Source organism: Clostridium tanneri (genome assembly GCF_033659955.1).
Taxonomy (GTDB): Bacteria; Bacillota; Clostridia; order Clostridiales; family Clostridiaceae; genus Clostridium_AM; species Clostridium_AM tanneri.
The window spans coordinates 57,672-115,342 of the sequence record NZ_JARUJP010000010.1; the positions used below are offsets into that span (position 1 = coordinate 57,672).

53 protein-coding genes and 1 other RNA gene (2 of these 54 cut by a window edge) are annotated in these 57,671 nt (G+C 32.4%); 40 read left to right on the forward strand and 14 right to left on the reverse strand.

The window, feature by feature from the left end; translation table 11 throughout:
* From mtnA to P8V03_RS10155, 5 genes are all read left to right on the forward strand, one after another.
* Window positions 1-719 carry the 3' portion of an S-methyl-5-thioribose-1-phosphate isomerase gene (gene mtnA, locus P8V03_RS10135; RefSeq protein ID WP_318798081.1) on the forward strand. The gene continues 367 nt to the left of window position 1, outside the view, so the window shows 719 of its 1,086 coding nt (coding positions 368-1,086); its start codon lies beyond the left edge, outside the window; its stop codon occupies window positions 717-719.
* A 148-nt stretch (window positions 720-867) separates the two neighbouring features.
* Complete coding sequence (locus P8V03_RS10140; protein WP_318798082.1) at window positions 868-1,713, forward strand: methyl-accepting chemotaxis protein; 846 nt, start codon at window positions 868-870, stop codon at window positions 1,711-1,713.
* Between the two features lie 317 nt (window positions 1,714-2,030).
* Complete coding sequence (locus P8V03_RS10145) at window positions 2,031-2,987, forward strand: alpha/beta hydrolase (RefSeq protein WP_318798083.1); 957 nt, start codon at window positions 2,031-2,033, stop codon at window positions 2,985-2,987.
* Window positions 2,988-3,337: 350 nt separating this feature from the next.
* A complete protein-coding gene (locus tag P8V03_RS10150; RefSeq protein WP_318798084.1) occupies window positions 3,338-4,207 on the forward strand; it encodes a site-2 protease family protein in 870 nt (289 codons plus the stop codon).
* A 155-nt stretch (window positions 4,208-4,362) separates the two neighbouring features.
* Window positions 4,363-5,073, forward strand: coding sequence for a VCBS repeat-containing protein (locus P8V03_RS10155; protein ID WP_318798085.1), 711 nt, complete (start codon window positions 4,363-4,365; stop codon window positions 5,071-5,073).
* 95 nt (window positions 5,074-5,168) lie between these two features.
* On the opposite strand, the gene ffs is transcribed toward P8V03_RS10155, so the two are convergent.
* An RNA gene (gene ffs, locus P8V03_RS10160) (signal recognition particle sRNA large type) lies at window positions 5,169-5,434 on the reverse strand.
* 262 nt (window positions 5,435-5,696) lie between these two features.
* Here ffs and P8V03_RS10165 point away from each other — a divergent pair.
* A complete protein-coding gene (locus tag P8V03_RS10165; RefSeq protein ID WP_318798086.1) occupies window positions 5,697-6,314 on the forward strand; it encodes an acetate uptake transporter in 618 nt (205 codons plus the stop codon).
* A gap of 108 nt (window positions 6,315-6,422) precedes the next feature.
* Here the strand turns inward: P8V03_RS10165 and P8V03_RS10170 are convergent, their stop codons facing one another.
* The gene (locus P8V03_RS10170; RefSeq protein ID WP_318798087.1) at window positions 6,423-6,683 is read right to left on the reverse strand and encodes a thioredoxin family protein; all 261 of its coding nucleotides are present in this window, start codon (window positions 6,681-6,683) and stop codon (window positions 6,423-6,425) included.
* A 187-nt stretch (window positions 6,684-6,870) separates the two neighbouring features.
* Here P8V03_RS10170 and P8V03_RS10175 point away from each other — a divergent pair, with 187 nt between their 5' ends.
* From P8V03_RS10175 to corA, 5 genes are all read left to right on the forward strand, one after another.
* Complete coding sequence (locus P8V03_RS10175; RefSeq protein WP_318798088.1) at window positions 6,871-7,701, forward strand: AraC family transcriptional regulator; 831 nt, start codon at window positions 6,871-6,873, stop codon at window positions 7,699-7,701.
* Between the two features lie 103 nt (window positions 7,702-7,804).
* Complete coding sequence (locus P8V03_RS10180; RefSeq protein WP_318798089.1) at window positions 7,805-9,016, forward strand: multidrug efflux MFS transporter; 1,212 nt, start codon at window positions 7,805-7,807, stop codon at window positions 9,014-9,016.
* Between the two features lie 242 nt (window positions 9,017-9,258).
* Window positions 9,259-11,022 (forward strand): PAS domain-containing protein, encoded by a 1,764-nt coding sequence (locus P8V03_RS10185; RefSeq protein ID WP_318798090.1) that lies wholly within the window; start codon window positions 9,259-9,261, stop codon window positions 11,020-11,022.
* A gap of 175 nt (window positions 11,023-11,197) precedes the next feature.
* Entirely contained in the window at window positions 11,198-11,971 is a 774-nt protein-coding gene (locus tag P8V03_RS10190) for an ADP-ribosylglycohydrolase family protein (protein WP_261670369.1), read from the forward strand.
* Between the two features lie 20 nt (window positions 11,972-11,991).
* Window positions 11,992-12,951, forward strand: a complete 960-nt coding sequence (corA, locus tag P8V03_RS10195; RefSeq protein WP_261670368.1) for a magnesium/cobalt transporter CorA — start codon at window positions 11,992-11,994, stop codon at window positions 12,949-12,951.
* A gap of 337 nt (window positions 12,952-13,288) precedes the next feature.
* Here the strand turns inward: corA and P8V03_RS10200 are convergent, their stop codons facing one another.
* The gene (locus P8V03_RS10200; protein WP_261670367.1) at window positions 13,289-14,119 is read right to left on the reverse strand and encodes a helix-turn-helix domain-containing protein; all 831 of its coding nucleotides are present in this window, start codon (window positions 14,117-14,119) and stop codon (window positions 13,289-13,291) included.
* 149 nt (window positions 14,120-14,268) lie between these two features.
* Here P8V03_RS10200 and P8V03_RS10205 point away from each other — a divergent pair, with 149 nt between their 5' ends.
* The 8 genes from P8V03_RS10205 (at window position 14,269) to P8V03_RS10240 (ending at window position 22,289) form a co-directional block, all read left to right on the forward strand.
* Window positions 14,269-15,324 carry an FtsZ/tubulin family protein gene (locus P8V03_RS10205; RefSeq protein ID WP_261670366.1) on the forward strand — a complete coding sequence of 352 codons (1,056 nt, stop codon included), beginning with the start codon at window positions 14,269-14,271 and terminating at the stop codon, window positions 15,322-15,324.
* Between the two features lie 337 nt (window positions 15,325-15,661).
* Complete coding sequence (locus P8V03_RS10210; protein WP_261670365.1) at window positions 15,662-16,762, forward strand: ABC transporter substrate-binding protein; 1,101 nt, start codon at window positions 15,662-15,664, stop codon at window positions 16,760-16,762.
* A 176-nt stretch (window positions 16,763-16,938) separates the two neighbouring features.
* Window positions 16,939-17,757: an ABC transporter permease gene (locus tag P8V03_RS10215; protein ID WP_261670364.1), complete on the forward strand. Its 819-nt coding sequence runs from the start codon at window positions 16,939-16,941 to the stop codon at window positions 17,755-17,757.
* Between the two features lie 3 nt (window positions 17,758-17,760).
* Window positions 17,761-18,555, forward strand: coding sequence for an ABC transporter permease (locus tag P8V03_RS10220; RefSeq protein ID WP_261670363.1), 795 nt, complete (start codon window positions 17,761-17,763; stop codon window positions 18,553-18,555).
* Window positions 18,555-19,625: an ABC transporter ATP-binding protein gene (locus P8V03_RS10225; RefSeq protein ID WP_261670362.1), complete on the forward strand. Its 1,071-nt coding sequence runs from the start codon at window positions 18,555-18,557 to the stop codon at window positions 19,623-19,625. The genes P8V03_RS10220 and P8V03_RS10225 overlap by 1 nt, the downstream gene beginning before the upstream one ends.
* Window positions 19,626-19,633: 8 nt before the next feature.
* Window positions 19,634-20,584 (forward strand): carbohydrate kinase family protein, encoded by a 951-nt coding sequence (locus P8V03_RS10230; protein WP_261670361.1) that lies wholly within the window; start codon window positions 19,634-19,636, stop codon window positions 20,582-20,584.
* Window positions 20,577-21,587, forward strand: coding sequence for an ADP-ribosylglycohydrolase family protein (locus tag P8V03_RS10235; protein ID WP_318798091.1), 1,011 nt, complete (start codon window positions 20,577-20,579; stop codon window positions 21,585-21,587). Before P8V03_RS10230 ends, P8V03_RS10235 begins: the two co-directional genes overlap by 8 nt.
* Window positions 21,588-21,614: 27 nt before the next feature.
* Window positions 21,615-22,289, forward strand: a complete 675-nt coding sequence (locus P8V03_RS10240; protein WP_318798092.1) for a cysteine hydrolase family protein — start codon at window positions 21,615-21,617, stop codon at window positions 22,287-22,289.
* Window positions 22,290-22,382: 93 nt separating this feature from the next.
* On the opposite strand, the gene P8V03_RS10245 is transcribed toward P8V03_RS10240, so the two are convergent.
* Window positions 22,383-22,973 carry an NUDIX hydrolase gene (locus tag P8V03_RS10245; RefSeq protein WP_318798093.1) on the reverse strand — a complete coding sequence of 197 codons (591 nt, stop codon included), beginning with the start codon at window positions 22,971-22,973 and terminating at the stop codon, window positions 22,383-22,385.
* A 290-nt stretch (window positions 22,974-23,263) separates the two neighbouring features.
* Here P8V03_RS10245 and P8V03_RS10250 point away from each other — a divergent pair, with 290 nt between their 5' ends.
* From P8V03_RS10250 to P8V03_RS10270, 5 genes are all read left to right on the forward strand, one after another.
* A complete protein-coding gene (locus tag P8V03_RS10250; RefSeq protein WP_318798094.1) occupies window positions 23,264-27,178 on the forward strand; it encodes an AAA domain-containing protein in 3,915 nt (1,304 codons plus the stop codon).
* Between the two features lie 37 nt (window positions 27,179-27,215).
* Window positions 27,216-27,677, forward strand: a complete 462-nt coding sequence (msrB, locus tag P8V03_RS10255) for a peptide-methionine (R)-S-oxide reductase MsrB (RefSeq protein ID WP_261670356.1) — start codon at window positions 27,216-27,218, stop codon at window positions 27,675-27,677.
* Between the two features lie 179 nt (window positions 27,678-27,856).
* Window positions 27,857-28,279 (forward strand): MarR family winged helix-turn-helix transcriptional regulator, encoded by a 423-nt coding sequence (locus P8V03_RS10260; protein ID WP_261670355.1) that lies wholly within the window; start codon window positions 27,857-27,859, stop codon window positions 28,277-28,279.
* A 2-nt stretch (window positions 28,280-28,281) separates the two neighbouring features.
* Window positions 28,282-29,484 carry an MFS transporter gene (locus P8V03_RS10265; RefSeq protein ID WP_261670354.1) on the forward strand — a complete coding sequence of 401 codons (1,203 nt, stop codon included), beginning with the start codon at window positions 28,282-28,284 and terminating at the stop codon, window positions 29,482-29,484.
* A 267-nt stretch (window positions 29,485-29,751) separates the two neighbouring features.
* A complete protein-coding gene (locus P8V03_RS10270) occupies window positions 29,752-31,824 on the forward strand; it encodes an MASE3 domain-containing sensor histidine kinase (RefSeq protein ID WP_261670353.1) in 2,073 nt (690 codons plus the stop codon).
* A gap of 53 nt (window positions 31,825-31,877) precedes the next feature.
* Here P8V03_RS10270 and P8V03_RS10275 read toward each other — a convergent pair whose 3' ends face one another.
* Genes P8V03_RS10275 through thiS form a run of 5 tightly spaced genes read right to left on the reverse strand, consistent with a single transcriptional unit; the run spans window position 31,878 to window position 35,413 of the window.
* Entirely contained in the window at window positions 31,878-32,462 is a 585-nt protein-coding gene (locus P8V03_RS10275) for a thiamine phosphate synthase (protein ID WP_261670352.1), read from the reverse strand.
* Window positions 32,463-32,471: 9 nt separating this feature from the next.
* Window positions 32,472-33,626 (reverse strand): 2-iminoacetate synthase ThiH, encoded by a 1,155-nt coding sequence (gene thiH / locus P8V03_RS10280; RefSeq protein WP_261670351.1) that lies wholly within the window; start codon window positions 33,624-33,626, stop codon window positions 32,472-32,474.
* Window positions 33,627-33,628: 2 nt separating this feature from the next.
* A complete protein-coding gene (locus tag P8V03_RS10285; protein ID WP_261670350.1) occupies window positions 33,629-34,396 on the reverse strand; it encodes a thiazole synthase in 768 nt (255 codons plus the stop codon).
* 15 nt (window positions 34,397-34,411) lie between these two features.
* On the reverse strand, window positions 34,412-35,215 hold the full coding sequence (gene thiF, locus P8V03_RS10290; RefSeq protein WP_261670349.1) for a sulfur carrier protein ThiS adenylyltransferase ThiF: 804 nt from the start codon (window positions 35,213-35,215) through the stop codon (window positions 34,412-34,414).
* 3 nt (window positions 35,216-35,218) lie between these two features.
* Entirely contained in the window at window positions 35,219-35,413 is a 195-nt protein-coding gene (gene thiS / locus P8V03_RS10295) for a sulfur carrier protein ThiS (protein ID WP_261670348.1), read from the reverse strand.
* A gap of 428 nt (window positions 35,414-35,841) precedes the next feature.
* Here thiS and P8V03_RS10300 point away from each other — a divergent pair, with 428 nt between their 5' ends.
* Window positions 35,842-36,972 carry a tetratricopeptide repeat protein gene (locus P8V03_RS10300; protein WP_261670347.1) on the forward strand — a complete coding sequence of 377 codons (1,131 nt, stop codon included), beginning with the start codon at window positions 35,842-35,844 and terminating at the stop codon, window positions 36,970-36,972.
* A 150-nt stretch (window positions 36,973-37,122) separates the two neighbouring features.
* On the opposite strand, the gene P8V03_RS10305 is transcribed toward P8V03_RS10300, so the two are convergent.
* The gene (locus P8V03_RS10305) at window positions 37,123-38,016 is read right to left on the reverse strand and encodes a DMT family transporter (protein ID WP_261670346.1); all 894 of its coding nucleotides are present in this window, start codon (window positions 38,014-38,016) and stop codon (window positions 37,123-37,125) included.
* Between the two features lie 331 nt (window positions 38,017-38,347).
* On the opposite strand from P8V03_RS10305, the gene P8V03_RS10310 reads away from it, so the two are divergent.
* Complete coding sequence (locus P8V03_RS10310) at window positions 38,348-38,989, forward strand: flavodoxin family protein (protein WP_261670345.1); 642 nt, start codon at window positions 38,348-38,350, stop codon at window positions 38,987-38,989.
* Between the two features lie 98 nt (window positions 38,990-39,087).
* Here P8V03_RS10310 and P8V03_RS10315 read toward each other — a convergent pair whose 3' ends face one another.
* The gene (locus tag P8V03_RS10315) at window positions 39,088-40,059 is read right to left on the reverse strand and encodes a helix-turn-helix transcriptional regulator (RefSeq protein WP_318798095.1); all 972 of its coding nucleotides are present in this window, start codon (window positions 40,057-40,059) and stop codon (window positions 39,088-39,090) included.
* Window positions 40,060-40,293: 234 nt separating this feature from the next.
* On the opposite strand from P8V03_RS10315, the gene modA reads away from it, so the two are divergent.
* The 3 genes from modA to P8V03_RS10330 are packed head-to-tail and all read left to right on the forward strand — an operon-like array spanning window position 40,294 to window position 42,897.
* Window positions 40,294-41,097: a molybdate ABC transporter substrate-binding protein gene (modA, locus tag P8V03_RS10320; RefSeq protein WP_318798096.1), complete on the forward strand. Its 804-nt coding sequence runs from the start codon at window positions 40,294-40,296 to the stop codon at window positions 41,095-41,097.
* Window positions 41,098-41,143: 46 nt separating this feature from the next.
* On the forward strand, window positions 41,144-41,830 hold the full coding sequence (modB, locus tag P8V03_RS10325; protein WP_261670342.1) for a molybdate ABC transporter permease subunit: 687 nt from the start codon (window positions 41,144-41,146) through the stop codon (window positions 41,828-41,830).
* 2 nt (window positions 41,831-41,832) lie between these two features.
* On the forward strand, window positions 41,833-42,897 hold the full coding sequence (locus P8V03_RS10330) for a sulfate/molybdate ABC transporter ATP-binding protein (RefSeq protein WP_318798097.1): 1,065 nt from the start codon (window positions 41,833-41,835) through the stop codon (window positions 42,895-42,897).
* Window positions 42,898-43,017: 120 nt separating this feature from the next.
* Here P8V03_RS10330 and P8V03_RS10335 read toward each other — a convergent pair whose 3' ends face one another.
* Both P8V03_RS10335 and P8V03_RS10340 read right to left on the reverse strand, forming a co-directional pair.
* Window positions 43,018-44,415 carry an MATE family efflux transporter gene (locus tag P8V03_RS10335; RefSeq protein WP_318798098.1) on the reverse strand — a complete coding sequence of 466 codons (1,398 nt, stop codon included), beginning with the start codon at window positions 44,413-44,415 and terminating at the stop codon, window positions 43,018-43,020.
* A 142-nt stretch (window positions 44,416-44,557) separates the two neighbouring features.
* The gene (locus P8V03_RS10340; protein WP_318798099.1) at window positions 44,558-46,648 is read right to left on the reverse strand and encodes a helix-turn-helix domain-containing protein; all 2,091 of its coding nucleotides are present in this window, start codon (window positions 46,646-46,648) and stop codon (window positions 44,558-44,560) included.
* A 377-nt stretch (window positions 46,649-47,025) separates the two neighbouring features.
* Here P8V03_RS10340 and deoR point away from each other — a divergent pair, with 377 nt between their 5' ends.
* The 7 genes from deoR to P8V03_RS10375 all read left to right on the forward strand — a co-directional run bounded on the left by deoR (window position 47,026) and on the right by P8V03_RS10375 (window position 54,634).
* Window positions 47,026-47,961, forward strand: coding sequence for a DNA-binding transcriptional repressor DeoR (deoR, locus tag P8V03_RS10345; RefSeq protein WP_261670338.1), 936 nt, complete (start codon window positions 47,026-47,028; stop codon window positions 47,959-47,961).
* Between the two features lie 89 nt (window positions 47,962-48,050).
* On the forward strand, window positions 48,051-48,449 hold the full coding sequence (locus tag P8V03_RS10350) for a cytidine deaminase (protein WP_261670337.1): 399 nt from the start codon (window positions 48,051-48,053) through the stop codon (window positions 48,447-48,449).
* Window positions 48,450-48,663: 214 nt separating this feature from the next.
* The gene (gene deoC / locus P8V03_RS10355) at window positions 48,664-49,311 is read left to right on the forward strand and encodes a deoxyribose-phosphate aldolase (RefSeq protein WP_261670336.1); all 648 of its coding nucleotides are present in this window, start codon (window positions 48,664-48,666) and stop codon (window positions 49,309-49,311) included.
* A gap of 212 nt (window positions 49,312-49,523) precedes the next feature.
* Window positions 49,524-50,750 (forward strand): NupC/NupG family nucleoside CNT transporter, encoded by a 1,227-nt coding sequence (locus P8V03_RS10360; protein WP_318798100.1) that lies wholly within the window; start codon window positions 49,524-49,526, stop codon window positions 50,748-50,750.
* Window positions 50,751-50,774: 24 nt separating this feature from the next.
* The gene (deoB, locus tag P8V03_RS10365; RefSeq protein WP_261670334.1) at window positions 50,775-51,956 is read left to right on the forward strand and encodes a phosphopentomutase; all 1,182 of its coding nucleotides are present in this window, start codon (window positions 50,775-50,777) and stop codon (window positions 51,954-51,956) included.
* Between the two features lie 17 nt (window positions 51,957-51,973).
* On the forward strand, window positions 51,974-53,275 hold the full coding sequence (locus P8V03_RS10370) for a pyrimidine-nucleoside phosphorylase (protein ID WP_261670333.1): 1,302 nt from the start codon (window positions 51,974-51,976) through the stop codon (window positions 53,273-53,275).
* A gap of 249 nt (window positions 53,276-53,524) precedes the next feature.
* Complete coding sequence (locus P8V03_RS10375; protein WP_318798101.1) at window positions 53,525-54,634, forward strand: ribose-phosphate pyrophosphokinase; 1,110 nt, start codon at window positions 53,525-53,527, stop codon at window positions 54,632-54,634.
* 104 nt (window positions 54,635-54,738) lie between these two features.
* On the opposite strand, the gene P8V03_RS10380 is transcribed toward P8V03_RS10375, so the two are convergent.
* Window positions 54,739-55,848 (reverse strand): DEAD/DEAH box helicase, encoded by a 1,110-nt coding sequence (locus P8V03_RS10380; RefSeq protein WP_318798102.1) that lies wholly within the window; start codon window positions 55,846-55,848, stop codon window positions 54,739-54,741.
* 347 nt (window positions 55,849-56,195) lie between these two features.
* Here P8V03_RS10380 and P8V03_RS10385 point away from each other — a divergent pair, with 347 nt between their 5' ends.
* From P8V03_RS10385 to P8V03_RS10400, 4 genes are all read left to right on the forward strand, one after another.
* Window positions 56,196-56,348, forward strand: a complete 153-nt coding sequence (locus P8V03_RS10385) for a hypothetical protein (protein WP_318798103.1) — start codon at window positions 56,196-56,198, stop codon at window positions 56,346-56,348.
* Window positions 56,349-56,438: 90 nt separating this feature from the next.
* Window positions 56,439-56,984, forward strand: a complete 546-nt coding sequence (locus P8V03_RS10390) for a ParB N-terminal domain-containing protein (protein ID WP_261670328.1) — start codon at window positions 56,439-56,441, stop codon at window positions 56,982-56,984.
* 189 nt (window positions 56,985-57,173) lie between these two features.
* Window positions 57,174-57,371, forward strand: coding sequence for a cold-shock protein (locus P8V03_RS10395; protein WP_261670327.1), 198 nt, complete (start codon window positions 57,174-57,176; stop codon window positions 57,369-57,371).
* Between the two features lie 156 nt (window positions 57,372-57,527).
* A protein-coding gene (locus P8V03_RS10400) for an LL-diaminopimelate aminotransferase (RefSeq protein ID WP_318798104.1) crosses the window boundary here: on the forward strand, window positions 57,528-57,671 show its start. The gene runs 1,071 nt beyond the window's last position; only the first 144 of its 1,215 coding nucleotides appear in the window; the start codon lies at window positions 57,528-57,530; the stop codon falls past the right edge of the window.

Sequence of the window (57,671 nt, forward strand, 5' to 3'; positions counted from 1 at the left end):
TTTCAGAAATTAAGCAATTACTTCATGATGAAGCGGTTGCCATAAGAGAAGAAGATATTTGGGTATGTAAACAAATTGGAGAGTTTGGACTAACCCTTGTTAAACCTGGTGATGGTATCTTAACCCACTGTAACGCAGGACAATTAGCTACAGTCAAATATGGAACTGCAACTGCACCTATGTATTTAGGTCATGAAAGAGGGTATAATTTTAAGATTTTTGCTGATGAGACAAGACCTCTTCTTCAGGGAGCAAGACTTACTGCCTATGAATTAAGTGAATCTGGACTTGATGTTACTTTAATATGTGATAACATGTCAGCTACAGTGATGAAAAATGGCTGGGTTAACGCCATATTTGTAGGCTGTGACCGTGTAGCTGCTAACGGAGATGCAGCTAATAAAATTGGAACTTCTGTAGTAGCTACCGTTGCAAAAAGATATAACATACCCTTCTATGTTTGTGCTCCAACCTCTACTATTGATATGAACACAAAGACAGGTGCTGATATTAAGATAGAGGAAAGACCAGCGGAAGAAGTTACTGAAATGTGGTACAAAGAGCCAATGGCTCCAAAGGGAGTTAAGGTATTTAATCCAGCCTTTGATGTTACTGATAATGATTTGATTTCAGGTATTGTAACTGAATATGGAATAGCTACACCTCCATATGCAGAAACATTAAAGGAGATATTTGAAAAAAAGAAAAATCAAAGATAGTTTTTAATAAAAATTCAAAAGCCAATGCTTAATATACTAAGCATTGGCTTTAAAATGTCAAAAATAACTTAATTTTACCTCAACAAATTTTGTCATATATGATATAATTGTGACATATTTGTTATTGTAGTAAAGGATGGAAATTAATATGGAGAATTTAATTAAGAATCAAGAAGAAGATATTATTGCTAATTTAATAAAAACACTACCTCTTATACAAGCTACTCTACCTATGGATTGTATGTTTGCTATATCTGATAAGGAGAAATTTGTATATTATCTTCCAGGAAAAGAGGTTGATGCAAAAATTTCCATAGGAAATTTTATTCCTCATGAATCTGGATTTTATAAATGCCAGCAGACTGGTAAAAAAGTAGTACAAGTTTTATCTTCTGATATTTATGGAACGCCAACAAAGTCCAGTTCTACTCCAATTAAAAATAAAAATGGAGATATTATTGGTGCAATTGCCTTAGGTGTAAGTGTTAACACACAACAGATACTACATAATGCTTCCGAAACGATTGCTTCCACATCAGAAGAAATAGGCAATACAATAGAGGAACTTGCCAATACATCTGTAAAGCTTTCACAAGATTTAGATTCTTTAAAGGATATTGGAGATGCTGTAATCAGTGAAATTAAAAAAACATCTGAAATATTGCAATTTGTTAACCAAATAGCAACAAGTTCAAATTTACTTGGATTAAATGCAGCTATAGAAGCAGCCCGTGCTGGTGAACATGGAAAAGGTTTTACTGTAGTTGCGAATGAAATACGAAAAATGGCGGATAATAGTGTTAAATCTGTAAAAGATATTAATGTAATCCTTAAATCCATTGAAACTAGTGTGTCAAATATGGTTAGTACTTTATCAGGAGTTGCTGAGATTGGAGAACAACAGGCTTCTGCTACAGAAGAAATTTCTTCATCCATGGAGGAGTTAACTTCGTCAGCCATGAAAATAGAAAAAATAGCAGAAACAGCTATTTAAATAAAAGTTCAAAAGCCAATGCTTAATCTTAATATACTAAAGATTGGTCTTAAATTTGAACACAAGATAGCATAAAGCTAGCTAAGAATTGAAAGGCTGTGGTACTAATTATTTTAGTGCCACAGTCCTTTTAGGTTTTTTAAAACAATATCTAGTACAATAATATTTAGTTTAAAAACATATATGCAGGTAAGTGGATATATTTCAACAATAACTATGCCTGGGAGATAAATTTTTAAAGGACACAACCTAGTCTGTGTAGGTTGCACCTTGCATATTTACGAAAAGATAGATAAACATTGAAAGGAGATAGCATTATGAAGGTTAACTTTATAGAAGAGCAAGTAACTATAAAAGGTGATGTAGTTTTAAAAGGAACTTTAACAGTACCTAACAGTGAAGCTGAAAAATTTCCAGCAGTTTTAATTGTCAATGGTTCTGGCGGTGCAGATAGAGATGGCAATATGAAAAAGCCACCAATGGAGGCTAATATATATAAGGAACTAGCTCATTTTGTTACAAGCCTAGGTTTTATAACTCTTAGATATGATAAGAGAGGTGTAGGTGAAAGTGAGGGAGATCAACTTACCGTTGGAGTGTCAGATTTGATAAATGATATATTAAGTAATATTAAGTTTTTACAAAATCATCCTAGGGTTGACAGAGATAAAATTATATTGATAGGTCATAGTGAAGGCTGCATATTAGCTACTATTGCTAATACTATAATTCCCGCAGCTGGTTTAGTACTGCTTGCTGGAGCAGGTACGAACTTATGGGCACCTATGAAATATCAAAATGCTCAAATTTTAGAGGAAGTAAAGCATAAGAAAGGTCTGAAAGGATTTATATTAAGACTTGCTGTAAGGGAAAATGTTATAAGAAAGCAGCAGGAAGCTTTATTTAATAAAATGATAAACTCTACAGAAGACATAATAAGATTAAAGGGTAAAAAGGTTCCTGCAAAGTGGTTTAGGGAGCATTTCAAATACAGCAGTGAAGATATATTAAAGGCTTTAAGTGATGCAAAGTGTCCTATTCTAGCAGTTACAGGAGATAAAGATGTGCAGGCCAATGCAGAGGATTTAAAAGCAGTAGAGAACCTTAAAAAAGACAATATCAAAGCAGTGGTTATAGAAAATATGGATCACATGTTAAAAGAGTTTAGTGGGGAAAAGACGGTTTTAGATATAATGAAACAATATAAAAGTGAACTTCATAAACCTATGCATCCACAGCTTAAGATAGTTTTAGGACAGTGGTTAACAGGTTAATATAGAGGATTAGATAAAAGCACTCAGCTAAATACAAACTGAGTGCTTTTCGTAATTATTTTTAAGTTAATAGCCAATTCTAAGTATTGATTAGAGTAGAGGCACCCAACATAGTAGAGCCTTCCAAACAAACTATAGATTTTATTACTTATCGAAAATGATATCAAGTAAATGGTAAATGGAGCAAGTTAACACTATTTGTATTTATAGGCATAAATTGAACCTATGAAAGGATTTTTAGGGCATAGAAATAGTTGATTATTTGATATATTCCACCTATAATAATGTATATATAAATATATAATATGGTTAATAATACTTTTTAATATTTTTTAATAAGGGGTGGAATAATGGACGACAATAGTAAAATAGAGGTCAGAAATGAGAATGGTGTTGATTTTGTAACTATTGCAGAAGACACAGAAAAGGCTAAGAAAAAGAAAAAAGGTATACTAGCAGCCCTAGGGGTTGGAGTTGCAGCTTTAGCTAAACTTAAGATTATAGGTAAATTAGGTTTTATATTTTTGAAACTTAAAGGGTTAATAGTATTTCTTAAATTGGGCAAGCTACTTTCTACTTTTGGCTCTATGATGCTTATGATTTGGGTATATGCGAAAATATATGGTATGGCTTTTGCAGCAGGTTTTGTCTTACTAATATTCATGCATGAAATGGGTCACTATTTTGCAGCAAAAAAAATTAACTTGAAGGTAAGTGCTCCAATATTCATACCCTTTGTAGGGGCTTTTATATCTATGAAAGAGGAACCTAAGGATGCGAAAACAGAGGCTTGGGTTGCAATAGGAGGACCTTTACTAGGAAGCATAAGTGCAGTTGGAGCTTTGGCAGTATATTATTATACTAAGCAAGAGTTATTCTTGGCTTTGGCTTATACGGGATTCATATTAAATTTATTCAATCTTATTCCAGTTCATCCTCTAGATGGCGGCCGTATTGTAACTGCCATATCACCAGCTTTATGGATTCTAGGGATTCCTGTAATGATATTTGCTCTAATAAAATCTTTTAACTCCATAATATTAATATTTTTGATAATGGGAGCAGTACAAATTTACAAATATTATAAGGATGAAAATAAAAAATATTATGAGGTTGATAAGTCAGCAAGATTATTTTTTGCAATCACCTATTTCGGAATGATAGCTTTATTAGGGCTATTAAGTGCCTATTTATATAATATAGCGCCTAAAAACTTTTAGAGCACTTAAAAGCAGGCTAAGAGGAATAGTATTGGATAAATGCAATAGAAAGATGCTTAACTATTGTATTAATCTAAAAAAGCTGCGGACATTGGTAGCAATTCTCTGCTTGAATTCATAAAATATTATGGATATCTATGATTAAGGAGAGAATTATGTATAATTGTTATTTTAGAGCTAATGCAATGAGTCCTGTTATAGTCTTTAGCACAAGAGGAGATGTGAATGGGGATAGAATACCAGATACTGTATTCCTCACAGGCACTAGAACACCTATGAGTGGGTTTATTCAAAATATAACCCTTGTAGTACAGGATGGGAGAACAGGAAGGCTTACTACTGTGCCGCTAAGTGAAAATGCTGGATATAATCCGAGAATATTTTTGGGAGATTTTAATGGAGACAAGGTAAAGGATATCTTAATCAGTATTGATTCTGGAGGAAGCGGTGCAACAATGTATCACTATGTTTATTCCTTTATTAATAATACACCAAAATTAATATTTGATTTCAATGTGTATAATGAAGAATATAAATACGATGTTATCTATAAAGATAATTATAAAGTAGAAGTTATAAGTAGAAAAAATAATAAGAAATATATTATAGACATATCTCTTAGAGGAGAAGAATACCTAAATGAAATATATGATAAAAATGGCAAGCTTAAGGAGCCAATAAGTGGCTTTGTGAATCCATTAAGCGGACTGTACCCTGTGGACTTTAACTATGATGGAATATATGAATTGTTAGCATATCAAAAAATAGCGGGCAGGTTTAATGCAGATTCCTTAGGATATGTTTTAAACACTCTAAAATGGGAAAATAACAGTTTTAGTTTATGGAATCAGGATGTAGCTATTTAGGGAATAGGAACAAGTACTGATTACTAGAAAGTAAAAAAGCCAATGCTCACAACGTAAGCATTGGCTTTAAAAATTCTAAATATAATCTATGTATCTCGTGCACCCACTATCGACAATTACCCTACCCACGTTACTAATCTAGTTAGCTCAAACCAGGTTTATCCACGGCACTCAGAAGTGATCACTTACCGCTGCTTCCTTCCGGATCTGACGGATTTCATGAGCTTCTGCTGCATGGGACCCAATTCTCAATACCACTTTGATTAGGCAGACTAGGCAAAGTAAAGCCTATAGTGGGAATTCAATCCTGCTGTAGCGGATTGCAGGTTACAGGGCACCGCTGGCTCCCCATCTAGCACGAATTTTATCTTTAATTAAGTTATTTCCTTGCTGCTAGACTATAATAACATAATTAAAGTTCTCATTCAAGGGATATATTCATGGTAATTTAATCCTAAAATTAGCGATTTACCCAATTGAAATGTATTATAGATCATTAATGCTATATTTGTTTACAAATAAAATATTATGCAAACTAAAAATAAAGTAAACCAAATAAAAACATTGACGTTATCGACAAATTTTGATAATGTCTTATAGTAATTATTTTTAGGAGGATTTATATGAATACTAATCAAACACAAAATGTTAAGATCGCTAATTGTGATCCATCAGCTTTAGGATTATTTGGACTAGCTATGGTAACATTTGTAGCATCATCTCAAAAACTTGGACTTACAGAAGGAGTTTCTTTTGTCATTCCGTGGGCAATATTTCTAGGAGGATTTGCTCAGTTATTTGCCTGCATAAATGATTCTAAAAGACAAAATACTTTTGGAACAACTGCCTTTGGTGCTTATGCATTTTTCTGGTTTGCAGTAGCAGCTTCATGGATGATTAAGGCAGGAGTATTTGGACAGGGGCTTGTAGCATCAATAGACACTAAGCAGCTTGGATTTGCATTTTTAGGGTATTTAATATTCACTATTTTCATGACTATAGGTGCTGCGGAAACAAATAAGTCATTATTTATAATATTTTTCCTTATAAACTTCTTATTTCTAGGTTTAACTCTTGATTCCTTTGGAGTGATGGGGGAATTCCCACATAAGATGGCAGCAATTGCAGAATTTTTAATATCTATGGCTTCTTTTTATGGGGCAGCTGCATCTGTGTTAAATCCTCACTTTGGAAGAGTATTTTTACCTATAGGAAAGCCTTTTGGTATATTTAAAAAATAATAAATTTAAAAAGCCTCTATGCAGTGATACTGGTTATAATTATTTTATAACTTACCACTGCAAGAGGCTTTTTTTCTGTTAAGTCAGAGAAGCATCCCCTTATAATTACTATTTACAAGCGGCTTCAAAGGCATCTATAAGCTGATTCTTAGAAGTAGCTCCTTCATGGATTTTAACTTCATCAACAAAATAGGTAGGCACGTAATAGTAATCATACTGCTTAGCTATAGATGGCTCAAGTTCTTCATCTATTATTTTAACTTCAATATCTGCATATTTGGGATTTTCTCTTTTTATATCTTCTATCCAAGAAGCTGCAGTTTTACAGTAAGGGCACCAGCTAGTAATAAACATCATAATTGGTTTCATTTTTAATCATCACCTAACCTTTATTTTATAATAAATAATATATAGTTATTCTTTCTTTTTTATAATATGGTATTCCAACTTAATCATTAAGTTGATTAATAGTTTATATATTGATACAGTTCTAATATAGCATAAAACACATAATTTGTTATAATAAAAGAATTGAAAACTAAAATTGGAGGCAAATATGAAAATAAGTAAACTATATTTCTACATTCATTATTGCAACCATAGAGAATCAAAGGAAGAGTGGAAATTTCCAAGAAGAATAACTAGAAAAATTCAACATCATGAATTATTACTTGTATCTGATGGAAAAGGAATTATTACAGTGGAAAATAAGAGGTATTTTATTAAGAAGGGGATGTTGTTTTACTTTCATCCAGAGTTACTTCATTCCATAGAAACAGATATTGATGATCCAATGTGTTTTTTGTCCATTCATTTTAGCTACGCAGAGGTAGATTATAATGATTCCAAATGGAGCATTAAGGAAGAAAATAAATTACTTCCATTAGAGCATATGCAAGAATTAAAGGATTACTATCCTATTATTGATACATTCAAAAGGCTAATTAGGTGTTGGACTGAAAAGTTTCCAGGGTACGAGCTTATTTGTAAAGCAATGCTTCAGCAGCTGCTATATGAGATTTTTGGGAATATAAAAAAGAAAGACACTAACTATTCAACATCTTTAAAAGTAGAAAAAATTATTAAATATATGCATGAAAATATAAATAGGAGACTGACTCTTACTGAATTGTCAGAGTTAGTTCAGCTGTCTCCAGCCTACTTATCTAGAACCTTTAAAGAAACTACAGGATATTCTGTAATTGAATTCTTTAATAAGATTAAAATTGATAAAGGAAAGGAATTTATAAGCGAAGGAGATAAAAAGATAAAAGAGGTAGCTGAACTGCTGGGATTTAAAGACGAATTTTACTTTAGTCGTATATTTAAAAAAATTGAAGGCAAAAGTCCTTCAGAATATTATAGCAAAAATGTCCATGGAGTTTAATTTGATACATGGATTTAAGCCCTTTCACAAAGTATAATCAAGGTACAATTACTAAATATTATAATGCTTAAATGGAATTATCGAAGAAGGAAGGCTTAAGTTTATGGAAATCTGGAAAAGAAATTTAATAGTTTGCTGGTTTGGAATGTTTGTAACAGCCATAGGGCTTAGTCAAATTGCCCCTGTGTTGCCCCTTTATATAGGCCAGCTGGGTGTTCACGATACAGCGCAGATTGAACAGATGTCAGGAATTACTTTTGGAGTTACCTTTATAATTCTAGCAATTTTTTCGCCAATTTGGGGGCAAGCTGCAGACAAATTCGGTCGAAAACCAATGCTTTTACGTGCAAGTCTTGGAATGGCAGTGGTAATATTCTGCATGGGATTTGTACAAAATGTATATCAGCTAATGATATTAAGAATGCTCCAGGGAGTTGTTGCAGGCTACAGTACTGCTTGTACTACACTTATTGCAACTCAAACAGATAAGGAGCATGCCGGTTGGGCTTTAGGCGTAATTGCAACCTCATCTATCTCAGGTTCCTTGTTAGGACCAATGGTAGGTGGTTATTTAGAAGAAACTATAGGACTTAGAAGTATATTTTTTATGACAGGTGTGTTGATGTTAATAGTATTTGCATTAACCTATATTTTTGTAAAGGAGAACTTTAAAAAGTCTGATAGAAAAGTTCTTAAATTTAAAGAGGTTTGGGACCTGATTCCAAATCCTGCTTTGCTTGTTACTATGTTTATAACAGCTTTTATTTTGCAATTAGCATTTTATTCAATAGAGCCAATTATAACTGTGTATATTACTCAGCTATCTCAAAATACAGAACACATTGCACTGATATCTGGAATAGCTTTTTCAGCTTCAGGCTTATCAAGTATTATAGCAGCACCTAGATTAGGAAAACTCTCAGATAGAATTGGAGCACAAAAGGTAATGTTGGCAGCACTGATAGCAGCAGGAATTATATTTATACCACAGGCTTTTGTAAAAAGTCCTTTTCAGCTGACAGTACTTCGTTTCCTGCTAGGACTAGCTACAGCTGGGCTTACTCCATCAGTTAATGTACTAATTAAGAAGATAACGCCTAATTCTCTTACAGGAAGAGTTTTTGGCTTTAGCATGTCTGCACAATATTTAGGTACCTTTGCTGGCTCAATACTTGGAGGACAGGTGGCAGCCTACTTTGGTATCCGGTATGTATTTTTTATCACTAGTATATTGCTGCTTATAAATGCACTTTGGGTTTACAAAACTGTATGCAAGAGGATTAGTTATAATAAACGCAGCCAATTTGCCAATTAATAATTCTGGATATTAATATAAGAGAACTTTAAATAAAAATTCAAAAGCCAATGCTTAATAAAACCTAAGCATTGGCTTTTAAATTTTTAATATAACATACCTATGGTAATTTATTACTATAATAGATAACCTAAATATTAGGAACACTAATGAGGATAAAGGTTTTAATAAAGTATCATAACAAAACTAGTGCTGTTTATTAAAACTATAAATCAACTATAGGGAGGAAGGTTAATAGAGCTATGAGAAAAGAAATAAATTATATCACTATAGATGGCCGTGGAGAGCATGAATCTTTCAGAGACTGTATTACAAAGGCAATTCAAGAATTGAAACCTAATGAAGGAATACATATAATTAAAGATTTTGAGCCTTTTCCTATGTACAAAATGATGGAGGATAAGGGCTTTGATAAACAGGTAGAAAAAATAAGCGATGATGAATTTCATGTTTATTTCTGGCCTAAGGTTGAAGGTGATAAGATTGGTATAGGAGAAAATTTAAAATTTGATGAAGAAAAAATACAAAAAATAATGAATATAGAGGTTGATTATTTAAAGGGGAATTTATCTTTAAAAGAAGCTAAAAAGAAAGTGCAGAATTCCTTCAAAGAGGTAACAGCTCAGGAGTTTGCAGTTTGTGAACAATACATTGAGGAGAAGGGAATTTCCAATGATTTATTACTGGAAAAAATGGAGGAACTTTTAGAAATTTTCGATGGAATACTTGTAAGTAATAAGCTGGATTTACCTGTTGGACACCCAATTAGAACTTATTTAGATGAAGTAAGGGCTATAAGAGCAGTATTAAATAAAATGAGGTCTATGCTGAAGAACAAATTTATAAAAAATCAATGGGAAGAACTCTATGAGAAACTAGAACAAATAAATATTCATTTTTCTAGAAAGCAAAATCAGTTATTTGCCGCATTAGAAAGCAAGGGCTTTGATAAACCTTCAAAAATTATGTGGACATTAGACAATGAGATAAGAGATATAATCAAAAAGGCTAAAGGATACTTAAAAGAAGATAAAGATGAGGAGTTTTTAAGGCTTCAAGAGGAAGTTATAGAAAGAGTAGAGGATATGATGGTGAAGGAAGAAGAAATCTTATTTCCAACGTCCATGGATCTTCTTTCTGAGGAAGACTTTGTTAAAATGAGAGAGGGAGATGACGAGATTGGCTATTGCTTGATTGAAACACCTCCTCCTTACGGTAATAGGAAAGAAAAGAATACTGCTAATTTTCAAAAGGATGAACTACTTAAGGACCTTTCAAAGGTATTGGAAAAACATGGTCTATTTACAGCCCATTCTAATGAGGCAGAATTAGAAGTTAGCGAAGGAAAACTTACTCTTGATCAGATAAACCTTATTTTTAAGCACCTTAATGTAGATATATCTTTTGTAGATGAAAATGAAATTGTAAAGTTCTACAATGATGTTAGTCATAGAGTGTTTCCAAGAAGTCCAGGAGTTATTGGAAGAAAGGTACAGAATTGCCATCCAAGGGAGAGTGTAGATACCGTTCAGGAAATAGTCAGAGCCTTTAGAGAAGGAGAGCATGATGAAGCTGAATTTTGGCTAGAACTTGACGGAAAGTTCGTATATATACTATATAATGCTGTAAGAGACAGTGAAGGAAACTTCAGAGGAGTACTAGAAATGGTACAGGATGCAACTAAAATAAGAGGCCTAACTGGCAGTCAAAGGCTTCTATCTTGGAACAATAAAAAGTCGGAAAGTAAAAAGGAAAATAAAGATACAATTGAAAATATATATGGTATTACAGAGGAAACTACCCTTGGAGAATTAGTAAATAAATATCCTTTTATAAAAGAATTTTTAGTTAACCTATCACCTAAATTCAGTAAACTAAAGAATCCAGTTATCTTTAAAACTATGTCTTCAATAGCAACTCTTGAAATGATTAGTGGAAGAGGAGGCTTTGAAGTACAGGAACTTATAGATAAAATTGTGAAGGAGATTCAATCTAGAAATATGTAAATTCTAAACCATATTTTTCAGTAGTATCTTTAAAGAGAAAGCCACCGGTCTATAATTAGTCGGTGGCTATATTATCATATTATTAGAGTTTTTTGAAATATTTTTGATATAATTGGAGTAAAATACTCATATAACCAGTAGAGGAATAATTTAAAGCATAAGGAGGGTGAAGAATATGCTTGGAGCAATAACTGGAGATATAATAGGATCTGTGTATGAGTGGAACAATATAAAAACTAAAAGTTTTGAGTTGTTCTCTCCAAAATCAAGGTTTACTGATGATTCAGTACTTACAGTTGCAACAATGGAGGCTATTATTAAGGACAAGTCTTTCTCTGAAAGTTACAAATACTGGTTTAGGAAATATTCTAATGCAGGTTTTGGAGGCAGCTTCATGAGATGGGCGATGCTTGACGAAAGAGAACCCTATGGCAGCTATGGTAATGGCTCTGCTATGAGAGTTAGTCCTGTTGGCTTTTACTATAATTCTATTGAAGAAGTTCTTGCTAAAGCAGAGGAAAGTGCTGCTGTAACACATAATCACCTAGAAGGAATAAAGGGGGCAAAGGCAACAGCTGCTTCAATATTCCTTGCAAGGAAGGGTAGAAAAAAAGATGAAATAAAGGATTATGTTGAAAAGAATTTTGGATATAATTTAGAGGAAAGCCTAGAAAGTATCAGAAGCTGGTATAGCTTTGATGTTTCATGTCAGGGAAGTGTTCCACAGGCTATAAGAAGCTTTTTGGAATCCACTGATTATGAAGATGCTATAAGAAATGCAATATCCATAGGTGGTGACAGTGATACCATTGCCTGCATAACTGGAGGCATTGCAGAAGCCTATTATAAGGAAATTCCAGATTATATACTTAAAGGAGCTAAGGAACTGCTGCCTGAGGAAATGAAAGAAGTTTTGAAAGCATTTTATCAGCAGCTAGACAATAATTGATATAACTGAGGTGAAAACACTTGATTCGCATAATAACTGTAAGTAAAAACTTAGAATTAAAGAATTATACATCCATTGACAGCTTATCAGATCCAGATATAAGTTGGTACTGGGTAGACATGGAAGAACCTAATGAAGGCGAACAAAAGCTTCTTAGATATCACTTTGGCTTTCATCCTTTAGCCATAGAAGATTGTCTGCAGATATCAAATAGACCAAAACTTGATTATTATGGAGATTACGATTTTTTTGTTATAAATGCATTAAACAAAGAAACACTATGCCCTGAAGATATAGGATTGTTTGTGGGAGCAAATTATATTGTTTCTGTACATAGGACCCATCAAGATGAACTAGATCATGCCTGGGAGAGAATATCAGTGAATAAAAGGGCATGGGAAGAGGGACCTACCTATGTTGCCTACTCCATACTAGATAAAGTTGTGGATCAGTTTTTTCCTGCAATATATAAAATAGAAGACAGTCTAGAGAAAATTGACAATAATGTTGATCACTTATCTGTATACAAGTTAGTTGACCAGGTATTTGACATTAGAGGAGATTTGCTGCAGTTAAGAAGGATTGTAAACTCTATGAGAGATTTACTATATAGAATAGTTAACTCGGAACGGTTAAACTGGTTCAAAGAAAATAAATTTTATTTTGCAGATGTACATGATCATCTGCTGAAGTTATCTGAAATGATAGAAGCTAACAGAGATATAACGGCAGATATGCGGGATAGTTATATGTCAATAAACTCTAATAGAATGAATACTAACATGATGGTTTTAACAGTTATCTCCACAATATTCATACCACTTACTTTTATTGCAGGAGTTTATGGAATGAACTTTGACTATATGCCAGAGCTTAGATGGAGATATGGATATTTTGCAGCCTTATTTTTTATGTTTGGCATTGCAGTACTTATGTTTTTATGGTTTAAAAGAAAGGGATGGTTTGATATTTATAAATAAGTTTGGAGAGGAATGACAAACAGTAATAAATGATCTAACCAAAACTAAATTATATTTACAGAATTCAAATCAATGAGGTTCATTGGTTAGGCTTTACTAGAAGCGGACAAAACGGATAGTTTGGAACTATCCGTTTCTGTATGGAGCAGCATAAATGATTAGGTTGCTCCTAAGCATTGCCATATATATATTATTAACCAAAGATGGGTACGATATGCATTGTCATGCTGGTTAAGCATTGAAAGCTACTAATTTTAAATTGATTGTTAAAAGAAAATATATAAAATTATTAACAGCACAGTTAAAAAAGAGTATAAGATTAATCCTCTTAAAAATATTATTTAGCCTTAATCATTTGAAGTAATTTACCTAAAAAGCCTGTATTAGCATTATCAATTTCTACTTGATATTGAGTAAAATAAGCATCCTGTATAACTCTTTTAAAATCTTTAACTTCTTTTATTAAACGCTCACTATTAGTTAAAGATGATTGAACAAATGTGTTGAAATCATTTTGTAAATTAAGTTTTAATTCATCATTTTTGCTGTCAATTTTTTCTGACATAAATCCTGTAATTTTAGCAAGAAGTTTGTCATGTGAATTTATGTTAATTTCATTAAAATCATCAAATTTTGAATCTATATATTCTTTAATTTCCATAGATAAATTTTGTTTAAATTCATCAAGAGTCTTATTTTGAACTTCAATGATTGCAGTAGTAATATTTTGAAGATATAATGAATTGGAGTTTTGCATATCATTCATTAATTGAACTTTAAAATTATTAAGTTGAATTTGTTGTTCTTCTTTAATTAAATCAATAAGTTCTTCAACAGATAATAAATTGCTTTCCTGGACTTCAGTACCATTTAAAGGCAGCTTATTACAATAGCTCTGAATCTCTTTAAGAGACATACCTTTATTTTTTAATTTTATTAAGAATTCTAATTTATCAACATCATTACTAGTATAACGTAACTCTTTATCTACTATTGCAATTTTTAACAGATCGTCAAATATACTTGTGTAGTATTTTATGTTACTAGTATTTTCGTTTAATAAATTAGCAACCTGTTCAATAGAATAGTACAATATTTCGCCTCTTTTTTTATTTTCAATTTTAGCACTAACTTTTTGTGTATCTATGTATTTATCTTTATTATCCATAATAATTAATCCTCCCCTTCTTTTTTCGAATGGATAAGAGGTAAACTTAAGTAATTATTATAATTTTTTTAAAAAAAGGATTTAAAATATAAGGTTATCAAAATTTTCTTCGATAATAGGTATATAATAATGTAATAAGGAGAGTAATTATGGAAAAAGGTAAAATGTTATTAGTTGCACTAGGACAAGGTGCTGGAAATATAGTAGATGGATTATTAAGTAAAAATCAAAGATATAATGGGTTATTCTTAAATAGCAGTTTATTTGATATAAAACCACTAAAAAATGCCGATATGATAAAAAATGTATATGTATATCCAGGAACAGATGGTTCAGGAAGAGATAGAAATAAATCTAAAGAAATGCTAAAAGATAATATTAATGCCATAGGAACATTGCTAAGCAAATATCCTTTAACAGAAGTAGTTGTAGTATTTACAACTATGGCTGGGGGAACAGGTTCCGGCGCAATAAAAACCTTTATACAAATAGTAAAAAAAGTATTACCAAATGCCAAAGTAAATGTAGTAGCTGTTTTACCTAGTTTAAAGGAAGATGAATTGGCATTTAAAAATACTATTGAGTGTTGGAATGATATAAATAGTATAATGGACTTAATAAGCGATGTTAAGTTTGTAGATAATAATAAGAGAAATACCTACAAAGAAATTAATAATGAAGTAATTGAAAGTTTAGATTTGGCATATAACATAATAGGTATTCATGCTGATGGTAGTATTGATAATAAAGATTCATTTAGAATAAATACAGCAGAAGGATCAGGTCTTGTTTTAAAGTTATATGATGGCCTAAAAGATGCTAAGACTGCTGTTGATTTAGCCATAAAAAACAGTGTATTTGTTCAGCCAGATCTATATGATTGTGATTATTTAGGTATTAATTTAAAAATTGATGGATATGATCCATATGAAGTGACTAAATTATTCGAAGTTTATAAAAGTACATATATAACATATAATAATAAGAATAACATAGTAGTTCTTGGAGGATGTGAAACTCCTACAGAATCAATAAATTTAATAAAGATGGCTTTAGAAGAGAAAAATAAAAGAAAATTATCAAGAAGTAAAAAAAGAAGTGTTATGATTGATTTAAATATGAATAATAAAGAAGAAAAAGAAGAAATAGACGTACTTAATAATAGTGAACTTAATAATTTACTTGAAGACAATTATACTTTCTAGGATTAGTATTACTAAAACAATTAAAGTCAGACATTGACAATTTAGATAAGTTTAAATGTTAGTACAGGTTAGTATAAAGTTTAAAGTATAGAAATAAAAAATCACATGAGGATTAAACCTCATGTGATTTTTTTATATAAAATATTTAATCAGAAAGGAATGCATGCATTCCTAATCTTATTTTGACTACCATTTCTTGCAAAAAAGAAGGGTATTTTAAGAATATATAGAATATATGGAATATAGAAATAGTACATATGTATACAGAAATGTAAACATATGTAGAAATAACAATAATAAAAATATCTTAATTTAATTATTTATAGGAGGAATAAAAATGAGTAGAAAAAGTTTCTTGAAAAAAGGAATGGCACTAGTGATAACAACTATCTTTACAGTTGGTTTTACAAGCTGTGGCTTAAAGTCAAATCAAGCAACCAGTGGACAACAGTCTGATAGTGCTGCTAAAACTCTTGTAGTAGTTAACTGGAAGGATTATGGCTCAGACAAAGCAGAGGTAGTAAAAGAATTTGAAGACAAGTATAAATGTAAGGTTGAACATATTTATATGTCTTCAGAAGAAGAATTACTCACAAAGCTAAGAACTGATGGAAAAGGCAAAATAGACGTAGTACTTCCTAATGCTTCTGTACTTCCAGTAGCAGAAAAAGAGGATTTACTTGAAGCAATAGATACTAATAAATTAGAAAATTATAAGAACATAGTAGATAAGTTTAAGAACTTACCTGAAAACAGTATGAATGGAAAGACTTATGCTGTTCCATGGGTTTGGGGTTCTACAGCATTAGCTTATAACACAAATATAATCAAAGAAAATATTGATAGTGTAAATGTTCTATGGGATGAAAAGTATAAGGGACAAATTGGATTTAGAGATGATTTCAATGATGCAGTAATGCTTACAGCTATTGCACTTGGACAAAACCCAAATAAACCAAGTGACTTAAATGCAATTAAGAATAAACTTCTTGAACAAAAGCCACTAAACAAGACCTATTGGAAAACTGGTGATGAGTGGTCTAAATTATTTGCAAACAACCAAGTAGCCCTTGGAGTTATGTGGAGTGGACAATCTGCTTCCATGAAAAAAGAGGGACAGCCAATAAAATTTGTGGTACCAAAAGAAGGTGCTATTGGTTGGGTTGATAACTGGAGTATAGTGAAAAATGCACCAAATCAAGACCTAGCTTATAAATTCATTGACTTTATGACCAGTAAGGAATTCCAGGAAAACTGGGCAAAATCCGGCGGACCAGCTCCCACAAATAAACTTGCAATAGCTGCTCTTGATCCAAAATTAGTTGAAGACAACTTCATGAGCGAAGCTGTGCTAAGTAAACTATACTTTATATCTTATCAGGATGAAGCAACTAAGAAAGCTTGGAATGAATTATGGCAGGAAGTTAAGGCAAAATAGTGTGATATATAAATTTAAGATTTAATTTGTGCGGGGTATATATTAGTAATTCTTCTCTATCATAAGTAATTTTTGAATATGACTTCAGAATCACTAATATATACCTATACATAGACTTAATTCTAGATTGAAGTATCCATATTTAACAAAAAGTGATTTTGAATGGAGGAAGAGAAATGAAGAAAAACTATCTACTTATGAGCCCTGCACTTTTTGTTCTTATTGCCTTTGGTATTGTACCATTATTTATAATGCTCTATTTTAGCTTTTTAAGTGATGGACAATCAGCCAGCTTTACATTACAAAATTACATAGATTTTTTTTCTAAAGGTCTATATGTAAAACTAACTGCAAAAACTATAAAGATAAGTTTTATTGTAACAGTTATTTGTTTATTAATAGCTTACCCTATGGCCTATATTATGGCTAAAATTGTTCGAAAGGGCAAAGGAATTATGCTTCTTCTTATTATCATACCCTTTTGGACAAGCGAACTTGTTAGAGCCTACTCCTGGCTCAACCTTCTTAGAGATGGTGGCATATTAGAGATATTTCTAAGAAAGCTTCACATAATTGGAAATGGTAGCTTAGGTATTCTGTTTACACAGGCAGCAGTTATAATTGGACTTACACATATTTTCTTTCCATACATGGTTATTACAATTTATATGTCCTTGGAAAAATTAGACGATTCTATTATAGAAGCATCAAAAAGCCTTGGAGCTACTGCTTTTAACACCTTTATAAATATTACTCTTCCTTTAAGTAAAACAGGAATTCTAACAGGTTCTATCTTAGTATTTATACCATGTCTTGGAAGCTTTGTTGAACCTAGAATATTAGGTGGAGTAAATGGTTCCGTTATAGGAACAATTATTGAAGATCAATTTTTTGAAATCTATGGATGGAATTTTGGTGCAGCAATAGCCTTTATACTTCTTGCCTTGGTGCTAGTATCTCTAGGCATATTTTCTAAGTTTAACAGGGAGGTGTAGCAGGTGAAAAAGCGGATATTTGGATGGACCTATGCCCTATTAATATTCACATTTCTATACATGCCAATAATTGTTATGGCGGTGATGTCCTTTAATAAATCAAGATATAATGCACTTCCTTTTACCTTTAGCACTGAATGGTATTTAGAGCTTTTTAATAATACAAAACTGATAAATGCAGCAATTAACAGTGTTTATATTGCTTTTATTACAGCTGTCCTCTGTGTAATTCTAGGAACTGCCTTGGTCCTTGAAATCCCTGAAGGAAAGAAAAAAATAAAGAATACTGTGAACTCTATAGTCCTTATGCCGTTGACAATTCCATGGCTTATTATGGGATTATCACTATTACTATTTTTAATGAAGGTTGGATTAAGCAAGAATTTATTTATATTAATAATTGGACATGTTATTATTTCACTGCCTTATGCAGTATTAGTAATAGGTGCTAGAGTTTCTGATATGGATAAAGCAATAGAAGAGGCATCCTACAGTCTTGGAGCAAATGAATGGACAACTTTTAGAAGGATAATACTGCCTGCCATATTTCCGGCAGTTATTGCAGGAGGATTCTTATCCTTTATGATATCCTTTGATAATTTTGTTATTTCTTATTTTCTAATTCCTACTGGCAATAGTACTCTGCCAATTGAAATATATTCTTCAATTAAATTTGGATTTACACCGGAGATTAATGCAGTAGCAACGATTATTTTAGCTGTTTCTTTAATAATAATTATACTTATTGCTCTTCTTATGCAATCATCCCTTAAAAATATATTTAGGAGGGGAGCTTAATGTCATATTTTCAAATAAAAAAATTAAGTAAAAAGTACGATTCAAATACAGTTTTAGACAACGTAGACCTAAGTATTGAAAAGGGAACCTTTTTATCCCTGCTGGGACCTTCCGGCTGCGGAAAAACCACAACTTTAAGAATTGTTGCAGGTTTCGAAAGTCCAGATGGAGGAGATGTAATAATAGAGGATGAAGTGATTAATAAAATCCCAGTGTATAAAAGAAATATAGGAATGGTATTTCAAAGCTATGCTCTGTTTCCTCATATGAATGTTGAGCAAAACATTGCTTATGGACTTGAGCAAAGAAAGATGTCACAAAGCGAAATTAGAAAAGAAGTAGCAAAAGCAATTGAAATGGTACAGTTAACTGGCTTCGAAAAGAGAAAGCCTAAGCAATTATCTGGAGGACAGCAGCAAAGAGTTGCCCTTGCTAGGGCATTAGTAATAAAACCAAGATTACTGCTTTTAGATGAAAGCTTAAGTGCCTTAGATAAAAAATTAAGGGTTGATATGCAGGTTGAATTACGTCAAATTCAAAAAAAGGTTGGTATAACAACAATCTTCGTTACCCATGATCAGGAAGAAGCTTTAACTTTATCTGATAAAATAGCAGTTATGAATAAAGGTGAAATTATACAATTAGATACTCCTCATGCTATTTATGAAAAGCCAGTTAACTCCTTTGTAGCAGGGTTTTTAGGACAATCAAATTTCTTTAAAGGAGTAATAAGGGATATCAGAGAGGATATCTACTGTCTTCAAATGGAAAATGGAGATAGGATACATATAGAAGCGGAAGAAAAGCTAAATTTAAATCAAAATTGTGTTCTTTCAATTAGACCAGAGAAAATTTCTATTGAAAAAGAAAAGCCTAGTAATAAGACTTTTTTAAAGGGAGTAATCAAATTTATTACCTATGCAGGTAACCTTTCTATATACAGGGTTGAGGTTATGGGAGAAGAAGTGATAGTGCAGCAGCAGAATTTCTTTGGAGAAGAAAAAGTTAAAAACGGAGATAATGTATATTTAACCTGGGATAAAGCAAGTAGTATTATTTTAAATGAGTAGGTGATTTTATGACAGTAATTAAGGAAAATAAGGTCCTTGTTATGGGCGGGATAATAGTTGATAAATATATTTTAGTAAATAAGTATCCCATTAGGGGAGAGGATACTTTAATTACAGATTCCTTTAACAGGGTAGGAGGATGTACAATAAATGTTGCCTGTGCACTAAAAAATCTTGGAATTGATGCATATCCTGTATCTGCTATAGGCATGGATGAAGATGGCGATACAATAGAAAAGTTTCTCCTAGAAAACAATATTAATAATGACTGTGTTGCTGTAGAAAAAAATAAAACCACAGGTTATTGCATTGTAGTTTTAGATTCTGCTACAGAGAGAACCTTTATGAGTTATAAGGGCTGTGAAGAGATGTTTTCCTATAGCCTCATAAAGCCTAATTTGGTAAAAGAAACTGCCTTTGTCTATTTAACAGGGTATTATCTATTAAGTAGCTATGCAGCAAAAATATTAAGGTTTATAAAAGAGGTTAAAGAAAGAGGAGCTTCTGTTATGTTTGATCCAGGTCCTTTAGTAGGTGAAATAGAGTCAGAAATATTATATTCAATTTTAGAGTTATGTGATGTTTTAATACCTAATGCTAATGAACTAGAGAAAATCAAAATAAAGTTAAATGCAGAGGAAGAGGTTGATAAATGGATAGAAAAATATAAGATAGAATACTTAATAATTAAAAATGGAGGAGAGGGAATCACTGCTTATAAAGGCAACAAAAAATACAAAGGGGCAGCTTATAATGTAAAATCAATGGATACTACAGGAGCAGGAGATAGCTTTGCAGCAGGATGTATTTATGGTTTTTTAAATAACCTTGAATTTGAAGAAGTGCTTAGCATAGGTAGTGCCTGCGGTGCTTTAAATACCACTTTTATGGGACCAAATGGAAAGTATAGCTTGGAAGATGTAGAAAGACTTATGAAAGGAGAGACTAATCATGCTTAATAGGGCTTATGGAGCTTTAATAGGTTCAGCTATAGGTGATGCTATGGGAATGCCTGCATCATTTATGACACCGAATCAAATAGAAAAATCCTATGGAAGGATTTTAGGCTTTAACAAACCATCATCAGAGCAGAGGGCTCATGGTTCCTTAGAGAAAGGAGAAATAACCGATGATACTGAAGAAAGTATTATTATTGCGTCAGTTTTAATAGAGAAAGCTGGCTTTCATGTAGAGCTTTTTGTAGATAAAATGAGACAATGGGCAATTAAAAATAAGATGTTGGAAACAACGGTTATTGGGCCAAGCACAAGAAGATTTCTAACTTCTATTATCAATGGAGAAGATTATATTAAGGCAGGGAGATTGGGAGATACTAACGGTGGTGCTATGAGAGTAGCACCAATAGGAATCTTCCATCATGGAGATGTAAAAAATGCTGTAGAGGATGCCTTTCAATCAGCCATTGTATCTCACGGCAGCAAGCCAGGAGCAGCTTCCACCTGTGCTGTAGCAGCTGCTGTAGCCTGTGCAGTAGAAGGAAAGGAGCCAATTTCTGAGGTGATGAAAGCAGCAATTTATGGAGCACATTATGGAGAAGAAAAGGGGTATGATATACCGTCGCCTTCCGTTGAAGAAAGAATAAAACTGGCTATAAAGGTTGTAGACAGCAATAAGGATAAAAGCTTAGATGAAGTCTGTAAAATGCTGTACCGATTAATTGGAGCAGGTATGAAGAGCTATGAGTCTATTCCTTTAAGTTTAGGTGTTTTTTATGCTGGCGGTGGAATTTATGAGGAATGTTTACCTGCAGTAATTAATATCGGCGATGATGCTGATACTAATGGTGCTATTGTTGGTGCCCTCTGTGGTGCTTTCGGCGGTGCATCAAGTATTAGAGATCAGTGGAAATCACATGTAGAAAAGACCAATCATATAGATTTTTACAAGATGGCTGAGAATATTCTTTCTGCTAGAGATAAAAGAAAGAGTAACTTTAAATAAAAAAATTATTAATTGAGGGTGATAAGCATGGAAAGTGTGAGAAATAGATATTTATTTTTAGAAGAATTAAAATCTGCCTTTGAGAAAATGCTAGATGAATTAAACAGTAAACCATCATTGCATATAAAAGACTTAAATCCTAAAAATACTGTGCTAATAATAATAGATATGGTAAATGGTTTTTGTAAAGAAGGCAGTTTGTACAGCTCGAGAATTAAGTCTTTAATAGAAAATACTGTGGAAACAATGAAATTATGCAGAGAAAATAACATACCAGTTATAGCCTTTGCAGATAGTCACACAGATAAATCCCCTGAGCTTAAGGCATATCCGCCTCACTGTATTAAGGGAAGCTTAGAGAGTGAGATTATCGATGAAATAAAGGAAGTTGGTGGCTATACCCTTATAGAAAAAAATTCTACCAATGGTTTTCTTGAAGACAAATTCCAACAGTGGCTAAAGGAGAATTCCCAAATAACCAATATGATCGTAATAGGTGATTGCACTGATATATGTATTGAACAATTTTCAAATTGTGCAAAGGCTTATTATAATATAAAGGATATAGAGTCAAGGATAATAGTTCCTATGGATACGGTGGAGACCTATGATCTTGGAACACATAAAGCAGACCTTTTAAATATTGTAGCATCATTTATTATGGCGGGAAATGGTGTTGAATTGATTAAAACTATAGAATAAGGGATGGACAGCTTCAGATCTTAAAAAAATACTATTATGTAATGAAAAAACGTACTGAAAAAATTTAGTACGTTTTTTTAAAATCCAAGTTTACTAACAGTTAATAAAACTTAGAAGTGCCATATATGCTTTTATATCCATTTTAACATCTTTTTTTAGCAATTCCTCTGCTTCATTGCGAGAAATTAGCATAGCTTCGATGTCTTCATTCTCTTCAAGATATTTGCCTGTTATTTCGCCTGTACAGCTGCAGTATACTAAAGCCAAAGATTCATCAGTCATTCCAGGTGAAACATAAGCTATATTTCTTGTCTTTTCTTCATCAATTTCTAAGAGAGAGAGTCCAGTTTCTTCTTTTAATTCTCTAGCTACAGCGGATTCAATGCTCTCATTACTATCTATAAGACCTGCAGGAAGTTCATAGATAAAGTCATTTAAAGGAACTCTGAATTGTTTTATTAATACTAGTTTTTCACTTTCCTTGTGAATAGCATTCATAACAACTGCATCCACTTTTTCTTTCCTGTCTTGGAAGTACTGCTCCTTTAAAATTTCAAGGCTTTTTCTTGAAGCAATTGTCCAGTGTTTTGTAGCTCCTTTTTTGTTTTTGTATTCAGCATTAAAAAGACTTAAAAATTTAGTTTCTGCTAAAGTAGTCAGCTTAGTTATTCTTTTATCTTTCATTAACATCACCCCTTATAGTTAATTTGTAAAAAGTTTCAGTTAAAATTTTCCTAATAAATAAATTATACATATTACCAGCAGCTAATGGCAAATCTATTTTTCATAAAAATGATAAGCACAAGTAGATATCTTTTAATGGTCAAATACTTTAGTACTATAATATGGTTCACTTGGGCATAATTATTTTATAATGCATACAAGGAATTAGCATTAGCTAAGTACTTTTAATAAACATAGTATGGATCATTTATAGCAAAAAACTGTACTATTTTTGGTTGAGGTGAAGATTTATGAAGGAAATTCTCCAGAAATATAAGGAGAGACTTATTAATTTAAGCGGAAGAAACAGAAGTCTAGTAAGTATGACACTTCCTAAAAAGAGAGCCTTTGATATAGTTAAGCTTGAAGATATAAGAAAAGGAATAACTGAGGAACTTATTCAGTGGATGTTAAACAGAGAAAGTAAAAGCTTTCTATTACTAGAGGATTCCTATGCCTATGTAAATGACAAAAAAGAAATTTTAAGAAAAGAACTTCCTAAAGATAAAAAGCTGGAAATAGAAAAACTTAAAGAAGAAAAGCTAGATATGAAAGTACTAGAAGATAAACTTTTAGTAATTGAAGAGACCTTTAATGAAAAGTTAGACTGGGAACTGGCAAAGATAAATGAAAATGGGGAAAGGATAATTGATTTTTCTGCCAGTTTAAAAGCACTACATAAGGAAATAGGTGATATATATAAGGAAACAGGCAGATATGAACTGTATATTGGCTATCCCTTTGTTGAGGGTAACCTTAAAGACGAAACTTTTGTAAGAGCACCTTTAGTACTATTTCCTGTTACCTTTTCGAGAAATGGAGATCAGTGGTATTGCAACAATATAGTAGATAGGCCTGTTCTCATTAATAAGGTTTTTTTAATGGCCTGTTCCAAACATAATGAAATTAAGTTACCAGCTATAGAAACAGAGTTTGAGGATATAGAAGGGGATTTTATATCAAAGATTATAGAGGACTTAAAAGACAACAGTATTATAGTAAACTATGAAGAAACTGAGCCTTTGAAGTTTAATGATTATAAAAAGAATACTATTCCAAAATACAATTTAGGTGAAATTAAGATTAAAAATTATATAGTAGTGGGACAATTTCCAATGGCAAACTCTATATATAAGGATTATATGGAATTGGAAACTATGGAAACTGACAATGAACTTTTAAGTCAGCTTCTTAAAAGTAATTCTCTAGGTACAGTTGTTGAAGAGGAAAAAGAGGAACATGGTAAACTTTCCTTTAGTGAAAAGGACCTATATTTAATATCTCCTTTAGATTATAGTCAGGAAAAAGCAGTTAAGAAGGTTAATGACTCAAAACAGCTGGTCATATATGGACCACCAGGTACAGGCAAATCACAAACTATTGTCAATATTATAGGAGATGCTCTGGCAAAGGACAAAACTGTTCTAATGGTATCTGAAAAAAGAGCAGCTCTTGATGTAATATATAACAGATTGGAAGAACTAAATAAGAAGTCTGTGCTTATCCATGATATAAATGGGGATAAAAAAAGATTCTATTCTTTTATTGCAGAAGCATTAGAGGAAAGTGAAGCTGTCACAGATAAAGGCAAAGAGGAAATAGCAAGGTTAGCTAAGTCTATAGATGACAGAATTCAGCTTCTAGAACTTGTAGGTGAAGTGCTTCATAAGGAAAGGAGTTATGGCATTTCACTGCAGGAAATGTATTCTAAAACAAAGGGGATAATAGGAAAAGAAGATGAAAGATATGAAGACTTTAATAGATTCAAAAAAAATAATGATTTTAAGGAAGAAAAGTATTACGAACTAAGAAACGATATAGAAAGAATTAAAGATAAAGAGGTGGAAGCCTTTCAGAAGTATAGTGAACTTCTCAGTAAAAATTCTTTTATAGAAGATGTTAATCCTACAATGAACTTTATGGACATAGATGAGTTATCTGAAAAGATAGAAGCTATGGTACTACCTATAAAAAACATTATAAAGATTAGCTTAGAGGAAGATAAAATCTATGAAGGATTAATGAGTTTATTTAAGAAGCATTCTTATGAACTAGATAAGGAAGAAGCGGAAAAGTTAGCAGTAGTACTTAATGAAAAATATAATAATTCTCTTCTTAATAAGATAAATGATGGAAGATGGTGGAGCATTGGCTACTGGTTAAGCTATTCTGAAAATAAAAGATTGGAAGAAGAAAATAGAAAACAATTTTACGTAAAAGAGAGAGAATTTATAGATAAGGTAGTAAAAATATATCTACCAATACAGAAAGCTTTTCAGGACATATTAGTTGTAAAAAAAGCTCTCAATGATAAAGCTTATAATATGATTATTGAAAAATTCTTAAAGGGTGAGGATTTAACTGGATACTTTCTAGATATTATAGATGCACTAAATACAATAGAGAAGTACAGAGATGATCTAATAACTGTGAAAAATCTTGAGAAGTTAGAACGTAAGATATTAAATTATGCTTATAATAGCAATATAACGGTGATGAGGAAAAGAATAAATTCTCTTTTGGAATTTACTGCACTCTATAATATTTTAGAAATAGAAAAGGAAGAAAAGGTTCAAAAGGTTCTTGAACAAATAAATTCTTTTAACAGTATAGTTGAAGACGTAGAAAATAGTATGGCTATGAAGCAAAAATTAAGTCGACAATATATTTTAGATAAATGGGCAGAAAAAATACCGAAGTTAGCAGAGGAAAATAACTTTAGAGAGTTTAAAAGGCAAGCAAATAAAAAAAGATCTCTTCTGCCTATAAGAAAATATTTTGAAGAATACAGTGACTTGATATTAAAGATATTTCCTTGTTTCCTTTTAAGCCCTGAAACTGTGTCAGAGGTTTTTCCTCTTAAGGAAAAGATTTTTGATATAGTGATTTTTGATGAAGCATCACAAATCTTTGTAGAAAATGCTATTCCAACTATATTCAGAGGAAAACAAGTTGTAGTAGCAGGGGATGATAAGCAGCTTAAACCATCTTCAACTTTTAATTCCAGATTTAATGGCTGTGATGAAGAAGAGGATATGGATAACATAGCAGCTCTTGAAGAGGAAAGTTTACTGGACCTTGCCAAGGTAAATTATAATAGCGTTCACCTAAGCTATCATTATCGTTCAGAGTATGATGAACTAATCAATTTCTCAAACTATGCCTTCTATGGAGGAAGACTTCAAGTATCGCCAAACTTAAAAAGTGAAAGTGAATATGGAGCTCCTATAGAAAGAATAATGGTGGAAGGCAGATGGATAGATAGGTGTAATGAAAGGGAAGCGGAGGAAATAGTAAATATTGTAGAAAGGCTATTTAAAGAGAGAAAAAATAAAGAAACCATAGGAATAATAACCTTTAACATAAATCAAAAATCCCTTATTGAAGATATGCTGGAAAAGAGAGGCCAGAAAGATGAGGAGTTTAAGAAGGCATATGTTAAAGAGATAGAGAGGGAAGAAAATAGTGAAGATTTAAGTCTTTTTGTGAAGAACATTGAAAATGTGCAGGGAGATGAAAGAGATATCATAATATTTTCCACAGCCTATGCTAAAAATGAAAATGGAAGAGTATCTGTGAACTTTGGTTCTCTTTCACAGGATGGTGGAGAAAACAGGTTAAATGTTGCAATAAGCAGAGCTAAAAAGAAGATATATGTTGTAACCTCAATAGAGCCAGAGGAATTAAGTGTTGATTCTTCAAAAAATAATGGTCCTAGGCTCTTTAAAAGGTATCTCCAGTACGTTAGAGAGGTATCAAAGGGAAATAAAGAAGGAGCACAATTAATCCTAAATAGTCTTCTAGACAGTGACGTTAATAGGAATAGAGAAAGAAGACATGACAGCGATTTTGAAGCAGAGGTATATGAAGCCCTGGTTAAAAGAGGATATAAGGTTGATACCCAAGTAGGAGTATCCGGGTATAAAATTGATTTAGCAATATATGATACAAGGACTTCAAGCTATATCTTAGGCATAGAGTGTGACGGAGCAACCTATCATAGTTCAAAGTCAGCTAGGGAAAGAGATATTCATAGACAGAGATATTTAGAATCTAGAGGGTGGAGAATCATAAGAATATGGAGCAAGGACTGGTGGAGAAATCCTAATAAGGAAGTTGATAGAATAGTTAATCAGCTTACAGAAGGAGACAATAAAGGGGTTTAACAGGATAGAATTATATAAAGATTTAAGGAGGGATTTTATGGCCAGAGATTACAAAAAGCCTGGTAGAGAAGAATTGTTAAAAAAGCTTGATGAGCTTCAGTATAAGGTTACACAAGAAAATGCAACGGAAAGACCCTTTAATAACACTTATGATAACCACTTTGAAAAGGGAATATATGTTGATATTGTTTCTGGTGAGCCTCTATTTGCTTCAACTCACAAGTTTAACTCTGGCTGCGGTTGGCCAGCTTTTTCAAAGCCTATAAGCAGAGAGTTTATAAAGGAGAAGGCGGATTTTAGTCATAGCATGCATAGAATTGAAGTTAGAAGTAAGCATGCAGATTCCCATCTTGGTCATGTTTTTACAGATGGACCTGTGGAAGAAGGCGGCTTAAGATATTGCATCAACTCTGCTGCCTTAAGATTTATTCCTGTTAAAAAGATGAAGGAAGAAGGGTATGAAGAATACATTCCATTAGTAGAGGACAATGATAAGTAAGGATATAATTCTGTGAATCATGCAGTAGGTTAAATGCTAAAAATAATTATTAAGAAAGCCAATGCTTATATTTTGTTAAGCATTGGCTTTTTATTAGGCCTCTTGACATTAAGAAAAAAAGGGGTATAATTACCTAGGGTAACAGTTAACCAGGGTAACAATTTTCAGGAGGTAGTGAAATGCAAGGTTTTTTTCAACGATTCTTAACAATATATCGACCGCTTATAAGCAAATTAAATGAGCTATTAGGAGAATATGATCTTTCTTACTCCCTATGGCAAGTTATTATTTACTTGAAAACCAATGGACCATCTTCTCTTGTGGATATTTCTAGCCATTATAATATAGAAAAGCCTAGTGTTACTAGGAGAGTCCATACCTTGGAGGAAAAACTTATAGTAAAGGAAATAGTAACTAAAAACCGACGGGAAAAAATAATTCAGCTAACGGAATTAGGAGAAGAGATTTATCAATTATGTCGTGAAAAAATAACAAAGTTAGAGTATAGCGTAATGAAAGATATTCCCTTTGAGGAACAGGTAAATATCTTTGAAGTACTTCCTAAAATACTAGAAAACATTACAAAAGAAAAGGAGAAATAAAAATGAATAAATCTAAATTGTGGACTAAGAATTTCTTAATTGTATCCACAGCCAACTTTTTTCTTTATTTTACTTTTTACTTATTAATGGTGACCATCACCCTATTTGCAACGGAAAAGTTTCATGCCTCACCTAGTGAAGCAGGGCTAGCCTCTGGAATATTTGTCATAGGAATACTTATTGCACGTATCTTTTCTGGTAGATATATTGATCAAGTAGGGTGGAAAAAGATGCTTTATATAGGCTTTATTTTATTTTTGTTTACTACATGTCTATATGTTTTAGTTAATAGTATGGCATTTCTTTTGATTAACCGTTTTTTAAATGGAGCTGCAATGGGAATTGCCTCAACAGCAACAGGGACAATTGTAGCAAAAATTATTCCACAGGATCGTCGTGGTGAAGGTACCGGTTATTATGCATTAAGTGTTACTGTTGCTGCCGCAATTGGACCTTTTCTAGGGATGTTTATAGTTGGACATAGTACCTTTTACATGAATTTTGTTATATGTATTATATTTTTAGTATTTAGTTTTATTGCTGTGTTCTTTATAAAGATTCCAAGATTAGAATTTACCAAAGAGCAATTAGAAAAGAGAAAAGGTTTTTCACTGAAAAGTTTCTTTGAAATAAAAGCTATTCCCATTTCCATTATTGCTGCATTAATTGCTCTGGGCTATTCCAGCATTCTTACTTTCCTTACTTCCTATACTAAGGAAATTAATCTGGTTAACATAGGTAGTTTTTTCTTTATAGTTTATGCAGTGTTTGTTTTAGTCTCACGCCCTTTTACTGGACGATGCTTTGATAAAAAAGGTGAAAACTTTGTTATGTATCCAGCTATTTTATTGTTTGCTATAGCTTTAGTTATTCTTAGTCAAAGCCACAAAGGCTTCTCACTTTTATTAGCTGGAGCTTTAGTGGGGCTAGGATATGGTACTACTTCCTCTAGTGTCCAAGCGATTTCAGTAAAAGTTTCACCTAAGCACCGCATGGGACTAGCAACTTCTACTAATTTTATTTTTCAAGATTTAGGTGTAGGTCTTGGACCATTTATATTAGGTTACTTTGTGCCATTAATTGGTTATCGTGGTTTGTATATGATTATGGCAGTAGTGATATTTCTTTGTCTTTTCCTATATTATTTTCTACATGGTAGAAAAATAGCCTACATAGAGGAATCTGATGAGTCAGTGTCTGCCTAAAGACAAATCCTTCAAGGCTAAGATAAAAAGGAGTATATAAAATGTAAAATCCAATGCTTAACAATACTAAGCATTGGCTTTTTGATATTTTCTTTTATTACAAAGTAGGATTTGTGAAAAATTTGAAAAACCTAGAATATAATGTTATAATATGAAAACAAAGTAAGATAATTACCTAATAATGGTTATTACTAAATAATAATCGTTAGTAAATAATTTTATTCTAACATTTATGTTATTATATAAAAGAAATGGAGTTGATTAAACATGGAAACTAAAATTATGGACAAAGATAAGGCCCTAGTTAAACCAGAGGTTTTTAAGAAAATAATTTTAGCAACCACATTAGGAGTAATCTTAATCTATATTAGCTTTATAAATTATTTATTGTTTCACACTGTTATTGAAGTAGCCACCGTAATCTTTTACTTTAGTGTTTCTATAATTGCTATAAATACCTACAAAATATCAAACAATAGTTATTTTACTTTCTTAGGAATTTCATTTGCTTTTTCTGGTTTCTTTAATCTGCTTCATGCTTTAACCTATAAAGGTATTGGAATATTTTATGGAGATACAGCAAATTTAGCTACACAACTATGGATTATTACAAGATTTTTACAAAGTGTCTCTCTTCTTATAGCATTTACTTTTATCGAGAAAAAGTTGAAGGAAAAGACTTCAATTCTAATTTACCTCATAATATCTATATTTTTATTATTGTCTGTATTTTTATGGGGGATATTCCCTGATTGTTATGTAACAGGAGTAGGATTAACTTTATTTAAAAAACTAGGTGAATACGTAATAGCATTAATATCAATAGCTTCAATTCTTATTTTAATGAAGAACAAGAAGGCCTTTGATAAAAGTGTATATACTTATATGATATTTTCTCTTGCAATAATGATTGTTTCAGAAATATTTTTTACCCTATATTCAGATGTTTTTGATATATCTAATATGATTGGTCATGTAATGTATGCAGTATCTTCTTACCTTATGTACAAAGTTGTAAGTACTATATGTATTAAAAATCCCTATGAACTTCTATTTTATCAGTTAAGTGAAACAAATCAAGCATTAAAGCTAAAAGCTGAAGAGTTAGAAAAATCTAATGAGAAATTAAAGATAGAAATAAGGAAACATAGAATTACAGAAAATGAGCTTATCATAAGTGAAAAAAGATATAAAACCCTTGTAGACAACTTACCTGATGCTATATTTGTTCATGTAGATGGAGAGATACAACTTGTAAATGACGAGGCAAAGAAGCTTTTGGGAGCATCAGACTCTAGTGAAATCCAAGGGAAGATGTTATCCAGCTTTATTCATAAAGATTATCACAGTTTGCTCTATAAAAGACTAGATAACTTAAAGGAAGAGTCAAGTATTGTGCCAATAGTTGAAGAGAAGTTTATCAAACTCAATGGACAAATTGTAGATGTTGATATTACAAGTACTTGTTCTGTAAAAGAAGGAAAAAATGTTGTTATTAGTGTTGTTAGAGACATAACTGAACGAAAATTACTAAACGAAGTAATAGAATACGATAACTTAAAAAGGGAGTTTTTTGCTAACATCTCCCATGAGTTTAGAACTCCTTTAAATATTATACATGCTACAGTACAATTTATAGAAAAATATATTATTGACGATTCCTCGGACAATACTAGAGAAAAACTAGAAAGAAATATAAAGTCAGTAAAGCATAATTGTTATAGACTTCTTAGGTTAGTTAACAACCTAATTGATAGTACAAAAATAGATTCAGGATTTTTAAAACTAAGTCTTACTAATTGTAATATTGTAAATGTAATTGAGGAAATAACTTTATCTGTTGCTCAATACGTAGAAACTAAGAAGGTTAGATTAGTGTTTGATACTGATGTAGAGGAAAAAATAATGGCCTGTGACATAGAAAAAATGGAAAGAATTATGCTTAATCTTCTTTCCAATGCAGTTAAATTCACAAATCCAGGAGACGATATATTTGTATTAATAGAGGACAGGGGAGAGAGTATTATTATATCTGTTAGAGATACAGGAATTGGAATACCAAAGCAAAAGCTTGAAGTGATATTTGATAAGTTCAGACAAGTGGACAAGTCCCTAACAAGAAATCATGAGGGCAGCGGAATGGGACTTTCTATTGTAAAAGCCCTTGTTGATATGCAGGGAGGTAAAATTACTGTAAACAGCAAGTATGGAGAGGGTAGTGAATTTAAGATGCAGTTTCCAACTAAAGTGTTGGATTTTAATGAAGCTGATCTTGAAATTGCCGCAGATAGTGATAGGATAGATCCAGTGCATATAGAATTTTCTGATATATATTTTTAGCAAAATGAGACAATAGGGGCTTGGGGGCAGAGTCCCCAAGCATATGTCCCTTTTTAAAAGTTAAAGCTCTCTGCAAGATCTAAAGGATTTAAGCAAGTCATTGCCTCACTCATTATGCAAACACCAGCTGCACCGGCATCTTTCACAGCCTTTACCTTAGTCTTTGTAATTCCTCCAATAGCAAATACAGGGATTACAACGGAATTACACACTTCTTTTAAAAATGAAATTCCTTTTGGAGGTATTCCCTTTTTACAATCAGTGGCAAATATATGTCCAGCAACCAAATAGGTAGCGCCTAATTTTTCTGCTTCTTTTGCCTCAGAGGTGGAGTGAATTGAAGCTCCTATATGAGTAAATTGATGCAGCTCCTTCTTATATATCCTTAAATCTGCCATTGATAAATGAATATAGGGTATTTTCATTTTAGCTGCAATCTCAATTTTTTCATTTATAATAAGTGGTACCTGATGAGTATCGCAGATACTTTTTACTTTTAGAGCCAAATTTTCATATTGGCACAGGTTTAAATCCTTTTCTCTTAGCATAATTCCCTTAGGTTTTCCTTTAGCTATTAAATTTATTTGTTTAAGAAAATCATCCCTGCAGAGTTTTCGATTAGTTACACAAATTAGCATATATTTCTCCTATATTCTGATATAGTCGGTATAGACCGGCTGCAATCCTCTGTCTAAAATCATCTGGTGTATTTCAGCAAGGCTGCGGGGATCAGAAATTTCAAATTGTTCATCCCCTTTTTGTTCCTCTTTGTGACCTCCTACTCCAACATTTACGCCAGCGGATATTTTTGTAGCAGCCATTCCTACAACGTTATCACGAAAACCAGCCCTTTCTCTTGTAGATATTGTAATTCCAGCGAAGGGCATAAACAAACGATAAGCAAGCATAACCTGCAAAAGCTGTTTTTCATGAACATCGTTAGGATTATTATCTGCATTGTTAAGGTAAGGTCTTAAACGAGGTACTGAGAAGGAAATCTCTGCATGAGGATATTTTTGCTGTATAAAAAAGGCATGTAAACCTGCTGCAAAGGCGTCCTTTCTAAAATCATCTAGACCAAGCAATGCTCCAAAAGAAACACCACGGATTCCTCCAAGAAGTGCACGTTCTTGGGAGTGAAAACGGTAGGGAAAAACTCGTTTTGGTCCCTTTAAATGAACCTGTTCATATTTATCTGTATTATAGGTCTCCTGATAAACAGAAACAAAATCTGCACCACAGTGATGTAAATAAGCATATTCCTCTGAGTTTAGAGGATAGATTTCAATACCAATGGTAGAAAAATATTTTGTAGCCAATTTAATTGCTTCGCCAATATATTCTACTCCAGACTTATGGCGGGATTCACCGGTGAGAATCAAAATTTCTTTTAATCCTGTAGAGGCAATTTCCTTAAGTTCCTCTTCTATCTCTTTTAAAGACAGCTTTCCACGATGGATTTTATTTTGACAGTTAAAGCCACAATATACACAATGGTTTTCACAAAAATTTGCAATATACAATGGTGTAAAAATGCAAACAGAGTTACCAAAGTGCTTCTTGGTCTCTAGCATTGATTTTCTAGCCATCTTTTCTAAATAGGGCATTGCTGCCGGAGATAATATGGCACCATAATCATCTATTGAGAGAGTATCTTTCAATAGAGCTTTCTGTACATCTATTTCGGTGTATTGATGGTAAGCATATTCTTCTACTAATCTTAAGACTTTGTCCATAATATCAGAGCTTATTACTTCCATGTCCTCTAGATATTCCATAGGGTTTGTTCTACTGACTTCCATAACTATTCCTCCAAAAATCCAGTTAAAGGACTAGATGCCTCTGCCTTAGAATCCAATACTCGTCCAGGGCCAGCAAGATAGGCTGCACGGCCTGCTTCAATGACTTGTCTAAATGCCTTTGCCATTAATGGAATATCTCTTGCTGTTGCAATTGCAGTATTGCACATAATTGCATCAACACCCATTTCCATGGCCTCACAGGCTTGTGATGGACGGCCAATACCGGCATCTACAACTATTGGTAAATCTATTTCATCTAACAGGATTTTTATGAAATCCTTTGTGCAAAGCCCTTTATTACTTCCAATTGGTGCAGCTAAAGGCATTATTGCTGCTGCTCCGGCATTTACCAGAGACCTTGCCACATTTAGATCTGGATACATGTAGGGCATAACAATAAATCCTTCCTTTGCAAGAAGTTCTGTAGCCTTTATTGTTTCATAGTTATCTGGCATTAGGTATTTAGAGTCATGAATTACTTCTACCTTTACAAAATCGCCGCAGCCCATTTCTCTTGCCAGACGTGCAATCCTCACTGCTTCCTCTGAATTTCTTGCTCCAGAAGTGTTAGGCAGTAACGTAATATTTTTCGGTATATAATCCAATATATTTTCCTCTCCACCTGTATTTGCACGGCGTAAGGCTAGAGTAATCATTTCTACTTCACCGCTTTCAATAGCTGCTTTTATTAATTCTAATGAATATTTACCTGAACCTAATATAAACCTTGATTTAAACTCATGTCCGCCAATTATTAAACTATCACCCATTTTCAACATCCTTTCCTATACATCATTTATTCCAAGTAACAATCGCAAAATCATGTTTGCTTGATGACCAGCACAGATCTGCACTCTTGGTGCCATCAATCCCTTTCCAATTCTTGCTCCATTTTCCAAGTCTCCACACATATATAAGCGATTCATTGGGTTTATTGTCTTAATTAAATTAGAACTATCATAGCCAGCCATACCAGAAGCAGAGACTATTTTAGTATCTGTAAGCTGTTCTAGTGCCACATTTACCAGCATTGATTTTGCATCAGCTTTATCAAAGGCCTCGCAAATAATATCATACCCACTAAAGAGCTCCTTAACATTATCCTCTGTTACTCTTACGTTTTGGGTTTCTACTTTTATAAAAGGGTTAATTTCCGCTATCTGTTTCTTTAAAGCCGTAGTTTTAGGCATTCCTAAATGGCTTATATAATAACTTTGTCTATTGAGATTACTTGGCTCAACAACATCAAAATCAACTAAAAGCAGTTGTCCCACACCTATTCTTGCAAGCATAACTGCAATATTAGATCCAAGTCCCCCTAATCCAGCTATGGCCACCTTGCCTTCCTTTAACTTTCTATGTACATTTGGAGTATGTCTTGCCATCATCATGCTCTCAAGTTCATCTTTCTTAGGCATAGTACCTTTGCATATTATGTTTAAAACATCATCTTCTGACACTTTGCAATCTTCATCTATTTGAAAACCATTGAGAATTACAATATCCTTTTCATTTCCCATTTGGTCTCTTAGTTCAAAGGCTGTTTTACACTCTAATTCAAATTTCTTTCCATTTACAGTTATTTTCATTGCTTAACCTCCTCCAACAAACCTAACAACTTCTATAGTATCTTCATCGTAAAGTTCAACATCTTTGTAAGTTGCCTTTGGAACAATTTTGCCATTCCGCTCAACTGCAATTTTACACATATCATAATTTTGAGCCTTCAGAAAATCATATAAACTTTGATTTTTCTCTAAAAAAATTGTGATTCCATTAACCTTCACTTTCTCACTACCTTTCTAAAATTTTAGACAAAAAAAGCACAAAATGAGACTTACACCCTTTCGGTGGTGTACCCCATTTTGTGCTTCTGTTGCAATTAATTGGATTATACTATATTCGTATATTTTGGTCAAGCCTTATCTTTAAAGAAATACTTATGAAAGGCAGTAAAGCTCGTAGTGCCAAGGAATTAATATAACTCACGGCTTTTAGTATGTTTGTTTTATAGTAGTAATATTGGAGAGGGGAAAATCTGTATCCTATAACCTTAAAGCTACATTAAAATATTGATTTTTGTAATATATTGAAAAATAATGTCTAAAAATATATAATTATTACATATAATTTAGCGTTAATTGTAATATATAGAAGTTTGCCATGTTTTAAACTTAATAAATTATGTATTTGAAATAAAGGTGGGACTAGATTGATGAATTTTAACTATGAGATAGACAAAATGAATCCTATTAATATCAGTGATGAGGAATTTAATGCACATGAGATTCCAAAGGCTATTCGTAAATCCATAGCTTTTTATAACAGGGCTATTAAAAGCTTAAAAATAAGATGTGTTGAGATGGCAATAAATGACCTGAAAAGGTCCTTATCTCTTAATCCGGATTTTCCTGAAGCATTAAAACTCTTAGGCCTTTGCTACTTTTATAAAAAGAAATATAGTAAGGCTGAGAAAGTTTTAAATAAACTAGCTAAATATGACATCTATACTGTATCAGCAAACAGGTATTTGCAAGAATTAAAAGGGGATGTAACTAGCGGAAAAGGTCTGGATACCATAAAAAATACTGATTTTGACGCTGATAACTATGTGAAGGGAGACAGAGTTTCAAGGTTATCTAGAAATAATAAAATAAAAAGGTCCAAGAATTCTGGAAGAAAGTATGCTGTATTATTTTTAGCCTTAGCTATAATAATCACCATATCAGCAGCAGCTTATAGTAAGTCTTCTGCTATTAAAAGTATTTTCAACAGTGCTGGTAAGGCTGAGACTAAAGAAGATAAGGAACTTGAAAAGCAGAGAGCTACAAGGGAAAAGAATAAAAGAATGGATGAAAAACAAAAAACACTGCAAAAGAATTTTCAAGTTACAAAGGAAGAACTTGACAACTATAATAATAAAACTATCCTTAATTCAACTTTAAATGATGCTGAAAAATTTTATTACGATGGAAATTATGAAAAGGCGTTGGATAACTTAATAATATTAAAGTCTTTAAAACTAGATGAGATGGAAAAGTCTAGGTTTGATAGACTATGGAATAGTATAAAGACAAATGATGTATGGACCATATATAACCAAGGTAATAAACTATATAAGCAAGGAAATTATCAAGAAGCATTGCCAAAACTTTTAAAAGTTGAACAGGTAGCACCGGAATTAGATATTATGCCATGGGTTCTTTACCAAATAGGAAACTGCTATAAAGAAGTTAACGATAACACAAAGGCTCTAACATTCTTTGAAAGAGTTAAGAGCGACTATCCAAATACTGAATATGCAGAATATGCTAGGGGAATGATTAGTGAAATAAATAATAAGTAACTTAAAAGACAGTGCTTAAAAAGTAAGCACTGTCAGACGAGACTGTCTCATAATGCATAAAGCTGCAATATGAAAAGTCCCTTCTCTATTTTTTAACTAAATTTTGTTTAAAAAGCAAAAGGTTTATAATGCTTAGTAATGTTATAAGATTTATATAAATAGCAGAGTAACTCCTATAAGAGCCACGACAGATCCAAAAATCTCCTTTGCCACTATCTTTTCCTTAAAAATCATAATAGAGGCAGGTATGATTAATATAGGTGTTATAGAGGTTATTGTTGAAACAATAGCTGTAGGTGCATGTTGAACAGCAAGTAGAGATAAGGATACACCAATAAAAGGTCCAAATATAGAGCCGACGGTTATATTTTTCATAGCCTTTTTATCCTTCATAGCTGTATAGACATTTCCCCAGTATTTTTTTACTGAAATAACAATACAAAAACCAAAGATTGCAGCTATAATTCTAATTTGAGTGGCAGCAAAAGGGCTGTAGTCACCCATTCCAAATTTACTGAAAACCAGTCCGAAAGCCTGTCCTAATGCACCTAGAAAGGCATAAGTAAGTCCCTTCAAAGGTCTGGAAAAAGTGATTTTTTCCTCATCAGAATCTTTAGTCAGTATTACAAGGGCAATGCCTCCAATAGTTGTAGTCATTCCTATAAAGCCTAATAGGGTTATTTTTTCTCCCATTAGAAAATAACCAGTAACAGCAGTTATTGGCGGAACTATAGACATTATAAGCTGTGATATACGGGAACCAATTTCTACATAGGCTTGAAACAAAAATAAATCTCCTAAAACAAAGCCTATTACTCCTGATAACAGCAGCCATAGCCAGGTGAAACCGGAAGCATCCGTTGGTAAAAGAAATCCTCTAGTGAAAAGGTTGTAAACTGAAAGCAGTACAAAGGCTATAAAAAGTCTTATTATATTTACACTGAGGGAACCAACCTTTTTCCCTGCAGACTCAAAGGCTACAGCGGTGATTGTCCAGCATACTGCTGTGGCTAAGGCAGCCAATACTCCTAAATGTGATTGCATAATAAAATTCCTCCATTTTTGATAAGCTTTAACTTCCTATTATATTTTAAGACCATAGCAAACATATGTCTATAACTTTGTTCATCTAAAAAGAATTTAAAATCTAAAGGGTTTAGGCAAGTCATTGCCTCACTCATTATGCAAAGGCCAGCTGCACCGGCATCCTTCAGCTTCTTTTGCCTCAGAAATGGAGTGAACTGAAGCTCTTATCTAAGTTAAGTTAGTTATATGGTAACTAAAAGGGTAGTATATATCAAAAAAGTGCGCACTATTACTAGAAATTACTTGTACTTATAATGGTAGTATATAATCTGTTAGGGGGAATTGAATTATGAAAGTAATAGGTATTAATGGAAGTCCAAGAAAGCAGTGGAACACTGCCACTTTGCTGAATAAAGCTCTTGAAGGCTCAGCGTCACAAGGAGCAGAAACAGAACTAATCCATCTATATGATTTGAATTTTAAAGGATGTACTAGCTGTTTTGCATGTAGGATAAAGGATGGAAAAAGCTATGGTAAATGTGCAATGAGAGATGATCTTACTGCGGTATTAGAAAAGATTCAGGAAGCAGATGCTTTGATTTTAGGTTCACCTATGTATTTGGGAGCTGTTACTGGAGAAACTAGATCATTTATAGAAAGATTAATGTTTCCTTTAGTAGAATATACTAAAAGTCCTAAGCTTACTCCTAAAAAAATGCCTACAGCCTTTATATATACTATGGGTGCGCCAGAAAAAATCCTCAAGGACATAGGTTATGATAAACAATTTGATGCTAATAAAATGATGCTAAAGAGGTTTTTTGGTGAGGAGTCAGAATATATGTATTCTGCTGATGCTTATCAATTTGATGACTATTCAAAGGTAGTTTCAGATATGTTTGAATTAGATGAAAAGATAAGAATACGCAAAGAAGTCTTTCCTAAGGACTGTGATAAGGCCTTCCATATAGGAGTGAGACTTGTAAAATAACTTTTACTTGAACAGTAATGGTATCAGGTACTACCTAAATGTTGTTGTTTTAATTCATAATACTTAGGTAGCACCTAACAATTTAAATATTCTTTAGTCTATAATTCAGCTATTAATTTTCCTGTTTCAGTAAGATCATATCCGCCTATTCCTGAAAGCTCCATTTTAAATTCTTCAGAACGAATAATATCAATTATTGCTTTGAAGGGTTTTTTGTGCATATCTTCTTTTTTCATAACTAATTCATATCTTTCCTTCTGTAATGGAATGAAATCAACTCCCTGTACCTGTTGACTGCTCTTTTCATTTCCTAATCCAATATCTGCTTCACCACGGGCAACAGTGCTGGCTACAGCTAGATGAGAAACACATTCTCGATGGTAGCCCTTTATTGTGTATCCAGGAACTCCAATAAGTCTTAGGTGTTCATCGAGAAGAACTCTTGAGCCACTGCCCTTTTCTCTATTAACTATATTAATATCCGGTCTTTTTAAATCCTCCCAGCCTTTAATACCCTTTGGATTACCTTTTTGTACGTAAAAGCCTTGGGTACGGCAGGCCAAGTGAATTATTAATGATGGAATACCAGGCAGCATTCTTCGTACGTAAGGTATATTATATTCATTAGAATCACCATCCCATAGATGAGAAGTAGCTATCTGCACTTTCCCATGATAAAGTCCAAGTAAGGCATTAAAACTACCTGCATAGGAACGAAGCACATGGATTCCTTGGGAATTAAGTTCTAAGTAACGAGATAGTATATCCAGAAGTACATCTTGGCCACAAATTACAAATTCACTGCTAGAGTATACTTTTGTATCATTGATAGAAAAGGCATATGAATTAGTGGCGGTGGAAATATTTTTTTCTTGAACATCGGTTTTAGTACCTCTTCTATTTTTAGTCTTATTTTTATAATCTTCCACATCTTTTACATCAATTCTAATCTTTTTTCCCACTTTATAACCGTTTAAATCTCCACGCTTTATTAATTCGTATACAGTATTTTTAGTGATTTTCAATATGTCTGCTACTTCTTGGGCAGTTAATGATGTATCTTCTAACATAAATAGTCTCCTTTCATTGGTACAATAACAAATTAATATATATAATTAAAACTTTATTAATGTAATTATATCATATATTTTCCAAAAATACTTGATTAAGTAACAGAATAAAACTATAATAAACATAACGTTACAGTACAAAACATAAGTAATATTGGTTTATTAATATGTTATGTCATGTTATATTATGTTTTGTATACAATATATTTTAATAAGTTTATTGGGGGGATTTTTGTGAAAGGGTTTAAAAAAACATTATTATCTACTTTAATTTTTGCAACTTTAGCTATGTCTGTTGGTTGTGGAAGTACTAATTCTTCAACAAGTCAGAGTAAAAATGAAGAAGCTGTAACTCTAACTATATCTGCTGCTGCAAGTTTAAAGGATGCAATGGGGGAGATAAAACAGTTATATGCTAAAGAAAATCCAAAGGTTAAGATTACATATAATTTTGGGGGATCGGGAACACTGCAGCAACAGATTGAACAAGGTGCCCCAGCAGATATATTTATGTCTGCAGCTGCAAAGCAAATGGATGCTTTAAAGAGTAAAAATCTTATGGAAGAGGGCACAGTAAAAAATCTTTTGCAAAATGATGTAGTATTAATTGTGCCTAAGGATTCAACAGTAGTTAAAGATTTCAATGATATAGCAGGGGATAAAGTCAAGAAAGTGGCACTTGGTGAACCAAAAAGCGTACCAGTAGGTCAGTATTCACAAGAGATTTTGACATCTTTGAAAATATCTGATAAAGTACAACCAAAATCTATTTTTGCTAAAGATGTAAAAGAAGTTTTAACTTGGGTTGAAACAGGAAATGTAGATGCAGGCCTTGTTTATTTAACAGATGCAAAGGTTTCTGATAAAGTTAAAGTTGCAGCTACTGCGCCGGAAAGTTCTCATAAGCCTGTAGTATATCCAGTTGGTGTTGTTAAAGCAAGCAAGAATATAGAAACAGCAAAGGACTTTGTTAAATTTATGGAAGGTGATGAAGCTAAGGCTGTATTTGAAAAATACGGATTTAAGGTTGCAAGATAGAATATATAATTAATCTTTTATGTTAATTTTGATGGAGGGACAAGACATGGGCTTTGATATTTCACCAGCAGTGGTTTCAATTAAAACCACCTTTGTAGCTACATTTATAACGTTTTTTATTGGAATTGCTGCAGCATATTGGATGACAAATTATAAGGGTAAGTTTAAGGTTATAATAGATATTATATTTACATTGCCCCTTGTTCTGCCACCTACAGTTGTAGGCTTCTTTTTGTTATTAATATTCGGCAAAAATGGACCTATTGGTAAGTTGCTTTTAAAGTTCGGAACTACTATAATTTTTTCATGGCCTGCTACAGTAATAGCTGCTTGTGTAATAGCTTTCCCTCTTATGTATAATACAACAAAGGGAGCTTTTGAACAAATAGACAATAATATTGTAAGTGCAGCAAGAACACTAGGAGTATCTGAGTGGAGAGTATTCTCAGAGGTTATATTGCCTTTAGCATGGCCAGGCATAGCAGCAGGTACAGTTCTTTCCTTCGCACGATGTCTTGGAGAATTTGGAGCAACCCTTATGGTGGCAGGAAACATACCACAAAAAACACAAACTATTCCTGTTGCAATCTATTTTGCCGCTGAAAGTGGGGAAATGGATAAGGCACTTATATGGGTTATATTAATCGTCGGAATTTCTATAACAGTGATGCTATTAATGAATTATTGGTCTGAACATCAAAGAAAATTCACAAGTGGTTTTAGGAGAAGATAAAAATGGGACTTTATGTTGATATTGAAAAAAAGCTGCCTGGATTTGATTTAAAAGTAAAATTTAATACTGATGACAATGTTCTTGGTTTACTGGGGGCTTCAGGCTCTGGAAAAAGTATGACACTTAGATGTATCGCCGGTTTAGAAAATCCAAGTAAAGGAAGAATTGTATTAAATGAAAGAGTTCTTTATGATTCAGAAAAAGGAATAAATATTCCAAGCCGTAAAAGGAAGATTGGCTTTCTATTTCAAAACTACGCATTATTTCCTAACATGACTGTAACTCAAAATATTAGCTTTGGAATAAAAAATCTATCAAAGCAAGAGCAGGCTAAAATAGTTGATGAGAAAATAGAAATGATGCAGCTTCAAGGACTTGAAAACAGATTTCCAGGCCAGCTTTCCGGAGGACAGCAGCAAAGGGTTGCTATTGCTAGAGCATTAGCTATAGACCCGGAAGCACTATTGCTTGATGAACCTTTTTCTGCTTTAGATAACTATTTAAGAGGTGAAATGGAAAAAAAGATTATTGATACCTTATCCCAGTACAAAGGTACTGCAGTATTTGTATCCCATAACATGGATGAGGTATATCGTGTTTGCAAGAAACTAGTAGTACTTAGTAAAGGGAAGGTAGCAGCTTGTGGAAGTAGAGAGGATATATTTGAGAATCCGCCCACACTTTCAGCAGCACAGCTTACAGGATGTAAAAATATTTCTAGAACTAAACTAATAGATGAAAATACCGTAGAAGCTTTAGATTGGGGATGTACAATTAAGCTTAATAAAAAAGTAAGTGATCCTTTATCCTATGTAGGCATCAGAGCACATAATATTATTCTTACAGAGGAGCAGGGGAAGAATAATGTTTGTAAATGTCAAATAAATTATGTAAAAGAAAGTCCTTTTTCTGTTACCCTTTATTTAGACAGTGTTGAAGAAAAACCATATGTCAAAACTAAAAGTTTACAATGGGAAGTGTCAAAAGAAAAGTGGGAAACTTTAAAAAGATTACAACAACCATTGAATATACATATTAATCCGGAAAAAGTTTTTATGATTAAGTAAGAAAAGAGTTTGGAAATAGTTAAATTAAAAAATCAAAAGCCAATGCTTAAAAACTAAGCATTGGCTTTTAAATTAATATAATATTAGGAATAACTGTACTTAAATTTTGAAAGCTGCCAGCTATGCTGTAGCAACTCTTGCTTTTGTCTTTATAGGAATCTCTTCCTCCATTTCAGCTCTATTGCATTTAATATATACTATTGCAACTATGAAAGAGATAATGTCTGCAGCAGGATAAGCTGCCCAGGCTCCCAATACTCCAAGGTTGAATCCGTACACCATAATGTGAAGAAGAGGAATAAGAACTAGTATTTCTCTAAACACTGAAAGTAATAAGGAGGACTTTGCCATTCCCATTGCTTGATAGTAGTAAATTGCAATAAAGTATACTCCTACACAAGGAAATACTGAAATTACTATTCTAAAAGCGGCAACAGTGTAATTGATGATAGCTTGATCGTTAACAAATACTCCGATAATATCCTTTGCAAATATCATTGTCAGTGCCCATAGAAAAATTGATGTTATGGTAACAGATTTTATTGAAAGCTTAACTATCTCTTTCACTCTATGGTAGTTTTCTGCCCCATAATTATAAGCGGCTATAGGCTGAAGAGCTGAACTTATACCTATAACAGTAATGAATAAAATCATTGACACTCTGCTTATAAGACCAACAGCAACAATTGCAGTGTCTCCACCTATATTAACAAGTACCTTATTTAGTACTACGGATAGTATTGCATCGGATATTTCAACTATAAATGTAGAAAAACCAACAAGTACTATTCCTTTAGCTATACTTATATCAAATTTGCTTTCAAAGGTTAAATTCATCTGTTTTTTAGTTTCTATGAATTTCATAAGAGCATATGCAAAGGCAAATATTTGTGAAGCAACGGTAGCAATTGCTGCTCCTTCAACTCCAAAATTAAATTTAACCACTAAAAGGTAATTCATAAAAACATTGCATACTGCACCGATAGAAATGCTTGATAAAAGAACTTTTGTGTTTCCAAAGGCAGTTAGAATATAGGACATCAAGAACATTAACCCCTGAAATAGTGAACCTATTAAAATAATTGATATATATGCTTTTGCATAGGGAAATATATTTTCGCTGCTTCCTAATTTTATAATTAAACTATCTCTAAATATATATATTCCAACTGCTAAAAATACAATTATTGAAGTTAACACAATAAAGGCATTTGGAATTATTTTTTTAACTTTTGAATAGTCATTCTCACCACAACTTCTTCCAACTGCACTGGAGGTTCCTATTGAAACAAGCATTGCTATGGCAAGAAACAATCTCTGTACTGGAAATGCAATAGTTAATGCTCCTATTCCCAATGGTCCTATAACTTGACCTAAGAATACTGAATCAACCATATTATACATTTCAGCTACAAACAAGGACAGTATAGCTGGAATGGAGAACTTTAGTAACAGTTTTCCTATATCTTCTGTAAGGAAGTTGATTTTTTCATTTTTCCTGTCTCCATCTACTAACATAAACTTTCACCTCAAATTTTTTTATTCATACCTCTATTATAAGGTTTTCCTATAATTCCAACATTCACTTAGTTGCTGAACAAAAAGTACAAAGTTGCAGAAGTTCCATTATTCATAAACTGTGAAATAACAAAAAAACACCCTAAAAAAGGTGTTTTTGTACTTTTTGAAGGGTAATTAGCACAGCTCCATACCCTTCTATCTTTGATATTAAGTTATATACAGGCTTTTTCTTTGCAAAATCTAAAAATATTCTTGGCTGGGAGATATTATATAAAACCTCCATTTCTTCATCGGTAAGCCTTTTCGGTTTTCCCATAAGCGTCCAGTTATTAAAAGCTGATCCTGTTTCTTGCCCTATTTCATACATTGTTACCTTATAATCATATTGAAGGTTCTTAAGAGATAAAGATATTTCTCTTTCAGTAACAGTTTTTTTTCTTTTATGTTTTGCTGAGTTTTCATTTTCTATAATCTCATTAAGGTCTTCGCTAAAGCTGTAGATAAGAATCTGATAGTTATCTTCATGCCTTGTTACGATATAGCCATCCTCCTTCTTAATTAAAACATTTCCTAGTCTTGATAAAAAGTAATATGCATAATAGGAGGCTTTTCTTATACCGTTAAGGGTGGTTATGCCTGGTGAACCAAAGAATAATTCATTGCTCATTACAGAGTTTTCTTCTACAGTATCATAGGCTTTTAAGAACAACATATCCTTTTTTTCATTTATAAAGTTATGGATTATATAAGGAAGCATGTAGGAAGTATCAAAAATAGAGTTTACTGTGGTATCCTCTTCAAAGGCTTCTTCTATTATGTCCTCTAATTCATACTTATCAAATATTTCTTGGGCAGCTTCAATATAATCCTGTGGGAGATCCTTTGCTGTTCTAAATCTCCAATTCTGGATTTCTTCAATACCATAGAGATCTAGAAAATATAGTATAAAACTCTCTAGAAGTCTTAAAAACAACTCTATTTCATCAAAGGTCTTATCCAATATAATCATGGGAATAAGCTTAATATCCACCATAAACTCCATAAGCTTCTCAACTTCATTCCAATTAAGAAAATCTAAGTTTTTATTAAAATAAATTCTCATATCTTTATGAAATAAATACTGAACTATGCCGTATTTAAAACCTATGTTTCTTTGAATATCCTTTACAAAGCTTTGTTCTCTTTCCTTTAATAGCTCTATTCCATCTCCCAAGTTTATTATCTCTTTCCAATAGTCATTAAGGTCTTCGCCTAGATTAGCCACATCCACATTTATCTTAATTATTTCTTTTTCGTAGTTAAATCTATCATAATCTTCAAGGTAGGGAGAAATGTAATCAATGGCCTCTTCTATATTAAGCTCTTCATACTTTTTGAATTTTTCATATTTCTTTTCAGGTATATTATTCTTTTTTCTGTACTGAAGAGGGGTTACATTATAATACATCTTAAAATACTTATTATAATATCTGGTATGAGAGAAGCCTACATCCTCGGAAATTTCCGATATTGTTTTTTCTGTGTCTAATAAAAGCTTAACAGATTCATGAACTCTGGTAGAATTTAAAAACTCCTTAAAATTAATACCTGCCATATTTTTTATTTCGTGAGATAGATAATAGGAACTTAAAAATTCACGTTCAGCTATATCCTGTAAGCTTATCTTATTCATATAGTTATTATAAATAAATTTAGATATTCTGTGATACCGCTCGAATTGTATATCATTTTCCTTTAAATCCTCTTCATCATATAATAGATAATGAAAGTTATTGACCAAATGAAATAATAACTTTACCATATGCTTTTCTATTTCTTCGTCATAATCATCGCTTTTCTGAATTGCTTCACAGGCAAGTATAGATAAAAATCTTCTTAAGACTTGATATTTTTCTTCTTCCTGTGCCCACTCCTTTGTTGAGTTAGTGTAAAAATAAATATTTTTCACGTCGTTGTAGTACTTTTCAAAGAATTCTACATCCATTTTAAATATTAGTATTTTATTATCCTCATCATCAGAAAATATTCTGTGAGGCTCGTCCTCGTTGATTATTTCAATTTCCCTTTCTCGAACCTCATAGGTTTCAGACTCTATCTGAACATATACGGTGCCTTTCAAAACAAATATTATTTCTATACATTTATGCCAGTGTAGTGGATATTCCTTAATGGTATTTAAGCTAATGTTAACTGGAAGTTCTTCCGTAAAAGTTACGTATTCCCTTCTCATAAATCATCCTCATTTCCTTAATTTAATAGTATTGTCATTTAAATTTTATCATATCTAGAAGTAAAAATGCTTTGTATTAAGAATAATTTAACTTTTTAACATATATGTTTTATGAAGCGAAGTTGCTGCTGTAAATAATTGTATTAAAAATCTCTATAAGTTATAATGAATTTAAAGTAATAGATGAATTTTATATTTAGTTATTTTTATGTATAATATTAAAAGGGATATCTAAATAGATAGAGAAGTCTATGAAAGCTTTAAACTATAGTGGAAATAGAATTTGTAATCATTATTACTGCTTTACACTTTGCTTTATTATGCAAAGCACAATATAATAGTTCTAGAAAATAGCAAAAGGATAGGAAGTGAAAATTATGGATAATGAAAAGCAACAATTAAGTGTGGAAGTAGCAAGACTCTATTATCAATCAGATTATAGCCAGCAGCAAATTGCGACGCAGCTTGGCATATCAAGACCAACTATATCAAGACTTCTGCAATACGCCAAAGAAAAGGGTTACGTTAGGATTGATATTATGGACCCCTTTGCTGATTTAGACAAGTTAGCTCATCAATTAAAGGAGAAATACAACCTAAGAGATGTTCGTGTTGTCTTTTCACCAACAGATGATCATATTTCTATAAGAGAATATATCAGTAAGGAAGCAGCAGAATATTTACAGGATACTATAAAAAATGGAGACATACTTGGAGTAAGTTGGGGAACAACTATGTATGAAGTGGCTAAAAGGCTTGTTCCGCAAAATGTTAAAGGTGTAGAAGTAGTTCAGTTAAATGGAGGTATCAGTCATTCGGAAGAAAACACATATGCATCAGAAACAACAGTTTTTTTCGCTGAAGCTTTTCAAGCAGTACCAAGATACTTACCGCTGCCAGTAATTTTTGATAGTGCCACTGTAAAACAACTGGTAGAGGAAGACCGCCATATCAAAAACACTATGGAAATGGGAGTTCAAGCAAATGTAGCAATCTTTACCGTTGGTGCAATTCATGATGAAGCACTACTTTTTCGTTTAAGCTACTTAAGTGAAAAAGAGAAGGAATTATTAAAGCAAAAAAGCGTAGGAGATATCTGTGCTCGATTTTTCGATGAAAAAGGTCAAATCTGTTGCGAACAAATTAATAGCCGTACTATAGGAATATCCTTAGATTCTCTTAAACAAAAGGAAAAGTCTATTCTAGTAGCAGGTGGTAAATATAAAGTAAGAGCGATAAAAGGAGCCTTAGAAGGAAAAAATGCCAATATTTTAATTACAGATCAATACACTGCAAAGAAGCTTTTAGAATAGAGGATGAACAAAATTTCATTTATATCTTTACAAATGTGCAAAAAACCTTTATTATAAAATCATAATCAATAGGAAAAGGAGTAATTGATATGGATTACAAAATGTTAGTTTCCAAGGCTTTTGAAGGAAGAAAGAATGCTTATGTTCCTTACTCTAACTTTAAAGTTGGAGCGGCAGTAGTAACTGAAGATGGAACAATATATACAGGTTGTAACATAGAAAATGCATCCTATGGAGCAACTAATTGTGCAGAAAGAACAGCAATATTTAAAGCAATGTCAGAAGGTCATAGAGAAATTAAAGCAATAGCTATAGTAGGAGTAGAAAACGACTACACTTACCCTTGCGGCATATGCAGACAGGTAATAGCAGAATTTGCTTCAGAAGATGTTAAAATAATCTTAGGAAAGAATGAAAACGAATTTATAGTTAAATCATTGGAGGAAATTTTACCAGGGGCTTTCACAAAGAAGGATCTGGAAAAGTAATGATATATTAAATTTAAAGCATACTATTGTAATCCTTTTCTTTATAAAAGGTTACAATAAAGTATGCTTTTACTTTTTTACCACTAAAAGATCTATAAATCATTGAATAATTTGTAAAATATTATTTTGAACAAATTTTCATTAATTACTTTACAAATGTTCAAAAAGGTTTTATTATATTACTATAATTTAAACAAGAAAGGGAGATATATAAATGAACATTGCTAAGATGATTGATCACACTGTGTTGAAACCGGATACAACAAAGGAGCAAATCCTTAAGTTAATAGAGGAAGCAAGAGAATATAAATTTGCATCTGTTTGTGTAAATCCAGTTTGGGTTAAGACAGCAAGTGAAGGACTAAAGGATACTGGAGTTGATGTATGTACTGTTATAGGATTCCCTCTAGGAGCTAGTACAACTGAAACAAAAGCTTTTGAAACAAAGGATGCTATCAAAAATGGTGCTACAGAAGTAGACATGGTTATAAACATTGGTGAGTTAAAGGATAAAAACGATGTTTATGTAGAAGAAGATATCAGAGCTGTTGTTGAAGCGGCAAAGGGAAAAGCCTTAGTAAAGGTAATTATTGAAACTTGTCTTTTAACAGAAGAGGAGAAAGTAAGAGCTTGTGAGTTATCTAAAAAAGCAGGTGCAGATTTTGTAAAGACATCAACAGGATTCTCTAAAGGTGGAGCTACTGTAGAAGATATTAGATTAATGCGTAAAACAGTAGGTGAAAATATAGGTGTTAAAGCTTCCGGTGGTGTTCATAACAAAGAAGAAGCTATGCAAATGATAGAAGCTGGTGCAAGTCGTATCGGTGCAAGCGCAAGTATTGCTATCGTTTCTGAAAATTAAGTAGTGGAATCTTTAGATAACAAATAGCTATTTATAAATACTACTAAGAGAAGCATCCAGTTTTGTGACAACCTAAGGTTTTAGAGTATAAATACAAAGCTGGATGTTAAAATTTATTTTTTTTATCAGTAAATATGAATAAAAATTTTTAGCTGTAATCGTTATATAATATGGTATTAATAAACTTGTAGTTTATAAGGAGGAGCATTTGAATGAAATATATTATAGGAATTATAGGTTTAGTTGTTGCACTAGGACTTGCATGGATTGCCAGCAGCGATAAGAAAAATGTAAAATACAAACCTATTGTAACAATGATTGTTTTACAATTCATACTTGGATTTGCGCTATTAAATACAGAAGCAGGTAATATCTTAGTAGGTGGTATAGCAAGTGGCTTTGAAGTATTACTTAAATGTGCCGCAGAAGGTGTAAACTTTGTATTTGGCGGTATAGTTAATGATAACCAGTTTACATTCTTTATCGGTGTTCTTTTACCAATAGTATTTATTTCAGCATTAATTGGTATTTTACAGCACTGGAAGATACTTCCTTTTGTAGTCAAATATATTGGACTAGTTTTAAGTAAAGTAAACGGAATGGGTAAATTAGAATCTTATAATGCAGTGGCATCAGCTATTCTTGGACAATCAGAGGTATTTATATCAGTTAAAAAACAACTTGGATTATTACCAAAACATCGTCTATATACTCTATGTGCCTCAGCGATGTCAACAGTATCTATGTCAATCGTAGGATCTTATATGGTTCTTTTAAAACCTAAGTATGTTGTAACAGCATTAGTGTTAAACTTATTTGGTGGATTTATTATAGCTTCAATTATAAATCCATATACTGTAACAGATGAAGAAGATATTTTAGAAGTTGAACAAGAACAAGCATCCGCAGAAGCTGCTATAACAAGTGATTCTCAAGTTAAGCAGAAACAAACATTCTTCGAGGTTCTTGGAGAATATATTATGGATGGTTTCAAGGTAGCAGTTATAGTTGCAGCTATGTTAATTGGATTCGTAGCAATAATAGCTATGGTTAATACAATGTTCAAAGGAATATTCGGTATTTCATTCCAGGATATGCTGGGATATGTATTCTCACCATTTGCATTCTTAATGGGAGTACCTTTAAGTGAGTCAATAGGAGCAGCAAGTATAATGGCAACTAAATTAGTATCTAACGAGTTCGTTGCAATGAACCTATTAGCAGGTGGAACTATTCAGTTATCAGCAAGAGCAACAGCCATTGTTTCAGTATTCTTAGTTTCTTTCGCAAACTTCTCATCTATAGGAATTATTGCAGGAGCAGTAAAGGGACTTCATGAAGAACAAGGAAACGTAGTTGCACGTTTTGGTTTAAAATTACTATATGGTGCAACTCTAGTAAGTGTATTAACAGCAACTATTGTTGGATTAATCGTATAAAGTAAAAGAAAGAAGGAATTAATAATGAAAGCTTTTAAAAGGATACATGTCATTGTTATGGATTCAGTAGGTATTGGTGAGTCACCAGATTCAAAGGAATTTGATGACTTAGGTGTCAACACATTAGCTCATATTGCTGAAGCTAAAAATGGACTTAATATGCCTTATATGGCTGAGTTAGGCTTATCTAATATTCATGACATTAAAGGTGTAGAAAAAGCTATTCATCCAAAGGCTTACTTTGGAAAGATGCAGGAACTTTCCTGTGGAAAAGACACAATGACTGGCCATTGGGAAATGATGGGCCTATACATTGATACACCTTTCCGTGTTTTCCCAGATGGTTTTCCTCAGGAATTAATCGAAAAAATAGAAACTTTCTCTGGAAGAAAAGTTATCGGCAATAAACCAGCTAGTGGAACAGAGATTATAAAGGAATTTGGTGAAAGGCAACTTGAAACAGGAGAACTAATAGTATATACCTCTGCAGATTCAGTACTTCAAATAGCTGCCAATGAAGAAATTATACCTTTAGAGGAGCTGTATAAAATCTGTGAGTATTGCCGTAAAATAACTCTAGAAGAGCCTTATACACTTGGAAGAATTATTGCTAGACCATTTGTGGGCAGATCTGTAGATACTTTCAAGAGAACTTCTAATCGTCACGACTACGCTTTAAAGCCTTTTGGCGATACAGTAATGAATTATCTGCAGCAGGCTAACTTAGATTCTATTGCTCTTGGAAAAATCTCAGATATATTTAATGGAGAAGGTGTAACAAGATCAATTAAAACTGTTTCTAACATGGATGGAATGGATAAATTTATTTCCTTACTAGATGAAGACTTCCAGGGCATCAGTTTTCTTAACTTAGTAGATTTTGATGCGGCTTATGGACATCGTCGTGATCCTATTGGTTACGGAGATGCTTTAGAGGAATTTGATGGAAGATTACCAGAGGTCTTTGAAAAATTACAGGAAGATGATCTGCTTATAATTACAGCAGACCATGGAAATGATCCAGCTTACAAGGGAACAGATCATACAAGGGAGTTTGTACCATTACTTGCTTATTCCAAGAGATTTAAGGAAGGAAAGGAATTAGGGGTACGTAAAGCCTTTGCTGATATAGGAGCAACAATCTCAGACAACTTTAATATACAAATGCCAAAGTATGGCGAAAGCTTTTTACAAAAATTAATATAAAAAGGTGGTATGAAAAAATGAGAATGGTAGACATAATTGCAAGAAAACGTGATGGAAAAGAATTAACAACAGAAGAAATCAAATTTTTCATAGAAGGCTATACTAAAGGAACAATTCCTGATTATCAAGCAAGTGCTTTAGCAATGGCTATATACTTCCAAGATATGAATGACCGTGAAAGAGCAGATTTAACAATGGCAATGGTTAACTCTGGAGAAACTATTGATTTATCAGCAATCGAAGGTATAAAGGTAGATAAGCACTCAACAGGCGGTGTTGGTGATACAACAACTCTTGTTTTAGCACCACTTGTAGCTGCACTAGATGTACCAGTAGCTAAGATGTCTGGTCGTGGTTTAGGTCATACTGGAGGAACTATTGATAAGTTAGAAGCTATTGAAGGTTTTCATGTAGAAATCACTAAGGATCAGTTTATTGAATTAGTTAACCGTGATAAGGTTGCTGTAATTGGTCAAAGTGGTAACTTAACTCCAGCAGATAAGAAGTTATATGCACTTCGTGACGTAACTGGAACTGTTAATTCAATTCCTTTAATTGCAAGCTCAATAATGAGTAAGAAAATTGCAGCAGGAGCGGACGCTATAGTACTAGACGTTAAAACTGGTGCAGGAGCATTTATGAAAACTAATGAAGATGCAGAAGCTTTAGCTCGTGCAATGGTTAAAATAGGTAACAACGTAGGAAGAAACACTATGGCAATAATTTCTGATATGTCACAGCCATTAGGATTTGCTATTGGTAACGCTCTTGAAGTAAAAGAAGCTATTGATACTTTAAAGGGAGAAGGTCCAGAGGATTTAACAGAACTTGTTTTAACCCTTGGAAGCCAAATGGTTGTATTAGCTAAAAAGGCAAGTACATTAGAGGAAGCAAGAGAAATGCTTGTTGAAGTAATGAAAAATGGTAAAGCTTTAGAGAAGTTCAAAGTATTCTTAAAGAACCAAGGTGGAGATGCATCTGTTGTAGACAGTCCAGAAAAGTTACCACAAGCAAAATATATAATTGAAGTTCCAGCTAAGGAAAGTGGATATGTTTCTAACATTGTAGCTGACGAAATCGGTGTGGCAGCTATGATTTTAGGTGCAGGAAGAGCTACAAAAGAAGATGAAATTGATTTAGCTGTAGGATTAATGTTACGTAAAAAAGTAGGCGACAAGGTAGAAAAGGGAGAAAGCCTTGTAACTATTTACTCAAATCGTGAAGATGTAGCAAGCGTAATGGATAAGATTTATGCAAACATTTCTATAAGCAGTGAATCAGTAAATCCAGTGTTAATCCACAAAATAATTACAGAATAAGCATATTTATAAGCAGTAGGACTTTAAAAAACCTACTGCTTATTTTTATAGGTTAAAGAAATTAAATTAATAATAGCCTACAGATATAGGCAACTAAGATAACCTGTTATATAAATATATAATAATATATAGATTCAGGCATCCAGTATAATTTCTTGCATAAACATATAATTATGTATAGACATAAATAGCTAAGATAACTTATAATATAACAGGAAAATAGCAGTACTTTAAGAAAAGAGGATTGAGATGGATAATATTACAAACCCTTTATTTAATGGTGAATTAGGTATAGTAGCATTAGAAAGCTGTAGAGAACTTGGAGAAAAAATAAATTACCATATTAGAGAAAAAAGAGATGAAGATAAGTCCTATTTAATTAAAAGTGAGAACATAAGATTTTCTAATGGTGAAGGAAAAATAAAATTAGAAGAGTCTATAAGAGGAAAAGATGTATACATACTTTGTGACGTTGGAAATTATAGTATAGAGTATAAAATGTTTGGTTTTATGAATCACATGGGACCAGATGAACACTTTCAAGATATTAAGAGAACGATTTCTGCAATTAGAGGAAAGGCAGAAAGAATTACGGTAATAATGCCCCTGCTATATGCATCAAGACAGCACAGAAGAAAAGGAAGAGAATCTCTTGATTGTGCAATGGCTCTGCAGGAATTAGAAAGGCTAGGAGTACATGAGATAATAACCTTTGATGCTCATGATCCTAATGTTCAAAATGCTATTACACTAACTTCTTTCGAAAATCTGTATCCTACTTACGATATAGTTAAGACTTTCATAAAGGATGAGGAAGATTTAGAGATAGACAAGAACAAGATGATAGTTATAAGTCCAGATACCGGTGCTATGGATAGGGCAATTTACTATTCCAGTGTATTAGGGGTAGACGTAGGCTTATTTTATAAAAGAAGAGATCACTCAAGAGTTGTAAATGGTAAAAATCCTATTGTAGAACATGAGTATATGGGAAGAGATGTGGAAGGCTGTGATGTATTAATTGTTGATGATATGATAGCCTCAGGGGAATCTGTATTTGACATTGCCTTAGAGCTTAAGAAACGTAACGCAAAAAATGTCTATGTAGCAGCTACCTTTGCTTTCTTTACTGAAGGAATAGAAAAGTTTGAGAGATTTTATAGAGAAGGAATAATAAAGAGGGTTTATTCAACAAACCTGACTTATATACCTCCACATGTAAAGGAAGCGGAGTGGTTTAAAGAGGTAGATATGTCTTTCTTTATTGCAATGGTTGTAAATAAATTGAACTATAATAAATCTATATCTTCCTATTTAGATGCCACTAGGGTTATCGAGGAATTATTAAGTAACAAGTAAAATGTTGTTTATAGGGGCTATCTCAAAATGTGTGAAAACATAAGAGAGAAGCCCTTTCTCTGTTTGAAGCTATTATTGAAAAATGGACTTACAGAAAATAAATCTTATAAATCTAACTCTCTTCTAGGAATTTTAAATTTTATAGACTTCTCTATCTCCTCTAAGGTCAATCTATCCTTTGGGTCTATGAAAAGACAAGTGTAGCCACTTTCTCCAGCTCTTCCAGTTCTGCCGATACGATGTATATATGACTCTACACTTTCAGGAATATCATAATTGTATATATGACCCACTCCGCTTATATCTAAACCCCTAGCTGCCACATCTGTAGCTATTAAATATTGAATGTCTGCGTTTCTAAAGGCTTTCATGATTCTTTCACGTTTTGACTGAATTATATCACTATGCAATTTTTCACAGTTATATCCACGTCTATGTAGAGCCATTTCAAGGTCATCTACTCTTCTTTTAGTTCTGCAGAATATAATAGCCATAAAGGGATTATCCTCATCTAAAACCTTGCATAAAGCATCTTGCTTTCTTCTGTCTGTAGTTTCAACAACATGCTGCTGAATACTGCTAAGAGTAACTTCTTCTTTTTCTACAGTAACTGTTAAAGGGTCCTTCATATATCTATAAGCTAATTTTTTAACCTCTGAATTCATAGTGGCAGAGAAACATAGTGTCTGACGCTTTTTGTTAGTCTCTTTTATAATAGCTTCTACTTCGTTTTTAAAACCCATTAATAGCATTTGATCTGCTTCATCTAGCACTAAGGTTTTTAATTTAGTAAGATCTACTGTCTTTCTGTCCAGATGATCTAAAAGTCTACCAGGAGTGGCGATAATTAGGTGAATGCTCCCACTTAGTTTTTTTAGCTGGGAACCTATATCCTTACCACCATAGGCTGCTAATATATTTATATCTTTAGCCTCCTTAAGTTTCATAGCTTGTTCTGTTATTTGAATAGCTAACTCCCTTGTTGGAGATACAATCAATGCTTGAACTGAGTTTACTTTAGGTGATATATTTTCAAAAATAGGAATCAAAAAGGCAAGGGTTTTCCCTGTACCAGTTTGTGCCTCTGCTATAACATCTCTTCCTTCTTTAATAGGGATGATACTGTCCTGTTGAACTGCTGTTGGTGTAGTAATACCTGTGTGCTTTAGTACGTTTATAATATCTGCACTTATTCCTAATTCGTTAAAATTCATTTTTTCATACCTTTCATCGTTAATTTATATTTACTTCAACTAAGTAACTTGGCTGTAATTTAATGCTAATAGTTTTATAGTATGGAGGTTCTTATAAGCCATTAACAGTATTATTATACATTAGAGAGGCAAATATTAATATAGAGGATTAGTAAAAGCTATCAATTTATGAATATTTACATAAGCATTTGAAAATAATAACATCATATTGTAGATTATGAATTTTAATATAGAATAAATTTGCATTGCAAGTTTATAGGTATAGTGATACAATATCTTTAATGGTAAAGATAAAGTCTAAAACATCTTAATGAATACTATAAAATAAATTAATGGTGGTGAAGATTATGTTAGCTTGTAATGAAAAAGGTTCTACATTTGGAATGGATTCTAATATGTATAAAAACATTAAAGGTGAACATAGTATTGCTGCTGTGAGCTGTGTAGTTTTTGGAAGGATTAATATAGAATTAAATATAATTTTAGTTAATAACACCTAGAAAGTAGATTGTACTTTCTAGGTGTTTTCTTTTTAAAAATTTTGTTGTGAAGCTAATAAATTATATGAAATTACAAGGAGGATTTAACTTATGAATCAAGGTGAAATTATAATTAAGGGAATACCTGTAAAGGCAAATAGATTGGACAGTGGAGATGTTAATTTACTATTTAAAATAGGTACCTATGATGAAAAGGAATCCGTTTGCAGAGTAATTGTTAAAAAGGATTATTGGAAAAATGCATCAACGGGTATGAAGGATGTAAACTACTTTGTCATTAAAGGCAAATTGAAGGCTTGCGTAAATAGCAAAGGCGTTCCCTTTATAGCTGTAGAGGCATCGTCGATAAAAATATTTAATTTACCAAAGGATAAGGATGGAGAGATAGATTTAAATTATGAATTACCAACGGGAACAGATGAGATAATAGATATCTCAAGGATAGTAAATGATAACGAGGACTTATCTGTAAAACGTGCAAAAAACAAGGCAATAAGCTATATGAAAAATAATAACAAGTTTAATAAGCCAATTACAGTAAGAAAAGAAACTATGGTTATGGTATCAGGTCAGGATCAATATGCAGCAGCGAAGGAGTTAGGAATAAGTAATGTTCCTGTTACCTATGTAGATTAGTAGAAAAAACCACTTGATTTATATAATAAAGAGTGATATAATATAAAAATCGCTTAAGCAAATCGTAATTAATTTTAACACAATTATATTTCAGTTAGTACTTATTAAAAAATAGTATTATAATATCGAAATTTTATTTGTGGATTATTACAAAGAGTTTAAGAAAAATAAAATTTCGGAGGTACAGTCATGAAAGGTACAGTTAAATGGTTTAATTCAGAAAAAGGATTTGGATTTATTACAGGAGAAGATGGAAAAGACATTTTCGCACACTTTTCTCAAATAAATTCTGATGGATTTAAAACACTTGTAGAAGGTCAAGAAGTTTCTTACGACGTAGTTGAAGGACCAAAAGGACCTCAAGCAGAAAATATTACAGTTATCTAATTAGTGAATATTTTACCCCTTAAATAATATGATTATTTAAGGGGTTTTTAATTGTTTAGTAATATAATAATGCAGCTATGCCTCCTGTAGAAGATAGTGCCATAACAGAGATTTATTGAATATAATGATGTTATAGTGCAGCAAGGAGGCTTTATTATGTACAAGATTAACGATAACTATTTGAAGTTGCCAGAAGGCTATATTTTTTCAACAATAGCAAAGCAAGTAGCTAGCTTTAAGGAGAAAAATCCTGATAAGAAAGTTATTCACCTGGGAATTGGTGATATTACTCAGCCCTTA

Bases quoted from the DNA above. Each gene is read 5' to 3' on its own strand.
- P8V03_RS10385 (WP_318798103.1), top strand. From the start codon at position 56,196: ATGTTAGCTTGTAATGAAAAAGGTTCTACATTTGGAATGGATTCTAAT.
- P8V03_RS10225 (WP_261670362.1), top strand. From the start codon at position 18,555: ATGTCATATTTTCAAATAAAAAAATTAAGTAAAAAGTACGATTCAAAT.
- P8V03_RS10260 (WP_261670355.1), top strand. From the start codon at position 27,857: ATGCAAGGTTTTTTTCAACGATTCTTAACAATATATCGACCGCTTATA.
- P8V03_RS10165 (WP_318798086.1), top strand. From the start codon at position 5,697: ATGAATACTAATCAAACACAAAATGTTAAGATCGCTAATTGTGATCCA.
- P8V03_RS10210 (WP_261670365.1), top strand. From the start codon at position 15,662: ATGAGTAGAAAAAGTTTCTTGAAAAAAGGAATGGCACTAGTGATAACA.
- P8V03_RS10175 (WP_318798088.1), top strand. From the start codon at position 6,871: ATGAAAATAAGTAAACTATATTTCTACATTCATTATTGCAACCATAGA.
- P8V03_RS10395 (WP_261670327.1), top strand. From the start codon at position 57,174: ATGAAAGGTACAGTTAAATGGTTTAATTCAGAAAAAGGATTTGGATTT.
- P8V03_RS10360 (WP_318798100.1), top strand. From the start codon at position 49,524: ATGAAATATATTATAGGAATTATAGGTTTAGTTGTTGCACTAGGACTT.
- P8V03_RS10230 (WP_261670361.1), top strand. From the start codon at position 19,634: ATGACAGTAATTAAGGAAAATAAGGTCCTTGTTATGGGCGGGATAATA.
- P8V03_RS10235 (WP_318798091.1), top strand. From the start codon at position 20,577: ATGCTTAATAGGGCTTATGGAGCTTTAATAGGTTCAGCTATAGGTGAT.
- P8V03_RS10315 (WP_318798095.1), bottom strand. From the start codon at position 40,059: ATGTTAGAAGATACATCATTAACTGCCCAAGAAGTAGCAGACATATTG.
- P8V03_RS10170 (WP_318798087.1), bottom strand. From the start codon at position 6,683: ATGAAACCAATTATGATGTTTATTACTAGCTGGTGCCCTTACTGTAAA.
- P8V03_RS10285 (WP_261670350.1), bottom strand. From the start codon at position 34,396: ATGGGTGATAGTTTAATAATTGGCGGACATGAGTTTAAATCAAGGTTT.
- P8V03_RS10150 (WP_318798084.1), top strand. From the start codon at position 3,338: ATGGACGACAATAGTAAAATAGAGGTCAGAAATGAGAATGGTGTTGAT.
- P8V03_RS10185 (WP_318798090.1), top strand. From the start codon at position 9,259: ATGAGAAAAGAAATAAATTATATCACTATAGATGGCCGTGGAGAGCAT.
- P8V03_RS10340 (WP_318798099.1), bottom strand. From the start codon at position 46,648: ATGAGAAGGGAATACGTAACTTTTACGGAAGAACTTCCAGTTAACATT.
- deoR (WP_261670338.1), top strand. From the start codon at position 47,026: ATGGATAATGAAAAGCAACAATTAAGTGTGGAAGTAGCAAGACTCTAT.
- deoB (WP_261670334.1), top strand. From the start codon at position 50,775: ATGAAAGCTTTTAAAAGGATACATGTCATTGTTATGGATTCAGTAGGT.
- P8V03_RS10245 (WP_318798093.1), bottom strand. From the start codon at position 22,973: ATGAAAGATAAAAGAATAACTAAGCTGACTACTTTAGCAGAAACTAAA.
- deoC (WP_261670336.1), top strand. From the start codon at position 48,664: ATGAACATTGCTAAGATGATTGATCACACTGTGTTGAAACCGGATACA.
- P8V03_RS10375 (WP_318798101.1), top strand. From the start codon at position 53,525: ATGGATAATATTACAAACCCTTTATTTAATGGTGAATTAGGTATAGTA.
- P8V03_RS10155 (WP_318798085.1), top strand. From the start codon at position 4,363: ATGTATAATTGTTATTTTAGAGCTAATGCAATGAGTCCTGTTATAGTC.
- P8V03_RS10205 (WP_261670366.1), top strand. From the start codon at position 14,269: ATGGAAAAAGGTAAAATGTTATTAGTTGCACTAGGACAAGGTGCTGGA.
- P8V03_RS10350 (WP_261670337.1), top strand. From the start codon at position 48,051: ATGGATTACAAAATGTTAGTTTCCAAGGCTTTTGAAGGAAGAAAGAAT.
- modB (WP_261670342.1), top strand. From the start codon at position 41,144: ATGGGCTTTGATATTTCACCAGCAGTGGTTTCAATTAAAACCACCTTT.
- P8V03_RS10310 (WP_261670345.1), top strand. From the start codon at position 38,348: ATGAAAGTAATAGGTATTAATGGAAGTCCAAGAAAGCAGTGGAACACT.
- P8V03_RS10380 (WP_318798102.1), bottom strand. From the start codon at position 55,848: ATGAATTTTAACGAATTAGGAATAAGTGCAGATATTATAAACGTACTA.
- P8V03_RS10305 (WP_261670346.1), bottom strand. From the start codon at position 38,016: ATGCAATCACATTTAGGAGTATTGGCTGCCTTAGCCACAGCAGTATGC.
- P8V03_RS10270 (WP_261670353.1), top strand. From the start codon at position 29,752: ATGGAAACTAAAATTATGGACAAAGATAAGGCCCTAGTTAAACCAGAG.
- P8V03_RS10240 (WP_318798092.1), top strand. From the start codon at position 21,615: ATGGAAAGTGTGAGAAATAGATATTTATTTTTAGAAGAATTAAAATCT.
- P8V03_RS10335 (WP_318798098.1), bottom strand. From the start codon at position 44,415: ATGTTAGTAGATGGAGACAGGAAAAATGAAAAAATCAACTTCCTTACA.
- msrB (WP_261670356.1), top strand. From the start codon at position 27,216: ATGGCCAGAGATTACAAAAAGCCTGGTAGAGAAGAATTGTTAAAAAAG.
- P8V03_RS10300 (WP_261670347.1), top strand. From the start codon at position 35,842: ATGAATTTTAACTATGAGATAGACAAAATGAATCCTATTAATATCAGT.
- P8V03_RS10215 (WP_261670364.1), top strand. From the start codon at position 16,939: ATGAAGAAAAACTATCTACTTATGAGCCCTGCACTTTTTGTTCTTATT.
- P8V03_RS10180 (WP_318798089.1), top strand. From the start codon at position 7,805: ATGGAAATCTGGAAAAGAAATTTAATAGTTTGCTGGTTTGGAATGTTT.
- thiH (WP_261670351.1), bottom strand. From the start codon at position 33,626: ATGGAAGTCAGTAGAACAAACCCTATGGAATATCTAGAGGACATGGAA.
- P8V03_RS10140 (WP_318798082.1), top strand. From the start codon at position 868: ATGGAGAATTTAATTAAGAATCAAGAAGAAGATATTATTGCTAATTTA.
- thiF (WP_261670349.1), bottom strand. From the start codon at position 35,215: ATGAAAATAACTGTAAATGGAAAGAAATTTGAATTAGAGTGTAAAACA.
- P8V03_RS10390 (WP_261670328.1), top strand. From the start codon at position 56,439: ATGAATCAAGGTGAAATTATAATTAAGGGAATACCTGTAAAGGCAAAT.
- P8V03_RS10370 (WP_261670333.1), top strand. From the start codon at position 51,974: ATGAGAATGGTAGACATAATTGCAAGAAAACGTGATGGAAAAGAATTA.
- P8V03_RS10275 (WP_261670352.1), bottom strand. From the start codon at position 32,462: ATGCTAATTTGTGTAACTAATCGAAAACTCTGCAGGGATGATTTTCTT.
- P8V03_RS10330 (WP_318798097.1), top strand. From the start codon at position 41,833: ATGGGACTTTATGTTGATATTGAAAAAAAGCTGCCTGGATTTGATTTA.
- P8V03_RS10250 (WP_318798094.1), top strand. From the start codon at position 23,264: ATGAAGGAAATTCTCCAGAAATATAAGGAGAGACTTATTAATTTAAGC.
- P8V03_RS10190 (WP_261670369.1), top strand. From the start codon at position 11,198: ATGCTTGGAGCAATAACTGGAGATATAATAGGATCTGTGTATGAGTGG.
- P8V03_RS10145 (WP_318798083.1), top strand. From the start codon at position 2,031: ATGAAGGTTAACTTTATAGAAGAGCAAGTAACTATAAAAGGTGATGTA.
- P8V03_RS10200 (WP_261670367.1), bottom strand. From the start codon at position 14,119: ATGGATAATAAAGATAAATACATAGATACACAAAAAGTTAGTGCTAAA.
- P8V03_RS10265 (WP_261670354.1), top strand. From the start codon at position 28,282: ATGAATAAATCTAAATTGTGGACTAAGAATTTCTTAATTGTATCCACA.